Raw genomic sequence first — 57,671 nt, 5'->3', positions numbered from 1 at the left:
GCACTGCCACCAGTCGATCTTGCCGCCGCGACCGTCCGGGTTGCCGGGCCAGTAGTAGTGGGCCGGGTCCGGAAGCAGATAGTGGACGGTGTCGGGGGCCAGGTGGGCCTGGAGCCATGCCGCGCTTCCACTCAGGCCGAGCCGGAGCCGTCGGGCCTCGTCGTGCAGGGCGCAGATCGCTTCGGTGTCGAGGGCCTTGAGAACATTCGCTGCCGGAGGCAGTGGCTGGTGCCCGGCTGGTGCCCTGACTGAGGTTCCCCCGAGATGCGGGGAAGGGTGACAGCAGGTCAGATGGGTCTCATGAGAGGAGCCCTGACGATGCCTGTCCCGAGGAAGTACCCGCTGGAGTTGCGTGAGCGTGCGGTGCGGCGTCCTCGGCGGCGGTTCTGTGCGGGACGCCGGCAGTGGCGGCGGTGGCGTCCAGAGTCGCCCTGCCTGTTCGATGTGACGCAGCATCCACGCCCGCGCCTCCGGACCGGCGGTGTTCCAGACCCAGCTCATCGGTCGTTCGGCCATCGCCTGATCGAAGCTCCCAGGGGACTTGCCCCCACGGGACGGCTTCCTGGGGCGTGACCGGGCGACGCCCGGAAGATTGTGGCTCAAGTCGGCCAGGAATCTGATGTGGTCCAGAGCCTCGTCAGGGGATTTGGCCCGCGCCACGTGCTGTGCGCCTCCGGCCAGATGGCGGATTTCGGTGAACGCCCTGGCCGCCAGAAGCGCGGCTATGTCCCGGTCGAGCTCGGCCTCCTGGCTCCTCATGCGGCGAGCACTCCGACAAGGGTCACTATCTGACTGATCACGGGGCTGAACCTACTGCCAGGATGTCAATCAGTCACCGGTTGAGCACGTTCCGGCAGGCAGGCAGGCAGGGCCGGCGTCGGGGTGGGGCCGTGTGCGGCAGCCGGAGAGGCAGCTCGTTCGCATCAAAGGGGCCGAGGGACGGAACCCCCTCAAGTCCTTCCGAAACATGGTCGGATCAGGTGATCATCGTGTGACCTGGGCCACAGAGTGTGGTGGTGGAAATGATCGGATTGTCCGAAGAGCTTGATGTTTCAAGATCTTACGAGGGGGTCCTTCATGTCCGCTGACGCAAGCAATGACTCGGTGGCCGCCGCCCTGCCGGCTGCCGGCATCCGTACCAAGGTCCGCGTGCCGCTGCGGTTCGCCGACGGGTGGGGGACGACCGCTGATGTGTTCACCTTCACCGGACTGGTGGACGGCAAGGAGCACCTGGCGTTCGGGCTGGGTGCGTACGAGGCGGCTGGGACGCCCTTGGTGCGGCCGCACTCCGAGTGCCTGACGGGGGACGTGTTCGGGTCCGAGCGGTGCGACTGCGGGCCGCAGTTGCGTGAGGCGGTGGAACTCATCGCGGAGACCGGTGGCTACCTGCTGTATCTGCGGCAGGAAGGCCGCGGGATCGGTCTGTACGCCAAACTCGACGCCTATGCGCTGCAGGACCAGGGCCTCGACACCTATGAGGCGAACCGGGCCCTGGGGCGTGGTGAGGACGAGCGGGACTACACCGCCGCCGCGCAGATGCTAGCCGCGCTGGGGGTGCGGCAGGCCCGGCTGCTGACCAACAACCCGGACAAGACCCGGCAACTCGTCGCGCTCGGCACCGCGGTGATCGAGCAGGTGCCGACCGGTGTGCACGTCTCGGAGTCCAATGTCCGTTATCTGCGGGCGAAGGCCGACCACACCGGGCACGCGCTCGCGCTTCCTGCCTGAGCGGCAGCTGTGGGGGAGGCCACCGGGCTGCCCGCGGTTCCTTTGTGAGCATGTGAGACGGCCCACGATCGAAACGGTGGCGTTTCGATCGTGGGCCGTCTACCCTCTAGGTGTACGACACCGTTTCGACAGCGGCGTCCACCACAGCCGAACGGGAGGACAGGACATGTCGCCGGAGACAACCGCCGCGCGCCGCAGCCGCCTGACCCCCGAACGTGAGCGGGAACTCTACGAGGCGGTCGTAGAGCTGCTGCGCGAGGTCGGCTACGAGGCCCTGACGATGGATGCCGTCGCCGCCCGTACCCGCTCCAGCAAAGCCACCCTCTACCGTCAGTGGAAGGGCAAGCCGGAACTCGTCGCCACCGCGCTGCGCCACCACAAGCCGGTGTCCCCCGCCGACATCGACACCGGGACGCTCGCCGGTGACCTGCACGAACTTGTCCGCTGCCACGACGAGAGCGACATCAAGCGCGACCAGGAGCTGATGCGGGGCCTCGCGCACGCCGCCTTCCAGAACGATGACCTCTTCCGCGCCCTGCGCGAACTGCTCATCGAGCCGGAACTGGTGAGCTTCCGTGTCCTGGTGCAGCGCGCCGTGGACCGCGGGGAACTGGCCGCGGACAACCCGGCCCGCGATTTCGTGCCGCACATGCTCTTCGGCGGCGCGCTGGCGCGTTCGATCATCGAAGGCATCGACCCCGATCCGGCGTACAGCCACCGGTACATCGATGCGGTGGTCGTCCCCGCGCTCCAGTTGTCGTCCTAGACCCGCGGCAAGGGGCGCCGCAGCGCCGTGACAGCCTCCGGCGCCGGTCCCACGGTGCCTGTGCCTGGTCCAAGGGCGTCAGATCAGCGTCTGCTGGGTGCTGCCCCGCTCGAAGTCCAGCAGCCACCGCTTGCGCTCCAGGCCGCCGCCGTAGCCCGTCAGGCTCCCGTTGGCACCGACCACCCGGTGGCAGGGCACGATGATGCTGATCGGGTTCTTGCCGTTGGCCAGACCCACCGCCCGGGAGGCACCCGGCTGCCCCAGCAACGCGGCGAGCCGGCCGTACGAGACGGTCTCGCCGTACGGGATGTCGCTCAGTGCCGACCAGACGCGCTGCTGGAACGGCGTTCCCGCGAAGGCCGGTCTGACGTCAAAGGTGGTGAGATCGCCGGCGAAGTAGGCCGTCAACTGCTCCGACACGGCCGCGAAGACCGGGAGTTCGCCGGGGGTGATCCGCGGGCCGAAGGTCTCCAGGGCAGGACGGTGGCGGTGGTCGGTCATGTAGAGGCCGGCGAGTCTGCCGTCCTTTGCGACCAGGGTCAGGGGGCCGCAGGGGCTGTCCACCGAAGTCTGGACGGTGGTCGTCATCGTGAAGCGCCTTTCGTGTCACGCGGTTTGGCGGGTGCCGAGGCCGGGGCGGGCCCCTGCTCGGCGCCATAGGAGGCGATGTTCTCGTTCGGGTTGTCGTTCGGGTCCTCGTCCGGGTTCTCGTCCGGGCTGTCGTCCGGAGGCAGGAAGTTGACGGGATGGTCGCCGGTCGCCCACAGGTATTGCGTGGCGTAGGAGCGCCACGGCTGCCAGGCGGCGGAGTGCCTGAGCAGCGCCGCCGGCGTGGTCGGAAGGCCCAAGTCGCGGGCGGCGTGGCGGATCCCCAGGTCCGTGGGGAGGAACGCGTCCGGGTCGCCGAGCGCGCGCATCGCGATCGTCTCGACGGTCCAGGGTCCGAAGCCGGGCAGCGTCTTGAGCTGTTCCCGGGCCCGTTCCCAGTCGCTGCCCACATCGAGGTCCAGTTCACCGTCCACCAGAGCCCGTAGCAGCGCTGCCAGCGTGTCGCGGCGGGTCTGCGGCATCGCGAGTTCCTTCGGGTCGTGCTCGGCGAGCGCGGCGGGGGAGGGGAAGAGGTGGGTGAGGCCGCCGGCCGGGTCGGTGACCGGTTCGCCGTACGCGGCCACCAGCCGGCCCGCGTGGGTGCGGGCCGCCGCGGTGGAGATCTGCTGGCCGAGCACCGCGCGTACCGCGAATTCCGGCCCGTCCGCGACCCTGGGGACCCGTCTGCCGGGCGCTTTGGCGATCTGGGGGGCGAGTACCGGGTCGGCCGACAGCAGGGCGTCCACGGCCGTGGGATCGGCGTCCAGGTCCAGCATCCGGCGGCAGCGGCTGATCGCCTGCGCCAGGTCGCGCCAGTCGGCCAGCCACAGTTGGCACGCGATGTGGTCGGGCTGCGGCCGCAGCGCCACGACGCCGGGGCCGTGCGGGAGGCGCAGCGTGCGGCGGTACGCGCCCGTGCGCCATTCCTCCACGCCGGGTACGGCGGTGGCGGCGAGGTGGCCGAAGAGGTTGTCGGGGGTGAGCGGCCGGCGGAACGGGAGCCGCAGCGTGATCATGCCGCTGGCTGCCGCCGGGCGGCCCTTGGCGACCCGGGCGCGCAGTTCGGTCGGGGACAGGGCGAAGACCTCGCGCACGGTGTCGTTGAAGGTGCGGATGCTGGCGAATCCGGCCGCGAAGGCGATCTCGCTCATGGGCATCGTGGTGGTCTCGATCAGCAGCCGGGCGGTCTGGGCGCGCTGCGCCCTGGCCAGGGCGAGCGGGCCGGCGCCGAGTTCGGCGAGCAGTTGGCGCTCGATCTGGCGTTCGCTGTAACCGATGCGGGCGGCGAGGCCCGGTACGCCGTCGCGGTCGACCACGCCGTCGGCGATCAGCCGCATGGTGCGGGCGACCAGGTCGGCGCGCTCGTTCCACTGCGGGGAGCCGGGGCTGGCATCGGGGCGGCAGCGCTTGCAGGCGCGGAAACCGGCTTGCTGGGCCGCCGCCGCACTCGGGTAGAAGGTCATGTTCCGGACCTTCGGCGGCACGACGGGGCAGCTGGGCCGGCAGTAGATGCGGGTGGTGAGCACCGCCGTGAAGAACCACCCGTCGAAACGGGCGTCCTTCGACTGGACAGCGCGGACGCAGGCGTCGAAGTCCGTATGCACCCCACCAGCATCGCGCGTCGTCAGGGAGCTGCGCTGGCGGAAATCCGACATGGAGCTCAGCGGTGGTGCGGTCGGCGGGCCCGGGGCGCTCTCGCGGCCCCGGGCCGCTTCCTAGTCGGTGACCTGGCTGGCGGCTTCGTAGAGCAGGTCCTGGTACTCGGGGTGGCGCTCGATCCAGCCTTCGAAGAACGGGCAGATCGCGACCACCCGCAGTCCCTGGGCGCGGGCCTCGTCCAGGGCGCCGCGGGCCAGCGCGGAGCCGACGCCCTGACCCTCGTAGGCGTCCTCGACCTCGGTGTGGATGAAGGCGATCAGCTGCGGGGCGCGCAGATAGGCGGCGTACCCGGCGAGCTTGTCGCCGACCGTGGCCTCGTACCGGTGTTCAGCCGGGGCGTCGGTAATGGTGACCTGCGGCTTCTCCCCGGCGCTCACGACCGGTAGTTCTCCACGGTCGAGGCGGGGCGTACGCGCGCGGCGCCCGGGTCCTCGCCCGCGTCGGTCAGGGCGCGACGCTGCCGCAGCAGGTCCCAGCACTGGTCGAGTTCGCGTTCCAGGGCGGCCAGGCGCTCCTTCTCCGTCTCCCCGTCGATGCCACCGTCGGAGAGCAGCTCACGCAGGATCTTCTCGTCGGCGACCATCTTGCTGATCCGGCCGAGGATGGCGTGTTCGGCGCCGGCGTCGTTGGGCTCTTGCACGGGAACCTCCGGGTCCGGTGAGGACGACCTCGCTGTCATGGTTACGGCACCTCCACTCTTGCAGGTCGGGCCGCGGAATGCGCGGGGTGGGGGATCATTGCCCGTCCGGCGGGGCCGGCTCGGCCCGTGACCGCATCCAGGCGTCGATCTCGGCGCGTACCCGGCGGTCCATCGCCAGCGACATCTCGGCGTCCACGATGTTCTTCGCCAGCGGGCGCAGGCGCTGCAGCGACCCGGAGATCCGGTGCGCCTCGCCCGGCGGCAGGGCGTCCAGGGGTCCTAGGACGTGGACCTTGATGACTTGCGTGAACAGTTCGGCGAGTGCGTCGACGTGGGCGCGTACGTCCTGGCCGGCGGCGAGGACCGCGGACAGGGGCACGCCTTCGCGGACAAGGGCGGCGGAGGCGTCCAGCAGGCGGCGGCTGACATGGACGACGTTTTCGCCGTCGACGGCGATGTAGCCGAGTTTCAGGGCGGTGGTGAGGTTCTCCGGGCTGATGTCGCCGGCCGGCCGGACGGGCTGATCCAGTGCGTCGGTGCTGCCCTCGTCCTCGCTGAAGTAAGCGGCGAGCTCCTGTGGGGTGAGCCTTACCGGGGTCTCGTCGGACCAGGGGGTGGCGAGGGCGCCTTCCAGGCCGAGGAGCTCGGCGACGCCGTCGAGGGTGCGGCCGTTCTCCCAGGCGGCGATGAGTTCGGCGATGCCGCCGAGGGTGTGGCCGCGGTCCAGCAGGGCGGCGATAGTGCGCAGCCGGGCGAGGTGGGCTTCGGAGTACCAGGCGATGCGGCCTTCGCGGCGCGGGGGCGGCAGGAGGCGGCGTTCGCGGTAGAAGCGGAGGGTGCGGACGGGGAGGCCGGCGGCTTCGGCGAGTTCTTCCACGCGGTACTCACGGGGAGTGGCCCCGTCGGCGGGTCCCTGGGCGGGGTGGTGCTCGTCGGTGCCGTTGTGGTCCACGTGGTCACCCTATGCGGTGCGGAAACGGTTCCTCCTGCGCTCCTCCTGCGCTCCTTCTTGCCCCCGCCGAGGCCGGCGGGCGGGTGGCGCCTACTCGGCGGTAGGCAATCCGGTCCGGCCTCTACCGCGGGTAACCCATCTGCCCTACAGTCCGACTGTACGACCGTGCCAGTGATTGCTGGCGCGATTGTATGAGTGGCTGCCGGTGGGACGCCGGCACGGGACGCGGACGGCGCGAAGAAGCGACGAAGGGCGGTGCCAGTGGACGGCGACATCGAACACGTACGGGTGGCGGTGATCGGGTCCGGCTTCGGCGGTCTTGGGGCCGGGGTCCGGCTCCGCCGGGAAGGGATCACCGACTTCGTGATCCTGGAGCGCGCCGACGCGGTGGGCGGCACCTGGCGCGACAACGACTACCCCGGCTGTGCCTGCGACGTGCCCTCGCACCTCTACTCGTTCTCCTTCGCACCCAACCCCGAGTGGCCCCGTGCCTTCTCCGGGCAGGAGTACATCCGCGACTACCTCGAAAGGGTGACCGACACCTTCGGGCTGCGGCCGCACCTGCGCTTCGGCGCGGAGGTACGGCAGGCACGGTGGGACTCCGGCGCGCAGCGCTGGCGCCTGGAGACGGCGGCCGGCGAACTGACCGCGGACGTGCTGGTGTCGGCGACCGGGCCCCTCTCCGATCCGAAGGTTCCGGATGTACCGGGGATCGAGGACTTTCCCGGCCGGGTCTTCCACTCCTCGCGCTGGGACCACGACTTCGATCTGCGGGGCAAGCGGGTCGCGATGGTCGGTACGGGTGCTTCGGCGATCCAGATCGTGCCGGCGATCCAGCCGGAGGTGGAGCAACTGACGGTCATCCAGCGCACCCCGCCCTGGGTGATGCCGCGCGCCGACCGGCCGATCGGGGCGGCCGAGCGGTGGCTGCACGCGACGGTGCCGGGGTCGGCGAAGGCGCGGCGCGGGCTTCTGTGGCTGATCAGGGAGTTCCAGGTGGGCGCTTTTGTGAAGCGGCCGCAGTTGATGAAGGTGGCCGAGGGGATCGCCCGCGGCCATCTGCGGCGCGCCATCAAGGACCCGGTGCTGCGGGCGCGGCTGACCCCCGACTACACCATCGGCTGCAAGCGCATCCTGCTGTCCAACACCTACTATCCGGCGCTCGCCCAGCCGAACACCGAGGTGGTCACCTCCGCGCTGACCGAGGTGCGCGGGTCGTCGGTGGTGACGGCGGACGGCACGGAGCGGGAAGTCGATGCGATCATCTTCGGAACGGGCTTCCATGTCACTGATATGCCGATCGGTGACCGGGTCATCGGTGCGGACGGCCGTTCGCTCAGCGAGCACTGGAAGAACGGCATGGCGGCGCTGCGCGGTTGTACGGTCGACGGATTTCCCAATCTTCTGTTCATCATCGGACCGAACACCGGTCTCGGGAACAGCTCGATGATTCTGATGATCGAATCGTCGCTCAATTACGTCGCCGACTACCTGCGGACGCTGGCGCGTACGGGCGCCGGCGCCCTGCACGCCAAGCCGGCGGCGGTGAACGCGTGGAACGCCGAACTGCAGCGCCGGATCGTGCGCACCGTGTGGAACACCGGTGGGTGCAAGAGCTGGTACCTCGACGCCAATGGGCGCAATACGACGGCGTGGCCGGGTACCACCGCGGAGTTCCGGCGGGCGACGAGGCGGCTGAAACTGTCGGAGTACGAGGTGCTGGCGCCGGTCGCGGTGGCCGACCGTGTGGTGAAGGTGGCGTCATGACTCTGCGTTACGAGGCGGTGCCGGCCCGGCGTGAACTGACCGTGGTGTCGGCCGACGGAACGCGCATCCATGTCGAGGAGTACGGGCGGGCCGATGGTCCGACTGTCGTGCTGTCGCACGGGTGGACGTGTTCAACGCTCTTCTGGGCGCCGGTCGTCAGGCTGCTGGCCGACGATCATCGGATTGTCGCCTACGACCAGCGTGGGCACGGTCGCAGCGCCGCGCCGGCCACCCGCAGGGGGTATGGCACTGGTGTCCTGGCCGATGATCTTCAAGCCGTACTGGAAGCCGTGGTCCCCGAGGGTGAGCGCGTCGTGCTGGCCGGCCACTCCATGGGCGGTATGACGATCATGGCGGCGTCCGGGCGGGCGGCGGTACGTGACCGGACGGCCGCGGTGCTGCTCGCCAGCACCGGCAGCGGCGGCCTGCTGGGGGCAACGGAGGTACTGCCGCCACGATTCAGGTCACGCCGGCTGCGCAGTCTCTTCCACCGGCAGTTGCTGGTGTCGCGCATGCCACTCGGACGGGTGACGCGGTTGTCGAGGGCGGCGCTGAAGTACGGGATCCTGGGCGCGGGTTCGACGCCCGAGCTGGTGGACTTCACCGCGCGCATCGTGCACGCGTGCCGGGCGGGGCAGCGGGCGGCGTGGGGACGGGTGCTCGCCGTACTGGATCTGGACGTCGAGTTGGCGGCCATCGAGGCACCGACCGCGATCCTGGTCGGGACCGCCGACAAGCTCACCCCTCAGGTGCATGCCCGCGGGATGGCCGCGGCTCTGCCGCAGCTGACCGGCCTGACCGAGTTGCCCGGACTCGGTCACATGACTCCGATCGAGGACCCGCCGGCCGTCGCGCGGGCCGTACGGGACCTGGTGGCCGTTCATCTGACCGCCGGATCGTCGGCTGATGCGACCGAGACCGATGTGCCCGCGGCGGTAGCGGAGGAGAAGAGCGTATGAGCGGATCATCGTTGAGCGGTCAGGTCGTGGTGGTCACCGGCGCGGCTCGTGGGGTGGGTGCGTTGCTGGCCCGCAAACTCGCCGCACGGGGCGCCCGGTTGGCGTTGGTGGGTCTGGAACCCGATGAACTGAAGAACGTCACCGCGTCGCTCGGCCCGGACGCCGCCTGCTGGACAGCGGATGTCACCGACCGAGAGGCGTTGGCGCGGGTTGCCGCGGAGGTTGTCGAACGGTTCGGCCGGATCGATGCGGTGGTCGCCAACGCCGGTGTCGCCACCGGCGGCCCCTTTCTCGACTCCGACCCGGACGCCTTCGACCGGGTGATCCAGGTCAACCTGCTGGGCAGCATCGCCACCGCCCGCGCCTTCCTGCCCGCACTGATCACCTCACATGGCTATCTTCTGCAGATCGCATCACTCGCGGCGATCACCCCCGCGCCGCTGATGGCGGCCTACTGCGCGAGCAAGTCGGGAGTCGAGGCGTTCGCGCACAGTCTGCGGGCGGAAGTCGGCCACCTGGGCGTCACGGTGGGCGTCGGATACCTCAGTTGGACCGACACCGACATGGTGCGCGGCGCGGACCAGGACGAGGCGTTGCGAGAGATGCGCGCGAAGCTGCCGTGGCCGGCCAACCGCACCTATCCGCTGGAGCCGGCCGTCGAGCGGATCGCCGCCGGGATCATCAGACGATCACCTCATGTTTACGGACAGTGGTGGCTGCGCGGGATGCAGCCGGTGCGGGGCTTGCTGCCGTCGTTGACCGGCGGGGCGATGGGCCGGCGCGAAATGCGGCGCGCGCAGCCCGCGCTGGCGCGCAGTGCGGGTGTGCGGCGCGGTCTGGTCGGCAGCGGCGGGGCGGCGGATGAGGCGGCACGATCGTCCGTTCATCACACTCCGTAACTGTAATCACTCGCTGACCTGGGGTTATTCTCCCAAGATGCGAGGGTCATCCCGTCATGTAAATCTTGTCGAGACCCCATCCCCCCAATACTCCAGGAGGAGTCACGATGGGTAACTTCGACCAGTTCAAGGACCAGGCCGACGACGTCGCCGAGAAGGCCAAGGACGCTCTCGGCAACAAGCGCGGCAAGGCTGCCGGTGCGGACCGCCCCCAGCGGGACCGTGACGAGCAGCGGGACGGCCGCGAGCGTCGCTCCGACTTCGACGACGACATGCGCGATGGCATGGACTCCGAGTCCGACGAGCGGGGCAGCCTGGCCTGACGTCCTCTTGAGCGGTCGCCGGCGCGACGCATGCGTTGACGTCGGGCGAACACCGTGACACGGGAAGGGGCATCCCTGATGAGGGGTGCCCCTTCTTCGTCTGCGGGTCTTGCGGCGGTTGGCATGTTACGGACATCATTTGGCGGTGCGGGTGTCTACCCGCATAGATCCGGCTCCACCTGAACGCCCCTCAACCGCCGCCCCACCGCCCACGACGCGGACGCGGCATGCCTCCAGGAGGATCCTCCGTGCAGCTCACCGCCACCCGGCGCGCCGCCATCGCCCTTGCCCTCTGTGCCGTGTCCACCCTCGCCGTCCAAGGCATGGCCCTGCCCGCCGCCCATGCCTCAACCCCCGCACCGGGCAAGGCCGGCACCGTCGCAGGCATCGAGACCGCCGCCGCGCGCGCCCTGGCCGCCTCACTCGCCGACCCGGCCTGGCGCGCCCAGGTGCGTACCGCGGCGCTCGGCTCGGACCAGGTGGACCTCGGCGTACTCGCCGCCCGTACCGCCGCGCCCGCCGGACTCAACTCCGCGGTCGCCGGCGCCGACCGCCGTATCGCCACCGCCAAGGGCCTCGACCCGGCCGCCGGTTCGCTGCTGCGGCTGCGGCTGGGCACCGACTCGATGCGGAAGACGCTCACCCGGGACGCCGCGCCGCTGGTGGCGGTCGCCGCCGACGACGACTCCTCGGCGACCGTCACCGCGTACGACAGTTCCGGCCGCACCCACACCCTCAGTGCGCGCACCGCGCCGCGGCAGGCGGTCTACGTGGTGGACATCGACGTGACGAAGGCCGTGTCCGCCGGTCTCGCGCAGGTCGACAAGGCGTTCACCAAAGCCGGTCTGGCCGCACCCGCCACCGTCACGCCGAACACCGACGGCTTCTGGACCACCCGCGTCGACTCGGTGTACCTCAATGACGACGAGGAGCCGTGGATCCTCGGCGACGCCGAGATCTTCTCGATCGTCAGCGGCTTCGGGCTCGACGGCAAGGTGCGCGTGGACACCGTCGACATGCCGTACCTGGACAACGACCACACCACCTATTACCCGAACCAGATCCTCGTCAACTGGTCCTCGTACAAGTACAACCTGGCCGACGTCGTGATGATGGAGGACGACGGCGACACCAACTACGCCACCTTGGCCAAGGCGCTCGCCGACGCCCTGCTCACCATCACCGACCAGGGCGCCTACATCCCGCTGGTGGACGCGATCCTCGCCGCCATCCCGTCCTCCTGGTACACCAACGACGCCGACTACGTGGACTCCTGGTACACCCTCGCGGAGTCCTCGACCGGACGCCTCAACGGTGCGCGCGGGAACGGCTGGATGTCGGTGTCCCCGTACTACGTCCAGGGGCTGTGACCGGCTGAGCGCCGCCCGGTCGTTCCGGCGGACCGCACAGCCGTAAGCAGCAGTAAGGGGCACCCCTCAAGGAGGGGTGCCCCTTACCCGTTCACCCGTTCACCCGTGCGCTCGTCAGCGCGGCGGAAGCGGTGGGCGGGCGCGGTTGGGGCGGGTGGAGAGGTCCGGGGGGACCGCCGCGGGGTGTTCGGCGAGCAGGTCGAGAGCGGTGCGGACGGCGACGTCCAGCTGGCCGTGACGGCCCTCGGCCCAGTCCAGCGGGCTGCGAAGGCTTTCGATGTCGGGGGCGACGCCGTGGTTCTCGACCGACCAGCCGTAGGCGTCGAACCAGGCCGCGTTCATCGGCACGGTGATGACCGTATTGTCGCCCAACCGGTGACGGCCGGTCATCCCGACGACGCCGCCCCACGTACGCAGGCCGACCACCGGCCCGAGACCGAGGAGTTTGAACGCGGCGGTGATCATGTCGCCGTCGGAGCTGGTGGCTTCGTCGGCGATGGCGACCACCGGGCCGCGGGGAGCGCTGCTGGCATAGGAGACGGGCTGGGCGTTGCGGGTGAGGTCCCAGCCGAGCACCTTGCGGGTGAGTTTCTCGATGACCAGTTCACTGATGTTGCCGCCCGCGTTGCCGCGGACGTCGACGATCAGTGCGTCGAAGGCGACCTCCTTGCGCAGGTCGCGGTTGAACTGGGCCCAGCCGGAGCCGCCGAGGTCAGGGATGTGGAGGTAGCCGCAGCGGCCGCCGCTGAGGTTGCGGACGACGGTGCGGCGGCGGGCGACCCAGTGCTGGTAGCGCAGCGGGCGTTCGTCGACCAGTGGCACCACCGCGACCCGGCGGGGTGCGCCGCGGCCACCCGGAGGAGTGAACGTCAGCTCGACGGTGGTGCCCCCGGCGCCGGCCAGCAGCGGGTACGGGCCCGCGTGCGGGTTGACCGGACGCCCGTCGACATGGGTGAGGACCGCGCCCTCGCGGATGCCGGTGCCGGCCAGCGGGGACCGGGCCTTGGAGTCCGAGGACTCACCCGGCAGGATCCGGGCGACCGTCCACGAGCCGTCCTTGTTGTGCTGGAAGTCGGCGCCGAGCAGGCCGATGGGGCGCTGGTAGTGGGGCGGGCCTTCGTTGCGGCGGGCGGGCTGGACGTAGGCGTGGGAGGTGCCGAGTTCACCGAGGACCTCGCGCAGCAGGTCGGCGAACTCATCGGGGGTGGAGACGTGTTCGACCAGCGGCCGGTACTGGTCGAGGATCGCCGGCCAGTCCACGCCGCACATGTCGGGCGCCCAGAAGTAGTCGCGGGTCAGCCGGCCGGCCTCGGCGTACGCCTGGCGCCACTCCGCGGTGGGTTCGACCTCGTGCAGGATGCGGCGCATGTCGACATAGACGGTGGAGTCGTCGTCGCCGCGTTCGGTGGCCGGCAGCACGGCGAGTTCACCCTCGTCGTAGACGGCCAGGCGAAAGCCGTCACCGCTGACCGCATACCAGTCCATGTGATGAACGAGTTCGGTCCGCTTGGCTTTGCCCAGGCTGAAGAACTCCAGGGTCGGGCGGGAGGAGGGGTCGGTCGGGTTGACGAAGGTCTCGCCGAGGGCGCCGGAGATCGGCCAGCGCAGCCAGACCAGACCGCCCTGGACGGGTTCGAGCGAGCTGTATTTCGACGCGGGAACGGGAAAGGGCGTGACCCTGCTCGGCAGACCCTCGGCCTCGACCACCACTGGGCCGTCGCCGATGCCCTCGACAGGGTCGAGGCCGCCGCCGACCGGGCTGCCCTCGACACGGAGCGCGAACGGGGAGGGCGTCGCCGAGTTGAGCGGCACGAGGTAAGGGCGGCAGCCGAGAGGGAACGACAGGTCGCCGGTATGAACGTCGTACACCGGGTCGAAGCCGCGCCAGGAGAGGAAGGCGAGGTAGCGGCCGTCCCGGGTGAAGACAGGCTGCTCATCTTCAAAACGGCCATTGGTGACGTCGATGATCGTACGGTCGGCCAGTCGGGCGATCTTGATGGAACGCAGCGAACGGCCGACGCCCGGGTGCGACCACGTGATCCACGCGGAGTCGGGAGAGAAGGCGAGGTCGCGGACGGGGCCGTTGGTGGAGCGGATGAGCTCGACGACGCTGCCGGGGGCGCCTTCGGCCGACGATCGGATGGTGCGATCGGCGGTGTCGATGTCACCCGTCTCATCGACGCCACTTTCCGGCATACCGTACGACGATCCCTCTTGCGATGATTCGCCTTCGCCGGTGGTGACCAGGAGCAGCCGCCCGTCGTGGGAAGCCACCGCCAGGGTGTCGCCGTCGGGTGAGGAGACCAGTTCCAGGACGCGGCCGAGTTTGCCGGAGGCGAGGCGGACGCAGGAGTCGTCAGCGACGTAGAGGCCGTCACCCGCGAAGGTGACATCCGCCGCCGGTGATCCGGCGGCCGGCGCCGGGCGACGGCTGCCGGGAAGATCGAGCGGCGGCCGGTGCGGCGGGGCGTCGCCCGGCTCCACCGGTTCGCCGTCGTCGCTGCGGCGCACCTCGGGCCGGCCGTCGGATCCCCACCGGGTCGACCCTGTCCTCGCGCCCGCCCCCACCGGGACGCCGGACGGAGCGGTGGCACCGGACGCCTGGCCGTCGGCCGACCCCGAGCGGGGCGGTACGTCGTCGGTCTCCTCCAGCTCGCGGGTGAGAGCGCGCGAGGCGCGGCCCGGCAGGTGGGCGAGTTCGATGCCGTCCTCGCCCTCCGCGTCCGTGATGTACGCGACCAGGCCGGTGTCGCCCAGCATCTCGGGCAGCCGTACCCGGGCGCCGGGCACGTCGGAGAGGGTACGGGCCGGGCCGTCGCGGTGGGTGAGCCAGTAGAGGCTGCCGCGTACGCAGACCGCGCTGGCCCGTCCTGTGCGGTCCATGGCGAGGCCGTCGAGATTCGCCGCGGCCGGCACTTGGTACGCGCGGCGGCCGCTGCGCGGGCCGCCGAGCCGCAGTTCCAGCCGGCGCGGCCGGACGTCGGGCGCAGCCAGGTCCTCGACCACCCACAGCGCTCCCGCGCACTGGTAGACCACGCGCTCCCCGTCGGTGGCGGCGCTGCGGGCGTAGAAGTCGGCGTGGTCGGTGTGGCGGCGCAGGTCGGTGCCGTCGTGGCGGCAGGAGTAGAGGTTGCCGATGCCCTCGTGGTCGGAGAGGAAGGCGATCCGGCCGGCCACGAACATCGGGGAGGAGAGGTGGCCGGGCAGGTCGGGGACGAGCCGTTCGCCGTGCAGCCACAGGCGGCCGGTGGCGCCGCCGCGGTAGCGCTTCCAGGCGTGCGGCTCGTGCGGCGGGGTGCCGGTGAGCAGCAGGGTGCGGCGTTCGCCGTCGTCGCAGTCGTGCACGGCGATGTCGGAGACCGGACCCCAGGGCAGGGGCCCGCCGGGGCCGCACTCGGTCTCGATCGGGACGCTGTGCGCCCAGCTGTGGTACGCGAACGGCTGACCGTGCGACGACACGGCCAGCACCTGGCCGTCCGGGGTCCATGAGCACACGCGGGTGTCGGAGCTGCCCCAGTAGGTGAGGCGGCGAGGGGTGCCGCCGTCCACCGGCACGAGGTACACCTCGGGGTCGAGGCTGCGCCAGGTGGTGAAGGCGATGGTCGTGCCGTCGGGGGAGAAGCGCGGTATGCCGACCCTCGTACGGTCGGCCGTCACCCGCCAGGCGCGCCCCGGCGACCCGCCGGGCGGCCCCAGCGGAGCCACCCAGATGTCGTCCTCGGCGGCGAAGCAGAGCAGATCGCCGTACAGGTGCGGGAACCGGAGGTATGCGGCATCGCTCACCCCTCCCATGGTTCGGGGCGGTCGGCGTGGCAGCAACTTTTCACCGGCTGTTGCGCCCCCGCGGCGCACCATTGTGCTGTCTGTGCGCCCCGCCAGGTGGAAGGCTCGGCGTGTGCCTGGACAGGGGAAGAGGAAGCGGCGGCGGCGCGAGGCATCGGCGCCCCCGGCAGGACCGGGGCAGTGGCGGGTGGTCTTCGAGACACCGGACGACGTGGAGTGGCGGACTCGGTGGGCGTCACTGACCGGACCGGGCGGCGACCTGGCAGGTGTCGATCCGCGGTGGCTGCGGATCGACACCTTCTGCGGCCGTCTGGTGCGGGAGACGACGCGCCGGTTGAGTGTGTGGGAGCCGGAACGGCGGCCCCGCTAGCCGCCTTTCCCTTCAGCCCTGCGTCGCCAGGCACTGCTCCGCCGCCGCCAGGCGGGTCAGCGTCCGCTCGCGGCCGAGCGCCACCAGGGACTCGAAGAGCGGCAGGCCGACGGTGCGGCCCATGGTGGCGACCCGGATCGGGGCCTGTGCCTTGCCCAGTTTCAGGTTGTGGGCCGCCGCCACCGACTCCAGTGCCTCCTTCAGCTGCTCCGGAGTCCACTCGGACACGGCGGAGAAGGCCGCTGCCGCGTCCCGGAGCAGTGGCAGCGCCCCCTCCTTCATCGCCTTCGCCCAGGACGCCTCGTCATGGGCCGGCTCAGGCAGGAAGAGGAAGTCGACGTACGCGGTGATCTCCGAGAGGACCGCGATCCGGGTCTGGGCCAGCGGGGCGACCGACTCGAAGACCGCCTGGTCGTAGGAGGAGGCGGGCCAGGGGACATCGGGGCCGGTCAGCCAAGGGGTGCAGGCGGCGATGAAAGCCGACGGGGAGAGGGCACGGATGTACTCGCCGTTGAAGGCGGTCAGCTTCTTGATGTCGAAGAAGGCCGACGAGCCGTTGACGTCCTCGATACGGAAGAGCTGTTCGAGTTCCTCGTAAGGCAGGATCTCGCGGTCGCCGCCCGGTCCCCAGCCCAGCAGCATCAGGTAGTTGACCATGGCCTCCGGGAGATACCCCTCGGCGAGATAGTCCTCCAGGGCGACCTTGTCGCGCCGCTTGGAGAGCTTCTGCCGCTTCTCGTTGACGATGACCGGCAGGTGAGCCCACACCGGGGGCACCGCGCCGAGCGCCTGCCAGAGCAGCTGCTGCTTGGGGGTGTTGGACAGGTGCTCCTCGCCGCGGATGACCTCGGTGATGCCCTCGTCCAGGTCGTCCACGACATTGGCGAGCAGGAAGACCGGGGAGCCGTCGCCGCGGGCGATCACGAAGTCTTCGATCGCGCTGTTGGGGAAGGAAGGCTCGCCGCGGATCAGGTCGACGACGACCGTCTCGCCCTCATCGGGGGTACGGAACCGCAGGGCCCGCCCGGGCTCGTACGGCAGGCCGCGGTCGCGGCAGAAGCCGTCGTAACCCAGGTGCTGGGAGCCGGTGCGCTCGGCCAGCGCCTCACGGGTGCAGTCGCAGTAGTACGCGCGCCCCGCTGCGAAGAGGGAAAGCGATGCCTCGCGGTGGCGGCCGGCCTCCGCGGACTGGAAGTAGGGGCCCTCGAAATGCGGGTCCGCCGCGGAGATGCCGATGGCGGCAAGCGCACTGATGATGCCGTCGATCCACTCCGGCTTGTTGCGGGCCGCGTCGGTGTCCTCGATGCGCAGCACGAAGGTGCCGCCGGACTGTCGGGCGACCGCCCAGTTGTAGAGGGCGGAACGGGCTCCGCCGACATGGAACATGCCGGTGGGGGACGGGGCGAATCGGACGCGGGGCGCGGTTGCGGACATGGCGAACAGCGTAGGGCCTGCGCTGCGGATCTTGCTCGAAGTTATCCACAGGGCGGAGTTGTCCACAGGTCTGCTGCCGACCACTGACCTGGCGGGGGCACGTTCGCGTAACGTGCTACTGACGGGTAGGCGGGGACCGGGAGGAGCGGGCCGATGGACGCGGACGTGGTGGTGGTGGGGGCGGGACTGGCCGGGCTGGTCGCGACCGCGGAGCTGGCCGAGGCAGGCCGGAAGGTGATCCTGGTCGAGCAGGAGCCGGAGGTGTCGCTGGGCGGGCAGGCGTTCTGGTCGTTCGGCGGGCTCTTCCTGGTGGACTCGCCCGAGCAGCGGCGGATGCGGATCAAGGACAGTACGGAGCTGGCGCTCCAGGACTGGCTGGGCACTGCGGGCTTCGACCGGCCCGAGGACCACTGGCCGCGCCGCTGGGCGGAGGCATACGTGCACTTCGCCGCGGGCGAGAAGCGGGCCTGGCTGCGTGAGCGGGACGTGAAGTTCTTCCCGGTGGTCGGCTGGGCGGAGCGCGGCGGCTTCCACGCGACCGGCCCGGGCAACTCCGTGCCCCGCTTCCACATCACCTGGGGCACCGGGCCCGGCGTGGTGGCTCCTTTCGTACGGCGGGTGCGGGAGGCGGTCGCCCAAGGCCGGGTGGAGCTGCGCTTCCGGCATCGGGTGACCGGCCTGACGAAGACCGCCGGCGCGGTCGACGGTGTGACCGGCGAGGTTCTGGTGCCCAGCGACATCGAGCGCGGGCAGGCCAGTTCCCGCGAGACGGAAGGGGAGTTCACGCTCGCGGCGCAGGCTGTGATCGTCACAAGCGGAGGCATCGGCGGCAATCACGAACTGGTCCGCGCCGCCTGGCCGGAGCGGCTTGGCACCGCGCCGAAGAAACTGCTGTCCGGGGTTCCGGCGCATGTGGACGGCCTGATGATGGGGATCGCCGAGTCGGCCGGCGCTTCCGGGATCAACGGCGACCGGATGTGGCACTACACCGAGGGCATCGAGAACTGGAACCCGATCTGGGCCCGGCACGGGATACGGATCCTGCCCGGGCCGTCCTCGCTCTGGCTGGACGCGACGGGCAAACGGCTGCCGGTGCCGTACTTCCCCGGTTTCGACACGCTCGGCACGCTCGAACACATCATGCGGACGGGATACGAGTACACGTGGTTCGTCCTCACCCAGAAGATCATCGAGAAGGAGTTCGCGCTGTCGGGCTCGGAGCAGAATCCGGATCTGACCGGAAGGAGTGTGCGTGAGGTACTGAAGCGGGCACTGCCGGGTGCGCCCGGGCCGGTCGAGGCGTTCAAACAGCACGGTGTCGACTTCGTCGTCGAGCGGGAACTGGGCGCGCTGGTCAAGGGGATGAACGCGATAACGGGGGAAGGGCTGCTGGACGAGGGGGAGCTGCGGCGCGAGATCGAGGCGCGTGACCGCGAGATAGCCAACACCTACACCAAGGACCTGCAGGTCACCGCGATCCGTGGAGCGCGCAACTACCTCGGCGACAAGCTGATCCGGACCGCGTCCCCGCATCGTTTGCTCGACCCGAAGGCGGGCCCGCTGATCGCGGTCCGGCTCAACATCCTCACCCGCAAGTCGCTCGGCGGCCTGGAGACCGACCTGGACGCGCGGGTGCTGGTGCCGGGGGAGGGGGAGGTGCGCGGCGAGCCGCTGCCGGGGCTCTACGCGGCCGGCGAGGCGGCGGGTTTCGGCGGCGGCGGGATGCACGGCTACCGATCGCTGGAAGGTACGTTCCTGGGCGGCTGCCTCTTCTCCGGCCGCGCGGCGGGAAGGGCGGCCGCGCGGGCTACTGCGTAGGGCGGACCGTGGGGTGGGGGAGCGCGGTTTTGCCGGCGGGCCGGCGCCCCATGCCGGGAGTGGCTGCGCGGTGGGTGCGGGCCGGCCGCGCCCAGGCGGACCCGCGCCTGCGGGCCGCGGTGCGGGGCACGGGGCACGGGGCACGGGGAACGGGGAACGGGGCACGGGGCACGGGGCACGGGGAACGGTGGAGGGAGTCGGAGAGCAGGACGGAGTGCCTGTCGTGCGACGTTCGCGGCACGTTCCCTTCGGAGGGCGGGCGGGCCGGCCTCGGGGTGGGCGCAGAGGCTCGGCCGCGGGTGCTCGCGCGTGGCGTAGGCGTCGCCGCGCCTCGGCGGGTCCTGGTTGCCGGGCGTCTTGTGAGGAGTACGTCAGCGCCGCGTCCAGGTAGCAGCTCCCGGTCGCCGGGCCCGCTGCGAGGAGTACGTCAGCGTCAACCTCGCCTCCGGACGGGTGAAGTGACGGTGCGTCATGCCGTCCCCTGACGGTTCCCGTGTGCCAGGCATTGACACAGGGAGACCGTCTGCTCACTATGGGAGCGCTCCCACATTACGAGCGTGTTACTCGACCCATGAACCACTGCACCACCTCCCTTGACGTCGCGGGGCGGGCGATGAGTCGCGCCCCCGGGGTCCATCCCCCCTATGGAGGTCGTTCGCACATGGCAGTTTCGAGAGTCCGACGCAGGACCGCCGTACTGGCCGCAGGTGCCCTCGTGGTCGCCTCCGGTGGCGTGGTGGCCGCGATGAGCACCACGTCCGCTTCGGCGGCGACCGCCGGATGTTCGGTGCAGTACACCGTGCAGACCCAGTGGAACGCGGGCTTCACCGCATCGGTGACGGTCACCAACACCGGCAACGCGCTGACCAGTTGGAATGTCGGCTGGTCGTTCGCCGGCAACCAGAGTGTCACCCAGGGCTGGAACGCCCAGATCAGCCAGTCAGGTGCGGCCGTCACCGCGGCCAGCCTGTCGTACAACGGGGCGCTGGCCACCGGTGGTTCGGCCGACTTCGGCTTCAACGCCTCCTACAGCGGGACCAACACCGCGCCGACGTCCTTCACCCTGAACGGCGTCACCTGCGGTGGAGGCGGCACCGGCACCACGCCGCCCACCACACCCCCCACGCCGCCTCCGACCACACCCCCCACCACGCCCCCCACGACCCCGCCCACCACGCCCCCCACCTCGCCCCCGCCGGGGCAGCGCGTCGACAACCCGTACGCGGGTGCCAAGGGCTACGTCAACCCGGAGTGGTCCGCGAAGGCAGCGGCCGACGGCGGGCAGGCCATCGCCAACCAGTCCACCGCCGTCTGGCTGGACCGGATCGCCGCCATCCAGGGCGTGAACGGCGCGATGGGACTCAAGGCCCACCTCGACGACGCGCTGCAACAGGCGGCGGGGCAGCCGCTCACCGTCGAGTTCGTCATCTACGACCTGCCCGGCCGGGACTGCGCCGCCCTCGCCTCCAACGGGGAACTCGGCCCGACGGAGCTGGGCCGTTACGAGACCGAGTACATCGACCCGATCGCCTCGATCATGGCGGACCCGAAGTACGCGAGCCTGCGGATCGTCAACATCATCGAGCCGGACTCGCTGCCCAACATCACCACCAACGCGGGCGGCACCGCGGGTTCGACCGACGCCTGCGCGGTGATGAAGGCGAACGGCAACTACGAGAAGGGCGTCGGCTACGCGCTCGCCAAACTGGGCGCGCTGCCGAACACGTACAACTACATCGACGCCGCCCACCACGCCTGGCTCGGCTGGGACTCCAACTTCGTCCCCGCCGCCCAGGAGTTCCTGAAAGCGGCGACCAGCAGCGGCGCCACCGTCGCCGACGTACAGGGCTTCATCACCAACACGGCGAACTACAGCGCCCTGTCGGAGCCCAACTTCAAGGTCACCGACACCGTCAACGGCACCACCGTGCGGCAGTCCAAGTGGGTCGACTGGAACAACTACGTCGACGAGCTGACCTTCGCCCAGGCGCTGCGTGGCGAACTGGTCTCGGTGGGCTTCAACGCCGGCATCGGCATGCTCATCGACACCTCCCGCAACGGCTGGGGCGGCGCCGCGCGTCCCACCGGCCCGGGTGCCACGACGGACGTCGACACGTACGTCAACGGCGGCCGGATCGACAGGCGGATCCACGCCGGCAACTGGTGCAACCAGTCAGGCGCCGGCATCGGGGAGCGCCCGACCGCGGCCCCGCAGCCGGGTATCGACGCCTACGCCTGGATCAAGCCGCCGGGTGAGTCCGACGGTTCGAGCACCGCGATCCCGAACGACCAGGGCAAGAGCTTCGACCGGATGTGCGACCCGACCTACACCGGCAACGCGCGCAACGGCAACAGCCCGACCGGCGCGCTGCCCGACTCGCCCCTCGCGGGCGACTGGTTCCCGGCCCAGTTCCACCAGTTGGTCCAGAACGCGTACCCGCCGCTGCCGTAACACCCGGCGCCACCCCGTAACACCCGGCGCCACCCCGTAACACCCCGCGCTGCCTCGTGCGTCCCCGCACCACCCCGCACCTCCCGCCCCACCTCGTACGTCCCCGCGCCTCCCCGCACCAGGCAGCGGATCCCCCCACCGGGCCCGTTCCGGGCCCGTTCCGGGGCCGTATCCGGGTCGTTTCGGCCCGGTACACGGCCCCGGCGCGGGCCTGCCGCGCGTTCCCCCTGGTACGCGCGGTGCCGGACCGGTCGGGCACCATGGGTGCGACGGGTCCGTACGGCAGGAGGCAGCACTGATGGACGACCACGGGGACGTAGTAACCGTCCACGGGACGGCGGAGGACGGCTGGCAGCCGGTCCGTGCCGCCTTCGCGTCCAACTTCACCCGCCGCGGCGACCGGGGAGCGGCATTCACGCTCTACCGCCACGGGCGGAAGGTGGTGGACCTGTGGGCGGGCGCCGCGGACTTCGACGGTGACGCCCCCTGGACCGGGGAGACCGTGCAGACGGTCCGCTCGGCCGGCAAAGGCGTGGCCGCCGCCTGCCTGCTGCTGCTGCACCAGCGCGGTCAGCTCGATCTGGACGCGCCGGTGGGTGCGTACTGGTCGGAGTTCAAGGCGCGCGGCAAGGAGCGGGTGACCGTACGGCAGTTGCTCGCGCACCGGGCGGGCGTACCGGCGCTGGACACCCCGCTCACCCCCGAGCAGGCGCTCGACGGCATCTCCGGGCCACGGGCGGTCGCCGCGCAGGCGCCGTTCTTCCCGCCGGGCGCCGCGCACGGTTACCACGCGCAGACGTACAGCTGGCTGATCGGTGAGCTGGTGCTCCGCGCGTCGGGCCGTTCGGTGGGCCGCTTCGTCGCCGAGGAGATCGCCCGCCCGCTCGGCCTCGGCCTGTGGATCGGCCTCCCCGCCGGGCAGGCCCACCGGGTCGGCCGGATCGGCGCCGCGCCCGCACCGGAACCGGAGCGGTCCGGTGCCCTCAGGGCCCGCCCCAAGCAGTCCGTGAAGGACGCCTACGCCGACCCCGCCTCGCTCACCAGCCGCGCCTTCGCCGCGATCACCCCGCCCCCGGACGAGAACGCCCCCGCGTACCGGGCCGGCGAACTGCCCGCCTCCAACACCGTCGCCGACGCCCGCTCGCTGGCCCGCTTCTACGCCGCGCTCATCGGTGAAGTGGACGGCGGCCCACGGCTGTTCGCGCCCGCGACGCTCACCGCGGCCCGCACCGTGGAGTCCGACGGGCCCGACCAGGTGCTGGTGATCAACACCCGCTTCGGACTCGGCTACATGCTGCACGGCCCGGCCTCCCCGCTGACGGGCCCCGGCGCCTTCGGCCACCCGGGCCGCGGCGGCTGCCTCGCCTTCGCCGACCCGGCGGCCGGCATCGGCTTCGGGTACGTCACCAACGGCCTGCAGCAGAACGTCACCGCCGATCCGCGCGCGCAAGCCCTGGTCAGAGCGGTCCGGGAGTGCCTAGGCTGACCCGATGGGACGCTTCGACACGTACGGCGTGGTAGTGACGGGTGCGGCGCGCGGGATCGGTGAGGCCACCGCCCGCAGGTTCGCAGGCGAGGGCGCGACGGTACTGATCGCGGACATCAACGAGGAGGCGGCGGCGAAGACGGCCGCCTCGATCCGCAGCAGCGGAGGGCGCGCCGAGCCGTACAGCTGCGACGTCGCCGACCGTACGTCGGTCGACGCGGCGATCTCGTACGCGGCCGGTGTCTTCGGCGGGCTGGACGTGCTGGTCAACAACGCGTACTCCTGCGGGTGGCACGAGGACGACTTCACCAAGGAGTCCGACGAGGTGTGGCGGGTCGACCTCGATGTGTCGCTGACCGGCGCGATGCGGTGCTCGCGGGCGGCGCTGCCCTTTCTCGCCGAGGCGCCGTCACGGCGCGGGGCGATCGTCAACATCGGCTCGGTCAACGGGCTTTCGTACTTCGGCAACCATGCCTACAGCGCGGCGAAAGCCGGCCTGATATCCCTCACCCGCACCCTCGCCGTGCACGCGGCGCCCACCGGCGTCCGGGTCAACTGCGTTGCCCCGGGCACGATTCGCACCCCGGCGTGGGAAGGCCGTGAGGCGGTGCTCGAACAGGCCGCCGCCTCCTACCCGTTGGGCCGGATCGGCGAACCGGCCGACATCGCCGCGGCGGTGACCTTCCTCGCCTCCACCGACGCCTCCTGGATCACCGGGGTCACGCTGCCGGTGGAAGGCGGGATCCTGCAGAGCAACGCCGGGTTCACCAGCGCGCTCGACGCCCTGGACGCCGAGTAGTCGCGCCGAAGCCGTCCGCGGAGGAGTACGCAGAAGCGGTCCGCCGGCGACAGGCCGCCGGTAGCGGGCCCGCTTCGGCCGGCGTCAACTCGTGTGCAGCATCAGCCCGATGCCGCCGACGACCACTGCCGCGGCCACCAGCCGCGGGCGGCCGAAGCGTTCCTTGAAGAAGACGGTGGCGATGGCGGCGCCCGCGATGATCGACGTCTCCCGCAGGGCCGCCACCGGGGCGAGGTCGGCGCGGGTCTGGGCCCACAGCACGAGGCCGTAGGCGGTCAGCGAGAGCGCCCCGCCGAGCAGCCCGCGGGCGGCCACCGGCCGCAGCGCCGGAAGGAGTTCACCGCGGCGCAGCGCCAGGGCAAGGACCGGGATGACCACGCCCTGGAGGATCAGCAGCCAGCAGATGTAGCCCAGCGAGGTACCGGAGCCGCGTACGCCGACGCCGTCCACCACGGTGTACGCGGCGATCGACAGACCGGTGCCGACGGCGGCGCCCAGCGCGGGCCAGTTGGGGCGCCGGCCGCGCATGCCCCACAGCGCGACGCCCGCCAGGCCCGCGGAGGCGACCAGGACGCCGGCGGTCTGCCAGGCGTCGGGGCGTTCGTGGACGAAGACCGCGGCCAGCACGGTGACCGCGAGCGGGGCGATGCCGCGGGCGACCGGGTAGACCTGGCCGAAGTCGCCGAGCCGGAAGGACCGCATCAGCAGGAACTGGTAGACGAGGTGGAGCAGTACGGAGCTGAGGAGGTACGGCCAGGCGCCCGCGTGCGGCAGCGCGGCGAAGGGCAGCAGGGCCAGTGCGCACAGTGCGCCGCCGCCACCGACCAGGGTGAAGGCGATGAGCTGGTCCTTGATGCCGTGCGCGATGGCGTTCCAGGACGCGTGCGTGACGGCGGCGAGCAGGACGGCGGCGGCGATCAGCGGGGTCAAGGCCGGCTCGCGCTCACGGTGCGGTGGGCGGGGGTTGGGGGGCGGCGGGTTGCGGAGTGGGGAGTTGCGGGGCGGGGAGTTGCGGGGCCGGGGTTCGGCGCGGGCGATTCGGTACGTACGGAGGTACGCGCGGCCAGCCCCGTACACGTACCGGGGGCGAGGGGTGCGCCACGTCCGGTACGGGAGCCGGCTCCGCCCCCCGCAAGGGAGTTGGCTCCGTCCCCCGCTGCCCTCACGACGCCCCCAGCACCGCCGCCACGATCGGCCCGGCGGAGTCCCCGCCGTGCCCGCCCTGGAGCACGACCGCGGCGGCCGACACATGGTCGCGGTAGGCGGTGAACCAGCCGTTGGGCTGGACATTCCCGGCCTCCGCGGAACCCGTCTTCGCGCCGACCTTGCCGCTCAGGCCGCTCATCGCGCCCCGTGCGGTGCCCTCCGTGACGGTGCCGTGCATCATCTGCTGGAGGCTCTGCTTGATGCCCGGCGGCAGCGGAGTGGTGCCGATGCTGGTGCGCTTGTCGATGACGCTGCTGTCCTGCAGGATCGTCGGCTGGTGGAAGACGCCCTCGCGGACCGTCGCGGAGACCGACGCCATGTTGAGCGGGGTCATCACGACCTTGCCCTGGCCGATCATCTCCGAGGTCAGTTCGTCACCGGTACCGCCGGGGATGCTGCCGTCGTCGGTGGACGTGCCCACGTACCAGGCGGGGCCGATCCCGAAGTACGTCGCCCCGGTTGTGGTGAGGGTGCCCGACGAGATGTGGTCGACCTGCTTGATGAAACCGGTGTTGCAGGACTGCTCGAAGTCCCATTGCAGCGTCGCGGACGGGTTGTTGCCGCTGACGTTGGTGTACATCTTGCCCTGGTTGACGTTGTCCGGGCTCTTGCACGGCGACGAAGTGCTCGGCTTCAGGCCCGCGTTGAAGAGCGCGGTGGCCGTCACGATCTTGAAGGTCGAGCCGGGGGCCTGCGGGTCCTGCAGCGCGTGGTCGGTGCCGGTCGGCGGGTTGAAGGCGACCGCGAGAATGCCGCCGGTACGGGTGTCGAGCGCGCTGACGCCCGCGGTGTCCGGCTGCTTGGCCACCGCCTTCTCCGCGGCGGCCTGGATGCCGGCGTCCAGCGTCGTCTTCAACTGGGCGTTCTTGCCCTTGCGCAGCACGTCCAGGGTCTTGGTCTGGGAGCCGTCGGCGCCCTCGATGTACGTCTCGATGCCGGGGGTTCCGGCGTGCAGCGTGGCCGCGTACCGCGACTGGAGCTGTTTGAGGATCTGGGTGAGCGACGGGTACTTCGCCGCGTCCAGCACCTTGCCGTTCCGGTCCACGACATCCACCTCGGGTGCCTTGGCCGGGCCGGTGACGAGCTTGTCGCCGGCCTGCAGGTCCGGGTGGAGTACGGAGGGCGCCCAGGTCACGGCCGGCTTGCCCGCCGCGTTGCGGCCGACGCTCAGCGAGCCGCTGTACGACCAGGGCGTCGACGGTACGCCCGGGTAGCTGAGCGTCGCGTTCACCGTGAAGGGCACCTTCGCCAGGATCGGCGTCCCCGGCACGATCTGCACCGAGGTGACGTGTGCCTGCGTCTTGTACGCGGTGAGCGCGGCGGTCGCCGTTTGCACCGAGTCGGTCAGCTTGGCGGCACTCGCGATGTCCCCCGACGACCAGGCGGTGAGGAAATCAGTGGCGGTGCTGGAGATGTCCTGCGCGCTGACCGGGGTGGCCACCGGCTGGGCGACGTTGGCCGTCCCGCCCCCATCTCCGCCGTCGCTCCCGTTGTCCAGCCCCGAGTAGATGTTGTAGGCGCCGAAGCCGGCCACCGCCAGCATCCCCACGGCCACCGTGCCGATGATCCCGGTCTTGACTCCCCGTGCAACGGGCACCGGACTCCACTCCCCTCCCCTTGAACGCGTTCAGTGAACGCGCTCTCGGGACTCTACGGGACCCCCGTGACGCCCGAGGTCTCGATCAGGGCACGGGTTTGTACTGAGTCGGCCTTAACCGGAACGGCTCCCGCCGACTTCCCCCGTAGCCGGCCGGTCTCCTGGCCACGGACTTCGCCCGCACTCCTCGCCGCTGACGGCCCGCCAGATCCAGGAGTCGAACCACATCCGGGCCCGCCAACTGCTGTACGGGATCGTCTGGCCGGTGTAGATCGAGAAGAGAGTGATCATTTTTCCAGTTGTCGAACGGCACGCGAGCCCTGACCTGGGCGGAGACCTGTCCGAGTCTGTGCTTACAACCATTTGCCTTGCCGAGCCGTATCCTAAAATGCTAGCCGGCGATTCGCATCTGGTTGCGGTTGGGAAGAGGTAAGCAGTTTACTGGCGTGCAGGAGCTAACGCGGGCCTAGCCTTTGCGATCTGTGCAGCCTGTTCGGCGGTGGCGATGAATGCAGGACCGCCGCCGACTCGTTTGAAGCCCATGCGCGCATACATAGGAGCCGCCATATCCGTGGATTCGAGCACGGAAATTCCAGCGTCGCCGAATCTCCGTTGCCCGACGACATGCGACACGAGGGCGGCACCGAAGCCCATATTTCTGTACTGGGGCCTGGTGCCAACCATATAGATGCCTTGGATATTCTCGCGCTGCAGTGCAACGGCGCATGTCACCGGCACCCCGTCTGACAGCAGTACGTATCCGTGCGCGGCGGCGTCCGATCCGCACCCCGATGCATTGACCACACGGAGGGCAATCTGCGGATCAGTATCGAACACCGAACCGATGACCTGAGTGAACAGGCGGTTCCTGCTCGAATTACCATCTTCGATGCGCACCACGGCAGCTGTCGCTGGTAAAGCAATCTTGTGTACGTTTCCGGAAAGTGCCATGACCGGATCTGTGGCGGCGCTCCCGATTTCTGCGAAGTGGTTTTCTCTGGCGACTCTCCGCAGATCGGAATCAGTGCTGTCCTCGGTCCACAGGAAAAATCCCTTTCCGCGATCGCAGAAGAATCGGGCAGCGGCTGCAACGAACTCGCTGGGGTCCAATTGGGGATTTACTCGCATGGCGACGTTCTGCAATGCTCCAGCTTTAACTTCTGGGACGCTCGAGAAAAAACAATCATTGTTCCACAGCGTCTCGCCCTTCCGTACTGATGCCATAAGCGAGATCATATGCCATAGATTGGTGTAGGCGGCCCTGCTCAGGTAGCTTTGCACAGCAGACTCTTTTCTGTCGGAGATATACAACTACTTTTCTAATCTTTTGTCCGCGCAGTAACATTCTCCACTTTTTAGTGGCTGTCCCAGGGCCTCCAGGATCGTGGCGCGTGTCAATCCCGGGGTGGCCAGACTCAGGGAGCTGACCGCTTGGTTGCAGCGTTTCACGGCTCCGGATGCATCTACGGTTATTTGCGCGGTGTGTTCACTGGGCCGCATCGTCCGGAGGATGGGGGACGGCCGGCTGAGTTCGAGCGGTACGCCGAGAGAGATCTCGACTTCACCGACGTACAGCTCGATCTTGCTGGACTCCAGGGCTGATACGACTTCCTCGTCTGTCACCTGAAGGGCGGGGGCGTTGATCACACCGGCTCCGGATGCGATGAACCGGTTGAATATGATTCTGCGGATGCCGAGGGTCCTGGCCATACTCAGAACGCCGGGAAGCGAGCCCAGGTTCTCCCTTGTGGCAACGAAAACGATCGAAACGGGCAGGCCGGCGGTCCGGGACGCCACGAGGGCTCGGATGGTCTGTTCCCAGCATGGTCTGCCGGAGAGCTTGTCATGCAGCGCACGGTCCCCGCTCAGCACGGGGATCTGGACCGCCCCCAGCCCGAGACCGGACAGCAGAGTGGCCTTTTCCTGTGATAGCAGGAAACCGTTGGTGGTAAGAATGCTAGGGATGTTCTTTCTCGCGAAGAAGTCTACCCAGGCGGGTAATTCGGGATTCAGCAAGGGCTCGCCGCCGGAAAGTGCCACCTGAGTGCAATCAATAACCTCAAGTAGTGTTGTGATGCTCTTCTTAAGTTTTTCGACCGGGGAGCGGGCAGGCGCCACGGAGGCTCCCGACTTCCAATGGTTGAAGCAGAACGGGCAGCGCAGATTGCATCGGCTTTCCAGCTCGAACCAAAGTTTGAAGGGCTGCTTCATGACGCCTCCTGAATGCTGGGATCGGCGGCTGCTGCCCATGGGCAGCGACGGCCAGCAGCCGCCTTCCGCCTAGAAGCACTTATTGGCCACCAGCGAGCTTTCAGCGGCACTGACAACCGGAAGGCTGGATTTCCACATGTCAACTACGCACTCGGCAGTCCGCAGCTCAACATCGTTTGCGGCGCTCCCGTTGCTCTCCAGCAGGGAAATTGCCGCTTCTACGATGCTTTCTGTCTCAGTCATTTCTCACCTCCTGTCAATCATGTGATGGGCGACCAATGGAGTCTGAATCCCTGGAACGGTAGCAAGCCGGTGTCTATGCGACAAGATACAATCTGGCCATCGGTCTCGGGATCGGCTTTGACCGGATACAGAGTTTCAAAATGAAAGCGAAGTGAGTCGGCATAGGGGTTCTCTACCATCAGGGCCAGAGAATCCGTAGGAGCATAAGCGGTGAACAACTCGGAGTCGCTCGCGCGGAAGTCTTCCTCGGCCTCGAACTCCACCTTCAGCCCGCTGCGTCCCTGGATCGTCCGCGATACGCGAAGTCCCCGCGGCGAGAGATAGTCGGGATCTGTTACGTCAATTTCCCTGCCATCTATGGCCACTCTTACATATCGGGTCTCGGCGGCGGGGGAAACGAAACTCCCGTACCACTGCTGGGGATCTTTTCTCCGATTCCTGACGGTGTACGTGAGCGCCGTCCGGAGAGTAACCTTCCCGTCGCCCATGGATGCAACGGTAACCATGTAAATCTGGTTTTCCCGATAAAATGCGGCACTAATTACTGCGGCGTTGAGGGCCTGCCTGATGACCACGGGGACGCTCCCCCCGAGTTCCTGCTCCTGGCGGCGATACGCCACGATCGCGACGGCTAGCGGTATGACCAGCGAGCAGGCCAAATAGGTAGTGCTGAGATTCCTGTGACCGGCGATCAGATCGCCGATGTCCGCACCCCTGTGAAGGTAGTAGAGTAGCGGACCGCCCAGCAGAAGCAGCGCAGCAAGCCCGGACAGCATCGCTACCCTCGGGAATTCCCCGGTGATCTGCCGCCGAAAGAAATAGGCGACGCAGAAAGAAGTAACGGCAGAGATCGTCCAGACGCCAGAATTCATATACTTTTCTAACCCGAAAGTGCTGAAAAGTACGCCAGACAGCACTGCGATATTCGTCCACTGAAGGCCGAACTCCCTCAAGATCTTCCCGAACATACCGTCGGGTTGAGTTAAGTCCTCTGGCACCTCGCTGATCTCTGTCATGGTCCCCCCAGCCGGTACAGTCATGTTTCCCTGTCTGACGCCACGTCAACCAAGGTCCTGTCTACCGTGCCAGATCTTCACCGACCGCCTCAGGTGAATGGCCACAACCGCAGCCGTACCACTAATGAGTGCGCCACGTGCGGGCGCTTTGGGCTACTGCCAGAAGTCTCGGCGGAGACCACGCGCGGCATGATCGCTGGTCGGCCCATGCCGGCTGGGGACGCCTCAGCGCAGAGGGGTATCGATGATCTTGCCCGAAGGCGATGGTGCACCGTTCTGGCTGCGGTTCGGCGCGCCCGGTAGATCCATTTGTGATCCACCAGCATGCGGAAGGGCGGAGCAGAGATTGGATTACCTGGAGCTTGGCGACTTCGCCGCGTCATCGAGGCAACGTGTCGGCGCGAGACAATCACGATCAGTCTGGGTGGTGAGTCGGCCGCTCAGCCCGGTCGAGTGTGTTGATCACGAGCACTGTGTTGTGCGGGGCCCCTCGTTATGGCGTCGGCCTGGCTAGATCCAGGAGTCGAACCACATGCGGGCCTGCCACGACGAGTACGGGATCGTCTGGCCCGTGTAGATCGGGAAGAAGTAGATGAAGTTCCAGATGATGAGCAGGACGAGGGTGCCCGCGCCTACCGCGCCCCACATGCGGCGCGTTTCGGTGGCGGTGGATGGGCCCAGGAAAGCGCCGATCATCATCGCCACCGCCAGGCAGAGGTACGGGACGAAGGCGACCGCGTAGAAGTAGAAGATCGTGCGGTCCTGGTAGTGGAACCAGGGGAGGTAGCCCGCGCCGGCGGCGCAGAGGATGGCGCCGGCGCGCCAGTCGCGCCGCATCGCCCAGCGGTAGAGGAGGTAGACCAGGGCGAAGCAGGCCGACCACCACAGCAGCGGCGTGCCCAGCGCGAGGATCTCGCGGGAGCAGCCGGCCGTGGCGTGGCAGCCGTCCTGGCCGAGCTTGGGGGACTCGAAGTAGTACGAGACCGGGCGGCCCAGGACCAGCCAGCTCCACGGGTTGGACTGGTACGGGTGGGGCGTGTGCAGACCGACGTTGAATTGGTAGACCTGGTACTCGTAGTTCCACAGGCTCCGCAGCGGCGCCGGGATGAAGGACCAGAACCCGCCGCGGTGGTCGGCCCAGTGGCGGTTGTAGCCGTTGCTGGAGGCGAACCAGCCGGTCCAGGTGACCAGGTACGTCACCAGCGCGGTGCCGATGACCGAGAGCGCCGACCAGCCCAGGTCCTTGCGGAGTACGGCCAGGCGCGGGCGCCGGGCGCCCGCCAGCCGGCGCGAGCCGACGTCCCAGAGGACCGTCATGATCATGAAGAAGGCCAGGAAGTACAGGCCGTTCCACTTGCTCGCCGCGGCCAGGCCGAGGAAGAAGCCGCCGGCGATCCGCCAGGGCCGCCAGCCCATGCCGGCCCGGTCCCCGGTGTGCTGATCGGGCCCGGCGAAGCCGCTGTCGTCCACCGGGAGGGCACGGGCCAGCCGGGCCCGCGCCCAGTCCCGGTCCACCAGGAAGCACCCGAAGGCGGCCAGCGCGAAGAACATGATGACAAGGTCGAGCAGGGCGATCCGGCTCATCACGTAGTGCAGGCCGTCGACCGACATCAGCAGCCCGGCCACGCAGCCGAGCGTGTTGGACCGGAAGAGCCGGCGCCCGATCCGGCAGAGCATCAGCACCGACAGCGTGCCGAGCAGCGCCATCATGAAGCGCCAGCCGAACGGGTTCAGGCCGTAGATCCACTCGCCGGCCGCGATGACCCACTTGCCCATCGGCGGGTGGACGACGTAGCCGGGGGCGTCGGAGAGCGGGATGACCTGGGGGTGGGCCAGGATCTGCGGGTTGGAGACCTTGCCGTCGGGCCAGGTGCCCTCGTAGCCGAGCTTCAGCAGCGACCAGGCGTCCTTGGCGTAGTACGTCTCGTCGAAGACGACTTCCCGCGGGTTGCCGAGGTGCCAGAAGCGGATCACGCCGGCGAAGAGCGAGATCAGCAGCGGGCCGGTCCAGCCCGACCACCTGGCGAGCCGGTGGGAGAGCGCGGGGCCGAGGCCGAACGCCTCCCACATGCGGGTTCCCGGTTCAGGGAAGGGCGGAACCAGCCGTTCCCGGGTGTCGGTACGGGTCCGCTCGGCATATCCGAACCTGCGCAGCCGCCTTACCCACGGGCTCGGCTCCGTCCCCGCCCGAACGTCCTCGTCGGCACGGTCCTGCGTCGCGGTCTCACTCGTCACCGGCCCATCGTAGGGAAACCCCCTGAGAAAGCGATGTGTGCGGGGATCCCCGTACGGTTATGTCCGGTATCTGGCGGTAAGGGGGTCCCCGGTGCGGCGGGAAGCGGAGGGGAAGCGGGGCGGACGCGGGGGTGACTCGGGGTGACTTTGGGGGCGGGCTCGGGGCGCCGACCCGGTGGACGTCGGGGCGGGCGGCGCGCGGATGGGAAAATGAACCGTGAACAGCTCACCCGCAGGCGTCCTCGTACTGGCCGGAACCCCGATCGGCGACCCCGCGGACGCGCCGCCGCGGCTGGGGGTGGAACTCGCGGGCGCGGATGTGGTGGCCGCGGAGGACACCCGGCGGCTGCGGCGTCTGACGCAGGCGCTCGGCATCGAGGTGGGCGGCCGGGTGGTCTCCTACTTCGAGGGGAACGAGGCCGGGCGGACCCCGGAGCTGGTGGAGGCGCTGGCCGGCGGCGCCCGGGTGGTGCTGGTGACGGACGCCGGGATGCCGTCGGTCTCCGACCCCGGGTACCGGCTGGTGGCCGCGGCCGTCGAACGGGGCATCACGGTGACCGCGGTGCCGGGGCCGTCGGCGGTGCTGACCGCGCTGGCGGTCTCTGGGCTGCCGGTGGACCGCTTCTGCTTCGAGGGCTTCCTGCCCCGCAAGGCAGGGGAGCGGCTGGCGCGGCTGCGGGAGGTGGCCGCGGACCGGCGGACGCTGGTGTACTTCGAGGCCCCGCACCGCATCGACGACACGCTGGCCGCGATGGCCGAGGTCTTCGGCGGTGAGCGGCGGGCCGCGGTCTGCCGGGAGCTGACCAAGACGTACGAGGAAGTGAAGCGGGGGCCGCTGAAGGAACTGGCCGCCTGGGCCGCCGAGGGGGTGCGCGGCGAGATCACCGTGGTGGTCGAGGGCGCGCCCGAGCCGGGCCCGTCCCAGCTCTCGCCGGCCGACCTGGTGGCCCGGGTGGCGGTACGGGAGGCGGCCGGCGAGCGGCGCAAGGAGGCGATCGCGGCGGTCGCGGCGGAGGCGGGGCTGCCGAAGCGGGAGGTCTTCGACGCGGTGGTGGCGGCCAAGCACGGTCGGCCTCCGGCGGGGACGGAGGGCCCGGGGGCGGCCGGGCCGGGCGCGGGGGGCCCGGGCTCTGGCGCGGCCGGCTAGCGCCGGGGCCCTGGCCCCCCGCCCCTCCGCACACGGGGGCCCCGGCTGGCACGCGGGAGGCTGCTTCCGCACCCGGGACCTGTCGGTCAACGCGCGGCCGACCGGTCCCGGGTGCGTGACCCGTCGGCCGGAGCCCGGATGGGCCGCACCGGCCCGGACGGAACCGCCCGCAGCGCCGGGCGCGGATCCTGCGGGCCGGCCGGCTGCGACGAGTCGTGCCCGGTGGGCCGATCGCCCGCACGGCGCACGGTGATGCCGCCCTCGGCGGATCGGACGAGGTATGAGGGCGCACGGTGACGCTGTCCTCGGCGGATCGGGCGACGTGCGGCGGCGTGCCGTGACGCTGTCCTTGCCGGATCGGGCGAGGTGCGGCGGCGTGTGGTGATGCTGTCCTCGGCGGATCGGGCGAGGTGCGGCGGCGTGTGGTGATGCTGTCCTCGGCGGATCGGGCGACGTGCGGCGGCGTGCGGTGACGCCGCCCTCGCCGGACCGGACGACGTACACCGCAACCGCAGGCCCCGGGGTCAGGGGGCCGGGGGCGTCCCTAGGATCGGGGCATGGCGACGAAGAAGGACCAGGACCGCAAAGACACCACCGCCCCGCCCGCGCCCGAACCGCTGCGGGTCGCGGTCGCCGACTCGCACACCCACCTGGACATGCAGTCCGGTACGGTCCCTGACGCCATCGCGCAGGCCGCCGCGGTCGGCGTCGACACGCTCATCCAGGTCGGCTGCGACCTGAAGGGCTCCCGCTGGGCCGCCGAGACGGCCGCCGCGTACGAGAACATCTGGGCCACCGTCGCCCTGCACCCCAATGAGGCGCCCAGGATCGTCGACGGCGATCCCGACGGCTGGTCGCGGCAGGGCGAGCGGGCCGGCGACGGGCCGGCCGCCCTGGAGGCGCAACTCGACGCGATCGCCGGACTCGCCGCGCTGCCCCAGGTGCGCGGGGTCGGCGAGACCGGGCTCGACTACTTCAGGACCGGGCCGGACGGCGTCGCCGCCCAGCAGCACTCCTTCCGCCGGCACATCGCCATCGCCAAGCAGGAGCGGAAAGCGCTCGTCATCCACGACCGCGAGGCGCACGACGACGTGCTGCGGATCCTGCTGGAGGAGGGCGCCCCGCAGACCGTGGTCTTCCACTGCTACTCCGGTGACGCGGCGATGGCCCGGGTGTGCGCCGAACGCGGCTACTACCTCTCCTTCGCCGGCACGGTGAGCTACAAGAACGCCCAGAACCTGCGGGACGCGGTCGCGGTGGCCCCCCGTGACCTGCTGCTGGTGGAGACCGACGCGCCCTTCCTCACCCCGGTGCCGCACCGGGGGCGGCCGAACGCGCCCTACCTGATCCCGCTGACCCTGCGGGCGATGGCGGCGGCCCGCGGTGAGGACGAGGACGTGCTGGCGGCGGCCGTCGCGGCGAATACCGCACGGGTCTTCGGTTACTGACCGCGACGGAGTCCGGGGAGCGTGGTGGCCGATAGCCTTGCCGGTGTGAGTACGACAGACCCCGACGCCCTGCTCGGACCGGCCGACATCCGTGAGCTGGCCGCCGCGCTGGGTGTCCGGCCCACCAAGCAGCGCGGCCAGAACTTCGTCATCGACGCCAACACCGTACGGCGGATCGTCCGCACCGCCGGGGTGCGGCCGCAGGACTCGGTGGTCGAGGTCGGGCCCGGGCTCGGGTCGCTCACGCTGGCGCTGCTGGAGGTGGCGGAGCGGGTCACCGCGATCGAGATCGACGACGTGCTGGCGGGCGCGCTGCCCGCGACCGTGGCGGCGCGGCTGCCGGACCTGGCCGACCGCTTCGCGCTGGTGCACGCCGACGCGATGCAGGTGACCGAGCTGCCAGGGCCACCGCCGACCGCGCTGGTGGCGAACCTGCCGTACAACGTGGCGGTCCCGGTGCTGCTGCACATGCTCGCCACCTTCCCGACCATCGAGCGGACCCTGGTGATGGTGCAGGCGGAGGTGGCCGACCGGCTCGCCGCCCAGCCCGGCAACAAGGTGTACGGGGTGCCGTCGGTGAAGGCGAACTGGTACGCGGAGGTACGGCGGGCCGGCTCGATCGGGCGCAACGTCTTCTGGCCGGCGCCCAATGTGGACTCCGGTCTGGTCTCGCTGGTACGGCGCGAACCGCCGCGGACCTCGGCGTCGCGGGGCGAGGTGTTCGCGGCGGTCGACGCGGCGTTCGCGCAGCGGCGCAAGACGCTGCGGGCCGCGCTCGCCGGGTGGGCCGGGTCCCCGGCGGCGGCGGAGGCCGCGCTGGTGGCGGCAGGGGTGTCGCCGCAGGCGCGCGGGGAGGCGCTGACGGTGGCGGAGTTCGCGGCCATCGCCGAGCACCGGCCCCGGTAGGTTCCGTCATGGCCCGCCCCGCCGTGCCCTCCTCCGGCCCCGCCTGTCCCGCCCGCCGTCCCGCGCCACCGTCCGGCCCCGCCTGTCCCGCCCGCCCGCGACGTCCCGCCCGCCGTCCCATCCGTTCCCGACGTCCCGCCCGCAGTGCCGTACCGCTTCGAAGGAGCTTCCGCCCGTGACCGCCGTCACCGTGACCGTGCCCGCCAAGGTCAATGTCCAGCTCGCTGTGGGCGGGCGCAGGCCGGACGGGTTCCACGACCTGGCCAATGTCTTCCTCGCGGTCGGGCTCTACGACCGGGTGACCGCCTCGGCCGCCGACGAGCTGGGGATCAGCGGGGAGGGGCGCGACATCGGGTCGGTGCCGCTCGACGCGACGAACCTCGCCGCCCGGGCCGCCATCGCGCTGGCCAAGCTGCACGGCATCGAACCGCGGGTGCACCTGCACATCGAGAAGGACATTCCGGTGGCCGGCGGCATGGCCGGGGGGAGCGCGGACGCGGCGGGGGCGCTGCTGGCGTGCGACGCGCTGTGGGGGCTGGGCACGCCGCGCGACGAGCTGCTGTCGCTCTGCGCGGAACTCGGCAGCGATGTGCCGTTCTCCTTCGTGGGCGGGGCGGCGCTCGGGCTCGGGCGGGGGGAGTTGCTGACGCCGCTGGAGGTCGGGGGAACCTTCCACTGGGTGTTCGCGGCGGCGGACGGGGGGCTGTCGACGCCGGCGGTCTACCGGGAGTGCGACCGGCTCCGCCGTGAGGAGGGAGCGGGGGACACGGTCGCGGAGGTGCCCGCGCCGGTGGCGGACCCGGGGCTGCTGGACGCCCTGCGCGGCGGGTCCGCTGCCGCGCTGGGCGCCGTGCTCGCCAATGACCTCCAGCCCGCGGCCCTGTCCCTGCGGCCCGACCTCCGCGGCACGCTCGCGGCCGGCCGTGCGGCGGGTGCGGTGGCCGCGCTCGTCTCCGGGTCCGGGCCCACCTGCGCCTTCCTCGCGGCGGACGCGGCGGCGGCCACCCGCATCGCCTCAGCCCTCGGCCCCACCGCCCGCACCGCCCTCTCCCCGGCCCCCGGAGCGACGATCCTCCCGTAGGACCCGGGCGCCTCCGACCCCTCCCCGTGGCGTTCGCCGGGCCGGGCCCCGCGGGGGGCGCGGTCGCGGACCGTGCGGTCCCGCCATCAGCCGGACCATGCCGGTCAGTCCGCGCGTGCCCGTCTCCTCGCGGGGGCCGGCCCGCGACCGGTGTGGGCCCGGTACCGGCCGCCCGGGCCGGTCCGTCCGCGGGGCCCGGTGGCCGCTTGGCTCGTCCCCGGGGCGGGCGCGGGATCGGCGGGAGGGGAGGGGCGGGGGGACGACTACGCTAAGGAGCCGTACTCCCGTCCGAGCCTGGAGAAAAACGCACGTGGCCGTGAACCTCGTCAACGTCGAAGCCGTCGGCAAGACATACGGCACGCGCACCCTCCTGGAGTCGCTGAGCATCGGCGTCTCGGAGGGGGACCGGATCGGCGTGGTCGGCCGGAACGGCGACGGCAAGACGACGCTCATCCGGCTGCTCGCCAAGCTGGAGGAGCCGGACACCGGCCGGGTCACCCACCAGAGCGGCCTGCGCTTCGGCGTGCTGACACAGTCCGACGCGCTCGACCCGCGGGCCACCGTCCGGCACGAGATCGTCGGCGACCGCCCCGACCACGACTGGGCCGGCGACGCCCGGATCCGCGACGTGCTGACCGGCCTCTTCGGCGCCCTGGACCTGCCGGGGTTCCCCGACGGCCTGGACACTGTGATCGGCCCGCTGAGCGGTGGCGAGCGGCGCCGTATCGCGCTGGCGAAGCTGCTCATCGACGAGCAGGACCTGCTCGTGCTCGACGAGCCCACCAACCACCTCGACGTGGAGGGCATCGCCTGGCTCGCCGGCCACCTCCGCACCCGCCGCTCCGCCCTGGTCTGCGTCACCCACGACCGCTGGTTCCTCGACCAGGTCTGCACCCAGATGTGGGACGTGCAGCGCGGCACCGTCTACGAGTACGAGGGCGGCTACAGCGACTACGTCTTCGCCCGCGCCGAGCGCGAGCGGATCGCGGCAACCGAGGAGACCAAGCGGCAGAACCTGGTCCGCAAGGAGCTCGCCTGGCTGCGGCGCGGCGCCCCGGCCCGTACCTCCAAGCCGCGGTTCCGGATCGAGGCGGCCAACGCGCTGATCGAGGACGTACCGCCGCCGCGGGACACCGCGGAGCTGATGAAGTTCGCCAACTCCCGCCTCGGCAAGACCGTCTTCGAGCTGGAGGACGTGACGATCACCGCGGGGCCCAAGCAGTTGCTGCAGCACATCACCTGGCAGCTCGGCCCCGGCGACCGGGTCGGCCTGGTCGGGGTGAACGGCTCCGGCAAGACCTCGTTCCTGCGGGCGCTCGCCGCCGCCGCGTTCAGCGGCGGCGACACGCAGCCCGCGCACGGCCGGGTGATCGTCGGCAGGACCGTGAAGCTCGCCTACCTCTCCCAGGAGGTCGCCGAACTGGACCCGGCACAGCGGGTGCTGCAGGCGGTGGAGTCGGTCCGGCAGCGGGTGGACCTCGGCACCGGCCGGGAGATGACCGCGGGCCAGCTCTGCGAGAAGTTCGGCTTCACCAAGGAGAAGCAGTGGACGCCGGTCGGCGACCTGTCCGGCGGTGAGCGGCGCCGGCTGCAACTGCTGCGGCTGCTGATGGACGAGCCGAACGTGCTCTTCCTCGACGAGCCCACCAACGACCTCGACATCGAGACGCTGACCCAGCTGGAGGACCTGCTCGACGGCTGGCCCGGCTCGATGGTGGTGATCAGCCACGACCGCTACTTCCTGGAGCGCACCACCGACCGGGTCTTCGCGCTGCTCGGCGACTCGGCCCTGCGGATGCTGCCGCGCGGGGTGGACGAGTACCTGGAGCGGCGCCACCGGATGGTGGAGGCCGCCGCGCCCCCGCCGCCGGCCGCGAAGGAGAAGCCGGCCGGCGACACCCGCGCGGCCAAGAAGGAACTGCAGCGGATCGAGCGGCAGTTGGACAAGATGGGCGACCGGGAGAGCAAGCTGCACGGCCAGATCGCCGAGCACGCGACCGACTTCGAGAAGGTCGCCGCACTCGACGCCGAGCTGCGGGCGCTGCGCGCGGAGCGCGAGGAGCTGGAGACGCACTGGCTGGAACTCGCCGAGGGCGCGTGAGGCGGCGGGCGCGCACGGAGGAGCGCGTAACGGGCATCTGACGGCGGCCGTGTCACGGTGGGTAGTTGGCGGCGGACGTGTAGCAGCCGGGTAACGGTGCGGCGGCAGCCGGTGGCGTGCGGTGGACCGGGTGGTAGAAAGAATTTCCGTCCCCTGAACTCCGCCGAATGACGTACGAACAGGACCCTGCCGATGTCGCAGCCGCCCCCGCCCCCGGGAAACCCGCCCCCGTACGGGAAGCCCGACGGCACGACACCGCCCCCGCCGCCTCCCGGTTACGGCTACCCGGCGCAGACCCCGCCGCCGGTGGCCGACAACCCGTACGCCACCCCGGTGCCGCCGGCGCAGAATCCTTACGCCGCGCCCACTCAGCCGGCCTTCCCGCAGGCGCAGTTCCCGCCGCCGCCGTACTCCGGGCAGCCGCAACCCCCGTACGGGCAGCCGCCGTACGGCCAGATCCCGCCGCAGGGCCCGTACGGCTACGGCTACCCGCAGCAGCCGCCCCCCTCCGGAGGCGGCCGGAAAAAGCTGACGGCGATCGTCGCGGCCGTCGTCGTGGGGGTGCTGGTGATAGCCGGGGGCGTGTACCTCGCCACCAGGGGCGGCGGGGGCGGCGACCCCAAGCCGCCGGTCGCCTCGTCCGGCGGGCCGACCCGCACGGCCGGCGGCGCGCCGCAGAACAGGAACCTCGCGCTGAAGTGGAGCAAGCCCGCCGACACGGTCGCCGAGAAGGACAATCTCAAGGACTCGGTCGGCGTCTGGTTCACCGACAAGTACGTGGTGAAGAACGAGATCGGCAAGGTCGTCGGCTACGACCTGGCCACCGGCGCCCAGGCATGGTCGATCCCCTTCACCTCCCGCGGTGACTGCACGGCCGCCCGGGACTCGTACAACGACACCGCGGCGATCCAGTACGGCGCCTCCTGCGAGAAGGTCATGGCCGTCGACCTGGCCGCGGGCAGGACGCTCTGGTCGGTGACCCTGCCCGGCGCCACCGGCTCCTCGATCGACTTCGACTACACCGAGATGGCGATCAGCGGCAACACCGTCGGCGTGGACTGGCTGAACGGCTCGGCCGGCTACCGCCTCACCGACCACAAGCAGCTGTGGAGTTCCGGCAACGGCGACTGCGAGGACGACGGGTACGCCGGCGGCAAGCAGTTCGTGGCGGTCGTCAACTGCGGTTACGACACCTACAAGGTGCAGCTGATCGACACCGCGGGCAACGGCGCCCCGAAGTGGTCGTGGACCGCGCCGACCGGCACCAAGGTGAACGCGATCGTCTCCACCGACCCGGTGGTGGTGCTGCTCGGCACCGAGGGCACGACCTTCACCGACGCCGCCACGATCGTGGGCGGCCGCCTGCAGTCGCGGGTTTCGCTCGGCACCGACAAGTACGACATCGACAACGACGGCACCGAGAAGCAGTCCGTGCACAATGTGCTCGCCGACAGCACCACCTTGTATCTGACCCTGCGCAGCCAGACCGACAGCAACGGCAAGGTGCTCAGCGGGATCGTCGCCTTCAACCTCAGCGACGGCAAGCAGAAGTGGGTCGCCAAGCCGGCCGACAACCACGCGATCAGCGGGCTCGCCTTCCAGGACGGCAAGCTGCTGGCGTTCGAGCCGCCGGACTACGAGGTGCAGGGCAAGCTCGTCACGCTCGACCCGGCGACCGGCACGATCAGCCCGTACGCGAGCTTCTCCGCCGACGCCTACCAGCAGATGGAGAACGGCGGCCTGCACGACTACTTCGTGTGGCACGGCGGGCAGTTCTACTACGTGTCGCGGACGGTCTACTCGTCGGCGGACGTCGAGCGGCACCAGCAGTACCTGCAGGTGTTCGGGTGAGCGGGGAGACCGGACCTGTCGCAATTTGCCGGAGCGTATCGTCCGGATGAGGCCGCGCGTGGTCCGGTGACCGTGTAGCTTCGCCGCCAGCGGGGCACAGCGGCACGGGCCCCCGGGGGGATTGGGGAAAGCCGACATGGGCGTACGGCTCGTCGTGGTCGACGACCACCGGCTGCTCGCCGAGGCGCTGGCCTCGGCACTGAAGCTGCGCGGGCACCGGGTGCTCGCGGCGGCGGCTCCGGCGGCCGGCGCGGCCGAACTGGTGCTGAGCAGGTCACCCGAGGTGTGCCTGTTCGGCACGGCGGCGCCGGCGGAACCGGGGGCGTTCGACGCGGTGGCGCGGATCAAGCGGGACCGGCCCGGGGTGGCCGTGGTGGTGCTGGGCCCGGTGCCCGATCCGCGCGGTATCGCCGCGGCCTTCGCGGCCGGGGCGTCCGGCTATGTCCGCCATGACGAGCGGATCGAGGGCGTCGAGCGGGCGATGGCGAAGGCCAGGGCGGGTGAGGTGGCGATCGCCCAGCCGCTGCTCCAGGGCGCGTTCGCCGAACTGCTCAACCCGGCGCGGCAGCCGGACGACGAGGGTGCGCGGCTGCTGGAGATGCTCACCCCGCGCGAGATCGAGGTGCTGGTCCGGGTGGCCGAGGGCGAGGACACCCGGCTGATCGCGGCGGGCATGCGGATCGCGCCGAGCACCGCGCGGACGCATGTGCAGCGGGTGCTGATGAAGCTGGGCGTGGGCTCCCGCCTGGAGGCGGCGGCCCTGGCCGCCCGCACCGGCCTCCTCGACCGCGCGGCCCGGACCCCCGGCCCCGCCTGACCCCCGCGCACCCGTACGCCCGGCCCCGCCTGACCTCCGCGCGGCCCGGACGCCCCTCCGCCTCCGCCCCGGGCGGCCCCCCGGGCCCGGGAATCCCCGGTCCCGGGCCCGGGCCTTCGGCCCCGCCCCCCGCGGTCCGCCGCGGCTGCCCCGCACCCACGGACCCCGCCGTCGACGCACCGCACCGGCGCCCGGGCTTTGCCGTTTCCGGCCCCCGGCCCGGTGGGCGGGTCTCTCGCCGCCCGCGTGCGGTCCCGCGAGGCCCCGCGCGCGGCGGACCGCGTGCCGCGCGGGGGTTTCGCCGGTTGCCGCGCCCCCCGGGCGCGTGACGTGTCCCACCTGCTGACATCTGTTCGGCTTTGTTTGGTTACCTCCAGGTGTCCTCCGGGGGCCCTCGGAGATTCCCTCGGCGCGGGCAATCCGATCAATGTGAGTTCGGTGCGCTCCGCGCATTGACTGAGCTGTTCTGTTGTGGTTCATTGTGTGCGGTTCTGTTGGGAGATTGTGGTGTGAGGTGCCGCAGGGTGAAGAAGACGACGACGCTGCTCGCGGACGGCCGTGAGCTCATCTACTACGACTCCGCCGATTCGGTGGTGCGCGACGCCGTCGACCTGCGCCCGCTGGAACCCGTCGCCACCACGTCCGACGTGCGGGAGGACCGGCTGCTCGGCGACGCCGTGGCCATCGCCTCCCACCGCCAGGGCCGCACGTACCACCCGCCCGCCGACGAGTGCCCGCTCGACCCGTCGCGGGACGGCCGGCTCACCGAGATCCCGGCCTCCGACTACGAGGTCGTGGTCTTCGAGAACCGCTTCCCGTCGCTGACCGGCGGCAAGGGCCGCTGCGAGGTGGTCTGCTTCACCTCCGACCACGACGCGTCCTTCGCCGACCTGACCCCGGCCCGCGCCCGCCTGGTGCTCGACGCGTGGACCGACCGCACCCAGGACCTCTCCCAGCTGCCGGGCGTCGTGCAGGTCTACCCGTTCGAGAACCGCGGCGAGGAGATCGGCGTCACCCTCGGCCACCCGCACGGCCAGATCTACGGCTACCCGTTCGTCACCCCGCGCACCGCCCTGATGCTGCGCTCGCTCGCCGAGCACCGCGAGCGCACCGGCGGCCGCAACCTCTTCGACGACGTCCTCGCCGACGAGATCGCCGACGGCCGCCGGATCGTGCTGACCGGCGAGCACTGGACCGCCTTCACCCCGTACGCGGCGCACTGGCCGTACGAAGTGCACCTCTACCCCAACCGCCGGGTGCCGGACCTGCTGGGGCTCGACGAGGACGCCCGGGCGGAGTTCCCGCACATCTACCTCGAACTGCTGCGCCGCTTCGACCGGATCTTCGGCGACGACCAGCCGCCGACGCCGTACATCTCCGGCTGGCACCAGGCGCCCTTCACCGCGCCGGACCGCCGGGACTTCGCCCTCCACCTGGAGCTTTTCACCATCCGGCGAACTTCGGGCAAGCTGAAGTTTCTCGCGGGCTCCGAGTCGGGCATGAGCGCCTTCGTCAACGACGTGCCGCCGGAGTCCGCTGCGATGCGACTGCGAGAGGTAGCAACCTAAGTGAGCACCCTGCGGAAGAAGCTGCTGGTCACCGGCGGAGCCGGTTACGTCGGCGGTGTGGTGGCCGCCCATCTGCTGGAAGCCGGGCACCAGGTGGTGGTACTGGACGACTTGTCCACCGGCTTCCGCGAAGGCGTCCCGGCGGGCGCCGAGTTCGTCGAGGGCCGGATCCAGGACGCCGCCAAGGTGCTGGACGGCTCCTTCGACGCGGTACTGCACTTCGCCGCCTCCTCCCAGGTCGGCGAGTCGGTCGCGCACCCGGAGAAATACTGGCGCAACAACGTGGCCGGCACCCTCGAACTCCTCGACGCGATGCGCGAGTCCGGGGTCCGCACCCTGGTCTTCTCCTCGACCGCCGCCACCTACGGCGAGCCCTCCGAGGTCCCGATCACCGAGAGCGCGGCGACCGCGCCCACCAACCCGTACGGTGCCACCAAGCTCGCCGTCGACCACATGATCAGCGCCGAGTGTGCCGCCCACGGCCTGTCGGCGGTCTCCCTGCGGTACTTCAACGTGGCCGGCGCCTACGGCCGGCAGGGCGAGCGGCACGACCCCGAGTCGCACCTGATCCCGCTGGTGCTCCAGGTCGCCCAGGGCCGGCGCGCGGCGATCTCCGTCTACGGCGACGACTACCCGACGCCGGACGGCACCTGCCTGCGCGACTACATCCACGTCGCCGACCTCGCCGAGGCGCACCTGCTGGCGCTCGACCACGCCCCGGCCGGTGAGCACCTGATCTGCAACCTCGGCAACGGCGAGGGCTTCTCCGTGCTCCAGGTGATCGAGGCGGTCCGCGAGGTGACCGGGCACCCGGTGCCGGCCACCACCGAGCCGCGCCGGGCGGGCGACCCCGCCGTGCTGGTCGCCTCCGCCGACCGCGCCCGCGAGACCCTGGGCTGGCGGCCGAGCCGGACCGGCCTGACCGAAATGGTCCGCGACGCCTGGGACTTCGCCCAGTCACTCCAGAAGTAAGCGGCAAGCAGTCAGCAGCAAGCAGGCAAGCAGCAACAGGCCCTTCGGCGGGAGCAGGAGCAACGATGACGGAAGCCGCACTCGAGCGGGCCTTCACCGACGTCCACGGGCGGGCGCCCGAAGGCGTCTGGGCGGCCCCCGGCCGGGTCAACCTGATCGGCGAGCACACCGACTACAACGACGGCTTCGTGATGCCGTTCGCGCTGCCGCACACCACCCGCGCCGCGGTCGCCCGCCGCGACGACGGGCGGCTGCGGCTGACCTCCGCCGCCATGGACGGCGGCCTGGTCGAGCTGGACGTGGAGACACTGGCCCCCGGCGCCACCGAGGGCTGGGCGAAGTACCCCGCGGCCGTGCTGTGGACGCTCCGGGAGGCCGGCCACGCGATAGGCGGCGCCGACATCCACTACGCCAGCACGGTGCCGGTCGGCGGCGGCCTCTCCTCGTCCGCCGCGCTCCAGGTCGTCACCGCGCTGGCGCTGTGCGAGCTGCACGGCGTGGGGATGTCACGGCAGGACCTGGCGCTGCTCTGCCAGCGGTCGGAGAACGTCTACGTGGGCGCGCCGGTCGGGGTGATGGACCAGACCGCGTCCGCGTGCTGCACCGAGGGACACGCGCTGCACCTGGACGTAAGGACCCTGGCCCAGCGCCAGGTGCCCTTCGACCTGGCCGCCGAGGGGCTGCGGCTGCTCGTGGTGGACACCCGGGTCAAGCACGCGCACGCCGACGGGGCCTACGGGGAGCTGCGGGCGGGCTGCGAGGCCGCCGCGGCGGCCCTCGGGCTGCCCGCGCTGCGGGACGTGGCGTACGACGACCTGGGCGCCGCGCTGGCCGCGCTGCCGGACGAGCGGCTGCGCCGGCTGACCCGGCACATCGTCACCGAGAACCGCCGGGTCGAGGAGGTGCTGGGTCTGCTGGACGCCGGCCGCACACCCGAGATCGGGCCGGTCCTCACCGCGGGGCACGCCTCGCTGCGTGACGACTTCCGGATCTCCTGCGCCGAGCTGGACCTGGTGGTCGACACGGCCCTGTCCGAGGGGGCGCTCGGGGCGCGGATGACCGGGGGCGGGTTCGGCGGGTCGGCGATCGTGCTCCTGGAGGAGTCGGCGGAGGCGAAGATCAGCGCCGCGGTCGCCCAGGCACTCCCGTCGTCCCGGCAGTTCGTCACCACCCCCGGCCCGGGTGCCCACCGCGTCCGCTGACCGCGGCGGCGCCCCCGGAAGGGTGCGGTCGGCCAGGACGGTGCCGGGGGCGCCCCCGGACTCCGTGCGGGGGAGGAACGGCGCGAGCGGCCTCGACGGCGCCGCGCACGGCGGCCGGCCGGGCCCGTGCCGGCCTTCCCGCGCGGCCCGGACGGGACGTCCCGTCACCTGTGCCTCACCCGCCCCCCGCCGGAGGCAACCGCTGCCGGTAACTTCCGCCAAGACGGTTCCAATCGCCCGTCGAACCCCTACGCTTTTGCCACGACACCGGTGGGGGCCGGTGTCCATCAGGGGGCGAGACGCAAGGGGTTCGGCACCCGGCGGGGCGGCGGTCCCGGTCCGGGTGCCGGATCCCACGCGAATGACGCCCCGCCGCCACTGGGGGTGTGCCCTGTCATGGGAGTGGTGTTCCGTGGGACGAATCCGCGTTCTCGTCGTTGATGACCATCGCATCTTCGCCGAGTCGCTTGCCGCCGCGCTCGCGGCGGAACCCGACGTCGACGTCTCGGCCGCGGGGAGCGGCCCCGCCGCGCAGCGCTGTCTTGACCGGGCGGCGGTGGACAACCGGCGCTACGACGTTCTGCTGGTCGACGCCGATCTGGGGGCGGGCCCGCGCCCGCCGGTGACGCTGGCGGCGGTGCCGCCGCTGTCGGAGCGCCGGGCGGCCGAGCACCGGCCGCCGGAGCCGCGTGAGCCACGTGAGCCGCGTGAGCCACGTGAGACCGTCCTCGACGGCCTCGCGCTGGTCGAGCGGGTGCGCGCGGAGTATCCCGGCATCCGTACCGTCGTGCTCGCCGAGCGGGACGACCCGGTACGGGCCGCCCGCGCGCTCCAGGCCGGCGCTTCGGGCTGGGTGGCCAAGGACTGCTCGCTCTCCCGGCTGCTCGCTGTGGTCCGCGGGGTGCTGCGGGACGAGACGCATCTGCCGCCGGCGCTGCTGACCGCGGTGCTGCGGGAGCTGACCGCGGCCCGCAGGCACCGGACCGAGAGCGAGCAGCTGGTCGAGTCGCTGACGCCGCGCGAGCAGGAAGTGCTGCGCTGCATGGTGGCGGGCCTGGGCCGCAAGGCGGTCGCCGAGCGGCTCTTCCTGTCCCCGCACACGGTGCGTACGCACATGCAGAACGTGCTGGGCAAGCTCGGTGTGCACTCCACGCTGGCCGCGGTCGCGCTGGCCCGCAGGGCCGGGGTGGGTCCGGTGGAACTGGTGCCGTCAGCCGGGGACGTTGTCGAACGGCGCGGTCAGCTGTCGTAGCAGCGAGGCCAGTTCGGTCCGCTGCCGCTCGCTCAGCTCGCCCAGGATGGCCCGCTCCTGGGCGAGCAGCCCGGCCAGTGCCTCGTCGGCGCGGTTCTGGCCCTCCGGGGTGAGCCGCACCAGCACCCCGCGCCGGTCGCTGGGGTCGGGCAGCCGCTCCACCAGCCCGCGCTTGGCGAGCCGGTCGATGCGGTTGGTCATGGTGCCCGACGTGACCAGCGTCTGGGTGAGCAACTGCCCCGGCGAGAGCTGGTACGGCGGCCCGGTGCGCCGCAGCGCGGTGAGCACGTCGAACTCCCACGGCTCCAGCCGGTGCTCGGAGAACGCCAGCCGCCGGGCGCGGTCCAGGTGCCGGGCGAGCCGGCTGACCCGGCTCAGCACCTCCAGCGGTTCCACGTCGAGGTCGGGGCGCTCTCGGCGCCATGCAGCGACCAGCCGGTCGACCTCGTCCTCCATGCCGCCCAGTGTAGTAGGTCTGTCGATATGAAGTCTCTTGACATCAAGATATCTGGGGTGGAGGCTGAGGAACCGAGGAAGGGAGCACGCACGATGCAGCACGCCCCGACATGGGACCCCCAGCAGTATCTCCACCACGCGGACCACCGCACCCGGCCGTTCCACGACCTGCTGGCCCGGATCACCGCACTGCCCGGCGGCGGCGCGCCCCGGATCGCCGACATCGGCTGCGGCCCCGGCAATGTCACCGTCCAGCTCGCCACCCGCTGGCCGGCCGCGCGGATCACCGGCTTCGACAGCTCCCAGGAGATGCTGGACGCCGCGGCGCGGTACGCCGGGCCCACCCCGGGCGGCGGTGAGCTGGACTTCGAGCCCGCCGACGCGACCCGCTGGACGCCCGACGGCGGCTACGACCTGATCGTCTCCAACGCCGCCCTGCAATGGGTCCCCGGGCACGCCGAACGCTTCCCCGACTGGCTGGGCCGGATCACCCCCGGCGGTGTCTTCGCCTTCCAGGTGCCGGGCAACTTCTCCGCTCCCAGCCACACGCTGCTCGCCGGACTCTGCCAGAGCCCGCGCTGGCGCGACCGGCTCGGCGACGGCGCCCGCCGCCACCTGCATGTCCTCAGCCCGGAGGAGTACCTGGAGCGGCTCACCGGCCTCGGCTGCGAGCAGGTGGACGTCTGGGAGACCACGTATCTGCAGCTCCTCCAGGGCGAGGACCCGGTACTGGAGTGGACGAAGGGCACCGCGCTGCGGCCGGTGCTGACCGCGCTGGGGGAGGACCGGGCGGCGGTCGCGGAGTTCACCGGCCAGTACCGGGAACTGCTGCGCGAGGCGTATCCCGCGGGCCCGCACGGTACGGTCTTCCCCTTCCGCCGGATCTTCGCCGTCGCCAGGACCGCGGGGCCGGCCGCCACGAAGGAGAGCACCGCATGATCGCCGCTGTGGACCACGTCCAGCTCGCCGCGCCGCCCGGCAGCGAACCGGAGCTGCGGGCGTACTACACCGGAGTGCTCGGCATGACCGAACTGCGCAAGCCGCCGGTGCTCGCGGCCCGCGGCGGCTGCTGGTTCGCGGCCGGCGGCGCGGTGCTGCACCTCGGCATCGAGGAGGACTTCCGGCCGGCCCGCAAGGCCCATCCAGGGCTGCGGGTCACCGGGATCCACGCCTACGCCAAACGCCTTCAGGGGCAGGGCGCGGCGGTGGTCTGGGACTACGACCTGCCGGGGTTCGAGCGCTTCTACTCCCAGGACCCGGTGGGGAACCGCCTGGAGTTCCTTGAGCCCGCGCCGATGAAGAGCGCCTGACCCGTACCCACGGTCGCGGGGGCCTTGCGGCAGGGCCCCTCAGAGGGTCAGGAACGCGCCGCCCAGCAGCACCGCGCCCGCCGTCGCCAGCCCCCAGGCGATCCGCGAGGTCCGCAGCCCGGCGGCCACCACCAGGGCGGCCAGCAGCAGCGCCCCGCCGAAGGGCACCCAGGCGAAGAGCAGCCCGCCGAAGCCGGCCCGTACCCCGGTGTCCGTGCCGGGCTCCATCACCACGTCCACCGTGTCGCCGACGTGGTGCCGTACCGGCAGGCTCACCGTCACCTCGGGCCGGGCGGTCGCCGCGCCCTTCGGCGTGAACGGGCCGGTGCAGTCGTCGGAGGAACCGCACGCGGCCAGTGTCACGGTGCCCTGGTCGCGGCCCTTGGTCAGCACCACGTACTGCGCGGTCTGCCAGGAGTTCCAGCCGGCCGCCACCAGCAGCAGCAGTGCCAGCGCCGCCGCCCCCACCATGCGGACAAACCGCCCGAGCCCCGACGCCCCGTCAGGGCTGCCATTCGCCATGCTGGCGATCTTTGGCCATGGCGTGCCGTCCGGTCAACTCGGCTGGTCGGCACGGTCTTTGGGGTGCCGGAAAGGCTAGCCGTGGTAGGCGCTCTGGGCCCGTTCCAGACCCTGCGTGATGAGGGCCTCCACCGCGTCGGCCGCCCGGTCCACGAACCAGTCCAGTTCCTTGCGCTCGGCCGCGGAGAAGTCCTTGAGCACGAAGGCCGCCACGTCCATCCGGCCGGGCGGCCGGCCGATCCCGGCCCGCACCCGCAGATAGTTCGCGCCCAGCGACTTGGTGATGGACTTCAGGCCGTTGTGGCCGTTGTCGCCGCCGCCCAGCTTCAGGCGCAGCGTGCCGAAGTCGATGTCCAGTTCGTCGTGGACGGCGATGATCCGCTCGGTCGGGACCTTGTAGAAGTCCTTCAGCGAGGTCACCGGGCCGCCGGACAGATTCATGTACGACATCGGCTTGGCCAGCACCACCCGCCGGCTCGCCGGGCCCACCGGGCCGAGCCGGCCCTCGACGACCTGGGCCTGTGCCTTCTGGGCGCGCTTGAACGTCCCGCCGATCCGCTCGGCGAGCAGGTCGGCGACCATGAAGCCGATGTTGTGCCGGTTCCCCGCGTACTCGGGTCCCGGATTGCCCAGGCCGACGATCAGCCAGGGTCCTGTGTTCTCGGTCATCCGCGTCTCCGTGCTCTGCGCAGGCCGTCGGGAATGCGGCCGCCGCCGCACCCCGGAGGGTACGACGGCGGCCGGGTGGTGCGGGGGCCGGGCGGGTGGATCAGGCCTCGGCGGGGGCTTCCTCGGCCGGGGCGGCGGCGGTCTCGCCCTCCTCCTCGGCGGTCTCGGCCTCCGCCTGCGCGGAGACGACCTGGATGACGATCGCGTCCTCGTCGACGGCCAGCGTGGTGCCCTTGGGCAGCTCGATGTCCTTGGCGAGGATCGAGGCACCGGCCTCCAGGCCCTCCACGGAGACGGTGACGCCCTCGGGGATGTGGGTGGCCTCGGTCTCCACCGGCAGGGTGTTGAGCACGTGCTCCAGCAGGTTGCTGCCCGGGGCCAGTTCGCCCTCGACGTTGACCGGGATCTCGACGGTGACCTTCTCGCCGAGCTTCACCGAGAGCAGGTCGACGTGCTCAAGGAAGCCCTTCAGCGGGTCGCGCTGCACGGCCTTGGGGATGACCAGCTCGGACTTCCCGTTGATCTCCAGGGAGATGAGCACGTTGGCGGTGCGCAGCGCGAGCAGCAGCTCGTGGCCGGGGACGGAGACGTGCTTGGGCTCGGCGCCGTGGCCGTAGATCACGGCGGGGACCTGGTTGGCGCGGCGCACCCGGCGGGCGGCGCCCTTGCCGAACTCGGTGCGCGGCTCGGCGGCGATCTTGACTTCGGCCATGGGGATCGGACTCCTCGTAACGAAAGACGGTGACAACGGTCGCCCGGCCCTGTGACGGGGCCGTTCCACGACGCACCTCCGCCTGGGCGGAGACCGGTTACGAGGAGCGCGCCGATTACGGAGTGCGGGCCGGACACGCGTCCGGGGCCTCCCTCGCCGAGCAACGCGGACAGCGTAACCGGCGGGAAGGCCCCGGACGAAATCGGGTCGGATCAGGCTTCAGTGCTGATTGCCGTTGGAGTCCTCGAAGAGGCTGGTCACCGAGCCGTCCTCGAAGACCTCACGGACGGCGTTGGCGATGGTCGGCGCCATCGACAGCACGGTGATCTTGTCGAGGTTGATCTGGCCGGGCGTCGGCAGTGTGTCGGTGAGAATGAACTCACTGACCCGGGAGTTCTTCAGCCGGTCCGCCGCGGGGCCGGAGAGCACCCCGTGGGTCGCGGTCACGATGACATCCTCCGCGCCGTTGGCGAAGAGCGCGTCGGCGGCGGCGCAGATGGTGCCGCCGGTGTCGATCATGTCGTCGACCAGCACGCAGACCCGGCCCTTGACGTCACCGACGACCTCGTGGACCTTCACCTGGTTGGCGACGTCCGGGTCACGGCGCTTGTGCACGATGGCCAGCGGCGCGCCCAGCCGGTCGCACCAGCGGTCGGCCACCCGGACCCGGCCGGCGTCGGGGGAGACGATGGTGAGCTTGGCGCGGTCCACCTTGTCGCCGACGTAGTCGGCGAGCACCGGGAGGGCGAAGAGATGGTCGACCGGGCCGTCGAAGAAGCCCTGGATCTGGTCGGTGTGCAGATCGACGGTGAGGATCCGGTCGGCGCCCGCGGTCTTGAAGAGGTCGGCCATCAGCCGGGCCGAGATCGGCTCGCGGCCGCGGTGCTTCTTGTCCTGCCGGGCGTAGCCGTAGAAGGGCACGATCACGGTGATGCTCCGCGCGGAAGCCCGCTTGAGAGCGTCGATCATGATCAGCTGTTCCATGATCCACTGGTTGATCGGGCTGGTGTGGCTCTGGATCAGAAAGCAGTCGGCCCCGCGGGCCGACTCCTCGAAGCGCACATAGATCTCGCCGTTGGCGAAGTCGAAAGCCTTGGTCGGCACGAGCTCGACCTCCAGCTGTGCTGCCACCGCCTCCGCCAGATCGGGGTGGGCGCGGCCGGAGAAGAGCATCAGCTTCTTCTCACCGGTCGTCTTGATCCCGGTCACTGCACCGTCTCCTTGGTGTTCGACTGGTGTTCGACGCAGCGCCGCCCCGAGTTGGGCGGGCTGGCGGAATTGTGTGCACCCCACACGGTACGCCCCATCCGGGACACCTGTGCACCTCGGAGGGGGTGGATGAGACCACCCTCACTCGCCCTGCGGGCCGCCTTGCTGCTGTGCGCGTTCGGCCGCCTGCGCAGCGGCACTGCCAGGCCTTTTCCTGGCCACCCAGCCCTCGATGTTGCGCTGCTGGCCGCGTGCCACGGCCAGCGAGCCGGACGGTACGTCCTTGGTGATGACCGAGCCGGCCGCGGTGTACACGCCGTCCCCGATCACCCGGGGGGCGACGAACATGTTGTCCGCGCCGGTCTTGCAGTAACTGCCGATCGTGGTGTGGTGCTTGTGCTCGCCGTCGTAGTTCACGAAGACGCTCGCGGCGCCGATGTTGGTGTGCTCGCCGATGGTCGCGTCGCCGACGTAGCTCAGGTGCGGCACCTTGGTGCCCTCGCCGATCTCGGCGTTCTTCATCTCCACGAAGGTGCCGGCCTTGGCCTTGTGCCCGAGCCGGGTGCCGGGACGCAGGTACGCGTACGGGCCGACGTTCGCCTGCGGGCCGATCTCGGCCTGGTCGGCGACGGTGTTGGAGACCTTGGCGCCGGCGCCCACCGCGGTGTCGGTGAGGGTGGTGTTGGGGCCGACCTCGGCGCCCTCGGCGAGGCTGGTGGCGCCCAGCAGTTGGGTGTTGGGGTGCACCAGCGCGTCGGGGGCGAAGGTGACGCCGGCGTCCACCCAGGTGGTGGCCGGGTCCACGATGGTGGCGCCGGCCAGCATCGCCTCGGTGAGCAGCCGGTCGTTGAAGACCCGGCGGGCCTCGGCGAGCTGCACCCGGTTGTTGACCCCGGCGATCTCGCGGTGGTCGGCGGCGACGTACGCGCCCACCCGGTGGCCCGCCTCGCGCAGGATCGCCAGGGTGTCGGTCAGGTACTCCTCGCCCTGCGAGTTGTCGGTGGTGACCTTGCCCAGCGCCTCGGCCAGCAGCCGCGCGTCGTAGGCGTACACACCGGAGTTGATCTCGGCGATGGCCCGCTGGCTGTCGGAGGCGTCCTTCTGCTCCACGATCGCGGTGACGTCGCCGCCGGGGCCGCGGATGATCCGCCCGTAGCCGGTGGGGTCGGGCACCTGCGCGGTCAGCACGGTCACCGCGTTCGCGTCGGCCTCGTGGGCGGCCACCAGGGTGGCGAGCGTCCCGGCGGTGAGCAGCGGGGTGTCCCCGTAGGTGACGACCACCGTGCCGTCCAGGGCGACGCCCTGCCGGCTCAGCTCGTCCAGGCCGGTGCGGACCGCGTGCCCGGTGCCGTTCTGCTCGTGCTGCACCGCGGTGAGCGCCCGCGGGTCGAGCCCGGACAGATGCTCGGTGACCTGCTCGCGGCCGTGGCCGACGACCACCACCAGGTGCTCGGGCTCCAGCGCGCGGGAGGCGGCGACGACATGGCCGACCAGGGAACGGCCGCAGAGGGTGTGCAGAACCTTCGGGGTCGCCGACCTCATGCGGGTGCCCTCACCCGCGGCGAGGATCACGACGGCAGCCGGGCGGTTGGGGCTCACGGGGGAGACTCCTCGGCTTCGGGTGTTGGACACCCGAAGGATACCGACGGACGCCGAGGACGCTGACGCGCGCCGGTGGGCACCGCTGAGGTCGGACGATGGACGTGCTCTGCTCCGCCGCCAGGACTCGAACCCGGACTTAAGGCACCAAAAGCCCCAGTGCTGCCGATTACACCACGGCGGATCAACACGGCACCGCCGGTCCGTACTCCGGCCTGCCGGGCTGGTCACCCCCATCATGCCGTACGAGCCCCTGTGCTCGCGACGGTGATCCGCAACCCGTCCCGCACCGCGGCGGCGTGAAGTCCGCTTCGGCGGGGAAGATGGGAAGGCAACCCTTACCCGACTGGTCCTGTTGCCCCCACCGGCGCCGCTGCAATACTTACGGGACCGTAGGTTACGGACGTAAGCCCCGTAACCCGACCGTCCGACGCCTCGACAGACCGCCCTTCTCCCCGTTCACCCCCAACTCCGCCGACGCAAGGGATCACTATGACCACTCAGACGGACGTGTTCACCGAGTCCCGGGAACCCGGGCCCTCAGGACAGGAACCGCCGGAGCCGCTCGCCACCCGTGGCGGCGAGAGCAAGCGCTCGATCGAGCAGATCGCGCTGCTCCTGTTCATCTGCATCCCCTTCGTGGCACTGGTCGCGGCCGTGCCGCTGGCCTGGGGCCACGGCCTGAGCTGGCTCAATGTCGGGCTGATGGTCGGCATGTACTTCCTGGGCTGCCACGGCATCACCATCGGCTTCCACCGCTACTTCACCCACGGCTCGTTCAAGGCCAACCGCCCGCTGCGGGTGGCGCTGGCGATCGCCGGCTCGATGGCCGTCGAGGGTCCGATCGTGCGCTGGGTCGCCGACCACCGCCGCCACCACAAGTTCAGCGACGCCGAGGGCGACCCGCACAGCCCGTGGCGCTACGGCGAGACGCTGCCCGCGCTGATGAAGGGCCTGTGGTGGGCGCACATGGGCTGGCTCTTCGACGAGGAGCAGACCCCGCAGCAGAAGTACGCGCCCGACCTGATCAAGGACAACGACATCCGCCGGATCTCCCGCGACTTCTGGCTCTACACCGCGATCTCGCTGCTGCTGCCCGCCCTGATCGGCGGTCTTGTCACCATGTCGTGGTACGGCGCGTTCACCGCGTTCTTCTGGGGTTCGCTCGTTCGGGTGGCTTTGCTGCACCACGTGACCTGGTCCATCAACTCCATCTGCCACGCGGTCGGCAAGCGCCCCTTCAAGTCCCGTGACCGTTCCGGCAACGTGTGGTGGCTGGCGGTCCTGTCCTGCGGCGAGTCGTGGCACAACCTCCACCACGCCGACCCCACCTCCGCCCGGCACGGCGTGCTGCGCGGACAGGTCGACTCCAGCGCCCGGATCATCCGCTGGTTCGAACTGGCCGGCTGGGCCACCGACGTCCGCTGGCCCTCCGCGGAGCGGATCGACTCCCGGCGACAGGAAAACACCAAGGAGACCGTCGAAGAAGCGGCATGATTGACGCGTGAGCGACCCAGGCGGCCCCAGCGACGGCACAGACGGCAGGGACAGCCAGGATCGGATACACGGTGCGAACGGGGTGAACGGGGAGAAGGGCCGCCCGAGAGGCGGCGGTGGCACGGCGGGCCCGACGGCGCGGAGGGCCCGCCGTGTCCGTATGACCGGCAAGGAGCGGCGCGAACAGCTGCTCGACATCGGCCGCACGCTCTTCGCGGAACGCGGCTTCGAGGGCACGTCCGTCGAGGAGATCGCCCACAAGGCGGGCGTGTCCAAGCCGGTGGTCTACGAGCACTTCGGCGGCAAGGAAGGGCTCTACGCGGTCGTCGTGGACCGTGAGATGCAGACACTGCTCGACCTGGTCACCGGCGCGCTGACCGGCGGGCACCCCAGAGAACTCCTCGAACAGGCCGCGTTCGCGCTGCTCGACTACATCGAGCAGTCCACCGACGGCTTCCGGATCCTGGTCCGCGACTCGCCGGTCGCCCAGTCCACCGGCACCTTCGCCTCCCTGATCAGCGACATCGCCACCAAGGTCGAGGACATCCTGGGCCGCGAGTTCAAACAGCGCGGCTTCGACACCGAACTGGCCTCCCTCTACGCCCAGGCCCTGGTCGGCATGGTCGCCCTCACCGGGCAGTGGTGGCTCGACGTACGGCACCCCAGGAAGTCCGAGGTGGTCGCCCACCTGGTGAACCTCTCCTGGAACGGCCTGTCAGGACTGGAAGCCGCGCCCCGCCTGATCGGCCACCGCAGGAGCTGACCGCCTCCACACACACGGACCGGCCCCCTGCCGGTGAGAGGCAGGGGGCCGGTCCGTGTGCCGGATGGAGCGTGCGGCCGGGTGCGGCCGGGTGAGCGGTCAGCCGGTGTTGCGCAGCCCCGCCGCCACGCCGTTGACGGTCAGCAGCAGCGCCCGGGAGAGCAGCGGGTCCGGCTCCTCACCGCGGGCCGCGGCCTCCCGCTGGCGCGCCAGCAGCGTCACCTGGAGGTACGAGATCGGGTCCAGGTACTGGTCGCGGATCCGGAAGGTGCGGGCCAGCGCCGGGCTGGCGGCGAGCAGTTCGCTCTCACCGGTGATCCGCAGCACCTCACGGACGGTCAGCTCGTGCTCCGCCTGGATCGCCGCGAAGACGTGCTTCAGCTCCTCCGGCACCAGGGTGTCCACATAGTGGCGGGCGATCCGCAGATCGGTCTTGGCCAGTGTCATCTCGACGTTGGACAGGAAGTTGCGGAAGAAGTGCCACTCGCTGAACGCCTCGTCGATCACCGAGCCGAGCCCCGCCTCGCGGACCGCCTTGAGACCGGAGCCGACGCCGTACCAGCCGGGCACGATCTGCCGGGACTGCGTCCAGCCGAAGACCCAGGGGATGGCCCGCAGGCCGTCCAGCCCGGCGCCGGAGTCGGGGCGGCGCGACGGGCGCGACCCCAGGTGCAGTTCGGCGAGCTGGTCCACCGGGGTGGAGGCGAAGAAGTACGCCGGCAGGTCCGGGTCCTCGACCAGCTCCCGATAGGCGGTGTGCGCGGCCTCGGAGACCAGGTCCATCGCCGCGTCCCAGCGGGCCAGTGCCTCCTCGGACTGCCGCGGCGCGGTGTGCAGCGCGGAGGCCTGCAAGGTGGCCGCCACGGTCAGTTCCAGGTTCTCCCGGGCCAGCGAGGGGATCAGGTACTTGTCGGAGATGACCTCGCCCTGCTCGGTCACCTTGATCTCGCCCTCCAGCGTGCCCCACGGCTGCGCCAGGATCGCGGTGTGCGAGGGGCCGCCGCCGCGGCCGACCGTACCGCCGCGGCCGTGGAAGAGCCGCAGCCGTACCCCGTGCCGGTGCGCCACGTCACGCAGCCGGCGCTGCGCCCGGTGGATCTCCCACTGCGAGGTGGTGATGCCGCCGAACTTCGAGGAGTCGCTGTAGCCGAGCATGACCTCCTGCACATCCCCGCGCAGCGACACCAGCCGCCGGTAGGAGGGGTCGGAGAGCATCTCGTCCAGCAGCTTGTCGGCGATCTTCAGCTCGTCGGTGGTCTCCAGCAGCGGCACGATGCCGATCTTGGCCACCCCGGCGTGCAGGTCGATCAGCCCGGCCTCCCGGGCCAGCACCGCGGCCGCGAAGACGTCGTCGGAGCCCAGGCACATCGAGATGATGTACGACTCCACCACCTCGGGTCCGAACCGCTCGAACGCCTCCCGGATGGTGTGGAACACCCCGAGCGTCTTGGCGCCCGCCGCGTCCAGCGGGGCCGGGGTCGGCGCCAGCGGGCGGCGCGAGCGCAGCTCCTTCGCCAGCAGCTTGCGCCGGTAGTCGCGGGGCATGTCGGCGTACCGCCAGGACTCCTCACCGAGCCGGTCGAAGAGCTGCCCCAGCGCGTGGTGGTGGGCCTCGGCGTGCTCGCGCAGGTCCATCGTCGCCAGCTGCAGGCCGAACGCCGACAGGGTGCGGATCGTACGGTCCATCCGGCCGTCGGCGATCAGCCCGCCGCGGTGGGCCCGCAGCGAGTCCTGGATCAGCTGGAGGTCGTGCAGCAGGCCGGTGGTGCCGAGATAGTCGCGGCCGGGGACATGAGCGGTGCCGCCCGCCAGCCGCTCGCGGGTGTTGATCAGCTTCTGCCGGATGCAGGTGGCCTTGAGCCGGTAGGGCTCCTCGGCGTTGAGCCGCTTGTAACGCGGGCTGATCTCGGGCAGCGCCACCAGGTCGTTGGAGAGCGAGTCCAGCAGCTCCTGGCTCGCGCCGGAGTTGCGGATCGAGTTGGACAGCGCCCCGCGCAGCTGGTCCACCAGCTCCAGCGCGTCGGTGATGCCGTGCTCGTGCTGCAGGATCAGTACGTCCCAGGTGACCTGCGGGGTGACATTGGGGTTCCCGTCCCGGTCGCCGCCGATCCAGGTGCCGAAGGTCAGCGGCCTGGTCTGGGCCGGCAGCGGCACCCCGACCCGCTCCAGCTCGGCCGCCAGGTCCTCCAGCACGTCGCCGACCGCACCGGCGTGCAGCTCGTCCAGGTAGTAGATGGCGTTGCGGGCCTCGTCGGCCGGCTCCGGGCGGACCACCCGCAGCTCGTCGG

Annotated in this window: 50 protein-coding genes and 1 tRNA gene (2 of these 51 only partly in view); 27 read left to right on the top strand and 24 right to left on the bottom strand. The window is 70.9% G+C overall.

The window, feature by feature from the left end:
* On the bottom strand, positions 1-759 hold the 5' portion of the coding sequence (locus tag OG552_RS14040; protein ID WP_329132774.1) for a hypothetical protein. 240 nt of this gene lie to the left of the window's left edge; the window shows 759 of its 999 coding nt (coding positions 1-759); the start codon lies at positions 757-759; the stop codon falls past the left edge of the window.
* 318 nt (positions 760-1,077) lie between these two features.
* On the opposite strand from OG552_RS14040, the gene OG552_RS14035 reads away from it, so the two are divergent.
* Positions 1,078-1,728, top strand: a complete 651-nt coding sequence (locus OG552_RS14035; protein WP_329132771.1) for a GTP cyclohydrolase II — start codon at positions 1,078-1,080, stop codon at positions 1,726-1,728.
* Between the two features lie 166 nt (positions 1,729-1,894).
* Positions 1,895-2,494 (top strand): TetR/AcrR family transcriptional regulator, encoded by a 600-nt coding sequence (locus tag OG552_RS14030; RefSeq protein WP_329132769.1) that lies wholly within the window; start codon positions 1,895-1,897, stop codon positions 2,492-2,494.
* Positions 2,495-2,572: 78 nt separating this feature from the next.
* Here OG552_RS14030 and OG552_RS14025 read toward each other — a convergent pair whose 3' ends face one another.
* From OG552_RS14025 to OG552_RS14005, 5 genes are all read right to left on the bottom strand, one after another.
* On the bottom strand, positions 2,573-3,082 hold the full coding sequence (locus tag OG552_RS14025) for a methylated-DNA--[protein]-cysteine S-methyltransferase (protein ID WP_329132768.1): 510 nt from the start codon (positions 3,080-3,082) through the stop codon (positions 2,573-2,575).
* Positions 3,079-4,686 (bottom strand): AlkA N-terminal domain-containing protein, encoded by a 1,608-nt coding sequence (locus OG552_RS14020; protein ID WP_443070926.1) that lies wholly within the window; start codon positions 4,684-4,686, stop codon positions 3,079-3,081. Before OG552_RS14020 ends, OG552_RS14025 begins: the two co-directional genes overlap by 4 nt.
* A 111-nt stretch (positions 4,687-4,797) precedes the next feature.
* Positions 4,798-5,118 carry a GNAT family N-acetyltransferase gene (locus OG552_RS14015; RefSeq protein ID WP_329132766.1) on the bottom strand — a complete coding sequence of 107 codons (321 nt, stop codon included), beginning with the start codon at positions 5,116-5,118 and terminating at the stop codon, positions 4,798-4,800.
* Positions 5,115-5,381, bottom strand: coding sequence for a DUF2630 family protein (locus OG552_RS14010; protein ID WP_329132763.1), 267 nt, complete (start codon positions 5,379-5,381; stop codon positions 5,115-5,117). Before OG552_RS14010 ends, OG552_RS14015 begins: the two co-directional genes overlap by 4 nt.
* Positions 5,382-5,475: 94 nt before the next feature.
* A complete protein-coding gene (locus OG552_RS14005; RefSeq protein ID WP_443070925.1) occupies positions 5,476-6,333 on the bottom strand; it encodes a MerR family transcriptional regulator in 858 nt (285 codons plus the stop codon).
* A 261-nt stretch (positions 6,334-6,594) separates the two neighbouring features.
* On the opposite strand from OG552_RS14005, the gene OG552_RS14000 reads away from it, so the two are divergent.
* The 5 genes from OG552_RS14000 (at position 6,595) to OG552_RS13980 (ending at position 11,651) form a co-directional block, all read left to right on the top strand.
* Positions 6,595-8,100, top strand: a complete 1,506-nt coding sequence (locus OG552_RS14000; RefSeq protein ID WP_329140805.1) for a flavin-containing monooxygenase — start codon at positions 6,595-6,597, stop codon at positions 8,098-8,100.
* Positions 8,097-9,059, top strand: coding sequence for an alpha/beta fold hydrolase (locus OG552_RS13995; RefSeq protein ID WP_329132761.1), 963 nt, complete (start codon positions 8,097-8,099; stop codon positions 9,057-9,059). The genes OG552_RS14000 and OG552_RS13995 overlap by 4 nt, the downstream gene beginning before the upstream one ends.
* Positions 9,056-9,958 carry an SDR family oxidoreductase gene (locus tag OG552_RS13990; RefSeq protein WP_329132759.1) on the top strand — a complete coding sequence of 301 codons (903 nt, stop codon included), beginning with the start codon at positions 9,056-9,058 and terminating at the stop codon, positions 9,956-9,958. Before OG552_RS13995 ends, OG552_RS13990 begins: the two co-directional genes overlap by 4 nt.
* A gap of 107 nt (positions 9,959-10,065) precedes the next feature.
* Positions 10,066-10,281 carry a hypothetical protein gene (locus OG552_RS13985; RefSeq protein ID WP_329132757.1) on the top strand — a complete coding sequence of 72 codons (216 nt, stop codon included), beginning with the start codon at positions 10,066-10,068 and terminating at the stop codon, positions 10,279-10,281.
* A gap of 248 nt (positions 10,282-10,529) precedes the next feature.
* Positions 10,530-11,651: a DUF3103 family protein gene (locus tag OG552_RS13980; protein ID WP_329132755.1), complete on the top strand. Its 1,122-nt coding sequence runs from the start codon at positions 10,530-10,532 to the stop codon at positions 11,649-11,651.
* Positions 11,652-11,765: 114 nt separating this feature from the next.
* On the opposite strand, the gene OG552_RS13975 is transcribed toward OG552_RS13980, so the two are convergent.
* Positions 11,766-15,443, bottom strand: coding sequence for a S41 family peptidase (locus tag OG552_RS13975; RefSeq protein WP_329132753.1), 3,678 nt, complete (start codon positions 15,441-15,443; stop codon positions 11,766-11,768).
* 103 nt (positions 15,444-15,546) lie between these two features.
* Here OG552_RS13975 and OG552_RS13970 point away from each other — a divergent pair, with 103 nt between their 5' ends.
* The gene (locus OG552_RS13970; protein ID WP_329132751.1) at positions 15,547-15,804 is read left to right on the top strand and encodes a hypothetical protein; all 258 of its coding nucleotides are present in this window, start codon (positions 15,547-15,549) and stop codon (positions 15,802-15,804) included.
* Between the two features lie 12 nt (positions 15,805-15,816).
* Here the strand turns inward: OG552_RS13970 and gltX are convergent, their stop codons facing one another.
* Positions 15,817-17,190 carry a glutamate--tRNA ligase gene (gene gltX / locus OG552_RS13965; protein ID WP_329140803.1) on the bottom strand — a complete coding sequence of 458 codons (1,374 nt, stop codon included), beginning with the start codon at positions 17,188-17,190 and terminating at the stop codon, positions 15,817-15,819.
* Positions 17,191-17,391: 201 nt separating this feature from the next.
* Here gltX and OG552_RS13960 point away from each other — a divergent pair, with 201 nt between their 5' ends.
* From OG552_RS13960 to OG552_RS13945, 4 genes are all read left to right on the top strand, one after another.
* Complete coding sequence (locus OG552_RS13960) at positions 17,392-19,056, top strand: FAD-binding dehydrogenase (RefSeq protein WP_329132749.1); 1,665 nt, start codon at positions 17,392-17,394, stop codon at positions 19,054-19,056.
* 661 nt (positions 19,057-19,717) lie between these two features.
* Entirely contained in the window at positions 19,718-21,508 is a 1,791-nt protein-coding gene (locus OG552_RS13955; RefSeq protein ID WP_329132747.1) for a glycoside hydrolase family 6 protein, read from the top strand.
* Positions 21,509-21,806: 298 nt separating this feature from the next.
* Positions 21,807-22,994: a serine hydrolase domain-containing protein gene (locus OG552_RS13950; protein WP_329132745.1), complete on the top strand. Its 1,188-nt coding sequence runs from the start codon at positions 21,807-21,809 to the stop codon at positions 22,992-22,994.
* A 4-nt stretch (positions 22,995-22,998) separates the two neighbouring features.
* Positions 22,999-23,793, top strand: a complete 795-nt coding sequence (locus tag OG552_RS13945) for an SDR family NAD(P)-dependent oxidoreductase (RefSeq protein WP_329132743.1) — start codon at positions 22,999-23,001, stop codon at positions 23,791-23,793.
* Between the two features lie 84 nt (positions 23,794-23,877).
* Here the strand turns inward: OG552_RS13945 and OG552_RS13940 are convergent, their stop codons facing one another.
* The 8 genes from OG552_RS13940 to OG552_RS13905 form a co-directional block, all read right to left on the bottom strand.
* Positions 23,878-24,723 carry a DMT family transporter gene (locus OG552_RS13940; RefSeq protein WP_329132741.1) on the bottom strand — a complete coding sequence of 282 codons (846 nt, stop codon included), beginning with the start codon at positions 24,721-24,723 and terminating at the stop codon, positions 23,878-23,880.
* Positions 24,724-24,955: 232 nt separating this feature from the next.
* On the bottom strand, positions 24,956-26,596 hold the full coding sequence (locus tag OG552_RS13935; RefSeq protein ID WP_329132739.1) for a penicillin-binding transpeptidase domain-containing protein: 1,641 nt from the start codon (positions 26,594-26,596) through the stop codon (positions 24,956-24,958).
* 114 nt (positions 26,597-26,710) lie between these two features.
* The gene (locus tag OG552_RS13930) at positions 26,711-26,887 is read right to left on the bottom strand and encodes a hypothetical protein (RefSeq protein WP_329132737.1); all 177 of its coding nucleotides are present in this window, start codon (positions 26,885-26,887) and stop codon (positions 26,711-26,713) included.
* Between the two features lie 147 nt (positions 26,888-27,034).
* A complete protein-coding gene (locus tag OG552_RS13925; protein ID WP_329132735.1) occupies positions 27,035-27,820 on the bottom strand; it encodes a GNAT family N-acetyltransferase in 786 nt (261 codons plus the stop codon).
* Between the two features lie 87 nt (positions 27,821-27,907).
* Positions 27,908-28,807 carry a radical SAM protein gene (locus OG552_RS13920; RefSeq protein ID WP_329132733.1) on the bottom strand — a complete coding sequence of 300 codons (900 nt, stop codon included), beginning with the start codon at positions 28,805-28,807 and terminating at the stop codon, positions 27,908-27,910.
* 69 nt (positions 28,808-28,876) lie between these two features.
* Positions 28,877-29,050: a hypothetical protein gene (locus OG552_RS13915; RefSeq protein WP_329132731.1), complete on the bottom strand. Its 174-nt coding sequence runs from the start codon at positions 29,048-29,050 to the stop codon at positions 28,877-28,879.
* Positions 29,051-29,067: 17 nt separating this feature from the next.
* The gene (locus OG552_RS13910) at positions 29,068-30,066 is read right to left on the bottom strand and encodes a hypothetical protein (RefSeq protein ID WP_329132729.1); all 999 of its coding nucleotides are present in this window, start codon (positions 30,064-30,066) and stop codon (positions 29,068-29,070) included.
* 510 nt (positions 30,067-30,576) lie between these two features.
* Positions 30,577-32,301 (bottom strand): dolichyl-phosphate-mannose--protein mannosyltransferase, encoded by a 1,725-nt coding sequence (locus OG552_RS13905; RefSeq protein WP_329132727.1) that lies wholly within the window; start codon positions 32,299-32,301, stop codon positions 30,577-30,579.
* Positions 32,302-32,518: 217 nt separating this feature from the next.
* Here OG552_RS13905 and rsmI point away from each other — a divergent pair, with 217 nt between their 5' ends.
* From rsmI to OG552_RS13850, 11 genes are all read left to right on the top strand, one after another.
* The gene (gene rsmI / locus OG552_RS13900; protein WP_329132725.1) at positions 32,519-33,448 is read left to right on the top strand and encodes a 16S rRNA (cytidine(1402)-2'-O)-methyltransferase; all 930 of its coding nucleotides are present in this window, start codon (positions 32,519-32,521) and stop codon (positions 33,446-33,448) included.
* A gap of 557 nt (positions 33,449-34,005) precedes the next feature.
* Positions 34,006-34,896: a TatD family hydrolase gene (locus OG552_RS13895; protein WP_329132723.1), complete on the top strand. Its 891-nt coding sequence runs from the start codon at positions 34,006-34,008 to the stop codon at positions 34,894-34,896.
* A gap of 45 nt (positions 34,897-34,941) precedes the next feature.
* Complete coding sequence (gene rsmA / locus OG552_RS13890) at positions 34,942-35,802, top strand: 16S rRNA (adenine(1518)-N(6)/adenine(1519)-N(6))-dimethyltransferase RsmA (protein WP_329132721.1); 861 nt, start codon at positions 34,942-34,944, stop codon at positions 35,800-35,802.
* Between the two features lie 175 nt (positions 35,803-35,977).
* Positions 35,978-36,883: a 4-(cytidine 5'-diphospho)-2-C-methyl-D-erythritol kinase gene (locus tag OG552_RS13885; protein WP_329132719.1), complete on the top strand. Its 906-nt coding sequence runs from the start codon at positions 35,978-35,980 to the stop codon at positions 36,881-36,883.
* 310 nt (positions 36,884-37,193) lie between these two features.
* Entirely contained in the window at positions 37,194-38,984 is a 1,791-nt protein-coding gene (locus tag OG552_RS13880) for an ABC-F family ATP-binding cassette domain-containing protein (protein ID WP_329132717.1), read from the top strand.
* Positions 38,985-39,176: 192 nt separating this feature from the next.
* A complete protein-coding gene (locus tag OG552_RS13875; protein WP_329132715.1) occupies positions 39,177-40,835 on the top strand; it encodes an outer membrane protein assembly factor BamB family protein in 1,659 nt (552 codons plus the stop codon).
* Between the two features lie 136 nt (positions 40,836-40,971).
* Positions 40,972-41,652, top strand: a complete 681-nt coding sequence (locus tag OG552_RS13870; protein ID WP_329132713.1) for a helix-turn-helix transcriptional regulator — start codon at positions 40,972-40,974, stop codon at positions 41,650-41,652.
* Between the two features lie 524 nt (positions 41,653-42,176).
* A complete protein-coding gene (gene galT, locus OG552_RS13865) occupies positions 42,177-43,220 on the top strand; it encodes a galactose-1-phosphate uridylyltransferase (RefSeq protein WP_329132711.1) in 1,044 nt (347 codons plus the stop codon).
* A 9-nt stretch (positions 43,221-43,229) separates the two neighbouring features.
* Positions 43,230-44,192 (top strand): UDP-glucose 4-epimerase GalE, encoded by a 963-nt coding sequence (gene galE, locus OG552_RS13860; protein WP_329140801.1) that lies wholly within the window; start codon positions 43,230-43,232, stop codon positions 44,190-44,192.
* A 65-nt stretch (positions 44,193-44,257) separates the two neighbouring features.
* A complete protein-coding gene (gene galK / locus OG552_RS13855; protein WP_329132709.1) occupies positions 44,258-45,394 on the top strand; it encodes a galactokinase in 1,137 nt (378 codons plus the stop codon).
* 412 nt (positions 45,395-45,806) lie between these two features.
* Positions 45,807-46,646 (top strand): response regulator transcription factor, encoded by an 840-nt coding sequence (locus OG552_RS13850; protein WP_329132708.1) that lies wholly within the window; start codon positions 45,807-45,809, stop codon positions 46,644-46,646.
* Here OG552_RS13850 and OG552_RS13845 read toward each other — a convergent pair.
* Positions 46,605-47,102: a MarR family winged helix-turn-helix transcriptional regulator gene (locus OG552_RS13845; protein WP_329132706.1), complete on the bottom strand. Its 498-nt coding sequence runs from the start codon at positions 47,100-47,102 to the stop codon at positions 46,605-46,607. The genes OG552_RS13850 and OG552_RS13845 overlap by 42 nt on opposite strands.
* A 93-nt stretch (positions 47,103-47,195) precedes the next feature.
* On the opposite strand from OG552_RS13845, the gene OG552_RS13840 reads away from it, so the two are divergent.
* Positions 47,196-48,041, top strand: coding sequence for a trans-aconitate 2-methyltransferase (locus OG552_RS13840; protein ID WP_329132704.1), 846 nt, complete (start codon positions 47,196-47,198; stop codon positions 48,039-48,041).
* Entirely contained in the window at positions 48,038-48,412 is a 375-nt protein-coding gene (locus OG552_RS13835; RefSeq protein WP_329132702.1) for a VOC family protein, read from the top strand. The genes OG552_RS13840 and OG552_RS13835 overlap by 4 nt, the downstream gene beginning before the upstream one ends.
* 39 nt (positions 48,413-48,451) lie before the next feature.
* Here the strand turns inward: OG552_RS13835 and OG552_RS13830 are convergent, their stop codons facing one another.
* The 6 genes from OG552_RS13830 to OG552_RS13805 all read right to left on the bottom strand — a co-directional run bounded on the left by OG552_RS13830 (position 48,452) and on the right by OG552_RS13805 (position 53,307).
* Positions 48,452-48,934 (bottom strand): hypothetical protein, encoded by a 483-nt coding sequence (locus OG552_RS13830; RefSeq protein ID WP_329132700.1) that lies wholly within the window; start codon positions 48,932-48,934, stop codon positions 48,452-48,454.
* A 75-nt stretch (positions 48,935-49,009) separates the two neighbouring features.
* Positions 49,010-49,603, bottom strand: a complete 594-nt coding sequence (gene pth, locus OG552_RS13825) for an aminoacyl-tRNA hydrolase (protein WP_329132698.1) — start codon at positions 49,601-49,603, stop codon at positions 49,010-49,012.
* Between the two features lie 100 nt (positions 49,604-49,703).
* Complete coding sequence (locus tag OG552_RS13820; RefSeq protein ID WP_329132696.1) at positions 49,704-50,315, bottom strand: 50S ribosomal protein L25/general stress protein Ctc; 612 nt, start codon at positions 50,313-50,315, stop codon at positions 49,704-49,706.
* A 219-nt stretch (positions 50,316-50,534) separates the two neighbouring features.
* A complete protein-coding gene (locus tag OG552_RS13815; RefSeq protein WP_329132694.1) occupies positions 50,535-51,524 on the bottom strand; it encodes a ribose-phosphate diphosphokinase in 990 nt (329 codons plus the stop codon).
* A 141-nt stretch (positions 51,525-51,665) separates the two neighbouring features.
* Positions 51,666-53,123 carry a bifunctional UDP-N-acetylglucosamine diphosphorylase/glucosamine-1-phosphate N-acetyltransferase GlmU gene (gene glmU / locus OG552_RS13810; protein ID WP_329132692.1) on the bottom strand — a complete coding sequence of 486 codons (1,458 nt, stop codon included), beginning with the start codon at positions 53,121-53,123 and terminating at the stop codon, positions 51,666-51,668.
* A 112-nt stretch (positions 53,124-53,235) separates the two neighbouring features.
* Positions 53,236-53,307 (bottom strand) — tRNA-Gln (locus OG552_RS13805).
* A 308-nt stretch (positions 53,308-53,615) separates the two neighbouring features.
* Between OG552_RS13805 and OG552_RS13800 the strand changes: the two genes are divergently transcribed.
* Both OG552_RS13800 and OG552_RS13795 read left to right on the top strand, forming a co-directional pair.
* A complete protein-coding gene (locus OG552_RS13800) occupies positions 53,616-54,620 on the top strand; it encodes an acyl-CoA desaturase (protein ID WP_329132690.1) in 1,005 nt (334 codons plus the stop codon).
* Positions 54,621-54,702: 82 nt separating this feature from the next.
* On the top strand, positions 54,703-55,383 hold the full coding sequence (locus OG552_RS13795) for a TetR/AcrR family transcriptional regulator (protein WP_329140798.1): 681 nt from the start codon (positions 54,703-54,705) through the stop codon (positions 55,381-55,383).
* Positions 55,384-55,482: 99 nt separating this feature from the next.
* Here the strand turns inward: OG552_RS13795 and ppc are convergent, their stop codons facing one another.
* Positions 55,483-57,671 carry the 3' portion of a phosphoenolpyruvate carboxylase gene (gene ppc / locus OG552_RS13790; protein ID WP_329132688.1) on the bottom strand. 550 nt of this gene lie beyond the right edge of the window, so the window shows 2,189 of its 2,739 coding nt (coding positions 551-2,739); its start codon lies off the right edge, out of view — the gene reads right to left on this strand; the stop codon is at positions 55,483-55,485.

The sequence above is a fragment of the Streptomyces sp. NBC_01476 genome (assembly GCF_036227265.1).
Classification (GTDB): domain Bacteria; phylum Actinomycetota; class Actinomycetes; order Streptomycetales; family Streptomycetaceae; genus Actinacidiphila.
This window is presented reverse-complemented; position numbering and strand designations above follow the sequence as displayed.

Coding starts and splice junctions, on each gene's coding strand:
- OG552_RS13925 (WP_329132735.1), bottom strand. CDS start 27,820: ATGGCATCAGTACGGAAGGGCGAGACGCTGTGGAACAATGATTGTTTT.
- OG552_RS13945 (WP_329132743.1), top strand. CDS start 22,999: ATGGGACGCTTCGACACGTACGGCGTGGTAGTGACGGGTGCGGCGCGC.
- OG552_RS13990 (WP_329132759.1), top strand. CDS start 9,056: ATGAGCGGATCATCGTTGAGCGGTCAGGTCGTGGTGGTCACCGGCGCG.
- OG552_RS14025 (WP_329132768.1), bottom strand. CDS start 3,082: ATGACGACCACCGTCCAGACTTCGGTGGACAGCCCCTGCGGCCCCCTG.
- OG552_RS13985 (WP_329132757.1), top strand. CDS start 10,066: ATGGGTAACTTCGACCAGTTCAAGGACCAGGCCGACGACGTCGCCGAG.
- OG552_RS14030 (WP_329132769.1), top strand. CDS start 1,895: ATGTCGCCGGAGACAACCGCCGCGCGCCGCAGCCGCCTGACCCCCGAA.
- OG552_RS13960 (WP_329132749.1), top strand. CDS start 17,392: ATGGACGCGGACGTGGTGGTGGTGGGGGCGGGACTGGCCGGGCTGGTC.
- OG552_RS13955 (WP_329132747.1), top strand. CDS start 19,718: ATGGCAGTTTCGAGAGTCCGACGCAGGACCGCCGTACTGGCCGCAGGT.
- OG552_RS13875 (WP_329132715.1), top strand. CDS start 39,177: ATGTCGCAGCCGCCCCCGCCCCCGGGAAACCCGCCCCCGTACGGGAAG.
- galK (WP_329132709.1), top strand. CDS start 44,258: ATGACGGAAGCCGCACTCGAGCGGGCCTTCACCGACGTCCACGGGCGG.
- OG552_RS13800 (WP_329132690.1), top strand. CDS start 53,616: ATGACCACTCAGACGGACGTGTTCACCGAGTCCCGGGAACCCGGGCCC.
- OG552_RS13840 (WP_329132704.1), top strand. CDS start 47,196: ATGCAGCACGCCCCGACATGGGACCCCCAGCAGTATCTCCACCACGCG.
- OG552_RS13930 (WP_329132737.1), bottom strand. CDS start 26,887: ATGATCACTCTCTTCTCGATCTACACCGGCCAGACGATCCCGTACAGC.
- gltX (WP_329140803.1), bottom strand. CDS start 17,190: ATGTTCCATGTCGGCGGAGCCCGTTCCGCCCTCTACAACTGGGCGGTC.
- OG552_RS13950 (WP_329132745.1), top strand. CDS start 21,807: ATGGACGACCACGGGGACGTAGTAACCGTCCACGGGACGGCGGAGGAC.
- OG552_RS13995 (WP_329132761.1), top strand. CDS start 8,097: ATGACTCTGCGTTACGAGGCGGTGCCGGCCCGGCGTGAACTGACCGTG.
- OG552_RS13920 (WP_329132733.1), bottom strand. CDS start 28,807: ATGAAGCAGCCCTTCAAACTTTGGTTCGAGCTGGAAAGCCGATGCAAT.
- OG552_RS13830 (WP_329132700.1), bottom strand. CDS start 48,934: ATGGCGAATGGCAGCCCTGACGGGGCGTCGGGGCTCGGGCGGTTTGTC.
- OG552_RS13910 (WP_329132729.1), bottom strand. CDS start 30,066: ATGACAGAGATCAGCGAGGTGCCAGAGGACTTAACTCAACCCGACGGT.
- OG552_RS13975 (WP_329132753.1), bottom strand. CDS start 15,443: ATGGGAGGGGTGAGCGATGCCGCATACCTCCGGTTCCCGCACCTGTAC.
- OG552_RS14035 (WP_329132771.1), top strand. CDS start 1,078: ATGTCCGCTGACGCAAGCAATGACTCGGTGGCCGCCGCCCTGCCGGCT.
- OG552_RS13870 (WP_329132713.1), top strand. CDS start 40,972: ATGGGCGTACGGCTCGTCGTGGTCGACGACCACCGGCTGCTCGCCGAG.
- OG552_RS13820 (WP_329132696.1), bottom strand. CDS start 50,315: ATGGCCGAAGTCAAGATCGCCGCCGAGCCGCGCACCGAGTTCGGCAAG.
- OG552_RS13835 (WP_329132702.1), top strand. CDS start 48,038: ATGATCGCCGCTGTGGACCACGTCCAGCTCGCCGCGCCGCCCGGCAGC.
- OG552_RS13895 (WP_329132723.1), top strand. CDS start 34,006: ATGGCGACGAAGAAGGACCAGGACCGCAAAGACACCACCGCCCCGCCC.
- OG552_RS13845 (WP_329132706.1), bottom strand. CDS start 47,102: ATGGAGGACGAGGTCGACCGGCTGGTCGCTGCATGGCGCCGAGAGCGC.
- OG552_RS13915 (WP_329132731.1), bottom strand. CDS start 29,050: ATGACTGAGACAGAAAGCATCGTAGAAGCGGCAATTTCCCTGCTGGAG.
- pth (WP_329132698.1), bottom strand. CDS start 49,603: ATGACCGAGAACACAGGACCCTGGCTGATCGTCGGCCTGGGCAATCCG.